Genomic DNA, 56,706 nt, shown 5'->3' with positions numbered 1-56,706 from the left:
TCGCCTGGAACGGTTTCACGACCTACTGGTACGCGAACCTGGTGAACGTGTCCGGGCTCGGGGCGGCCTTCGTCACCTCGGTGGTGGTCGCCTTCCTCGCCGCGGTCATCTCCGTCGCGATCGGGCTGCCCCTCGCGCTGGCGCTGGAGCGGTACCGGTTCCCCGGTCGCGGCGTCGTGAACACCGTCGTGTTCGCCGACATCGCGGCGCCGTCGATCGTCGTCGGTTCCGCGTCGCTCTCCTTCTTCCTGTCGGTGGGGCTCGGCACCGGGTTCCTGACCGTGCTCATCACGCACGTGGCGTTCGACGTCGCCTACGTGGTCGTGGTGCTGCGGGCCCGGATCGCGGGGACATCGCGGGCACTCGAAGAGGCCGCGGGTGACCTCGGGGCGACGCCGTTCCAGGCCTTCCGGCTCGTCACCCTGCCGCTGCTGGCGCCGGGCATGCTCGCCGCCGGGTTGCTGGCGCTGGCGATGTCGATCGACGACTACGTGATCACCTCGTTCGTCGCCGGGCCCGCGGTGACCTTCCCGCTGTTCGTCTACGGCGCCGCGAAGGCCGGGATGCCGCCGCAGGTGCTGTGCTTCGGGACGCTCGTGTTCGCGGTGGGGCTGCTCGTCGCGCTGCTGAACGGGGCGCTCAACCGGCGGTTGGCGCGGACGCGGGGGTAGGGCTCCGCGCGCGCTGGCACCGGCACGGTGCGGGGTGCGTGGGCTGGTGCGGGGTTGCGCGGGTGGTGCGTGCTTGTAGCGGCGCACGGTGCGTGGAACTTCGCACGGGGTGAAGTGGTGCGCACGGTGCGGACGGGAGGCGCGTGGCGGGCTGGCCCGTGCCTCCCGTCCGCCTGTGCGGGGCGTCCACCGCACGGTGCGGGGTGCGTGGGCTGGTGCGGGGTTGGCCGCGTGGTGCGCGCTTGTGGCGGCGCACGGTGCGTGGAACTTCGCACGGGGTGAAGAGGTGCGCACGGTGCGGACGGGAGGCGCGTGCTGGGCTGGCGCCGTGCCTCCCGAGTGCCGGTGGTGCGTCCACAGCACGGTGCGGCTTTCGCGAGCTGGTGCGCGCTTGCGCGCGTGGTGCGCGCTTGTGGCGGCGCACGGTACGTGGAACCTCGCACGGGGTGAAGAGGTGCGCACGGTGCGGACGGGAGGCGCGTGGCGGGCTGCCCCGTGCCTCCCGACTGCCGGTGGTGCGTCCACCGCACGGTGCGGGTTGCATGGGCTGGTGCGGGGTTGGCGCGGGTCGCACGGTGCGGCTTTCGCGGGCTGGTGCGGGGTTGGCGCGGGGCGCACGGTGCGAGGTGCGTGGGCTGGTGCGCGGTTGCGCGCGTGGTGCGTGCTTGTGGCGGCGCACGGTGCGTGGAACCTCGCACGGGGTGGCGCGCCTCGCACGGTGCGGGCGGGAGTTCAGTGCTCGTGACGACCGGTGGACGGGCGTGTTACGGGCACGAGTCGGGCGGTGTGCCGCGGTGCGCACCACAGCCGCCGCGCGTAGGTTCCAGCCATGAGTGCAGAGCTGACGCTCGGCGCCGAGGAAGAGCTGCACCTCATCGACCTCGAGTCCGGCCGACTTTCCGCGAAGGCCCCGCGCCTTCTGCCCAAACTGCCCACCGACCGCTTCGGCGCCGAGCTGCAGCGCACGACGATCGAGACGAACACCCCGGTGGTGCGGACCCTCGACGACCTGCGGCGGGTGATCGTCGACCTGCGCAGCGAGCTCAGCGCCGCGATCGCTCCGGCCGGGGTCACCATCGCCGCCGTCGGCACCGCGCCGAGGTCGGAGTACGCCGACTTCGAGCTGAGCTCCGGCGGTCGGTACGGCCGGATGCAGGAGCAGTACCGGATGCTCGTCGACGAACAGCTCATCTGCGGCCTGCAGGTGCACGTCGGGGTGAGCGACCGCGACCTGGCGGTGCTGATCGCCCAGCGGGTGGCGCCGGTGCTCCCGGTGCTGCTCGCCCTGAGCGCGTCGAGCCCGTTCTGGAACGGGCAGGACACCGGGTACGCCTCGTTCCGGAGCATCATCTGGCAGCGGTGGCCGTCGGCCGGCAGCTTCGGTCCGGTGGAGGACGCCGCCGAGTACGACCGGGTACTCGACGACCTGATCGCCTCGGGCGTGATCGCCGACAAGAAGATGGCCTACTTCGACGTGCGGCCGTCGTCGCACGCACCGACGCTCGAACTCCGGGTCTGCGACGCGACCCCGGTGGTGGACGACGCCGTGCTCATCGCCGGACTCTTCCGCGCCGCGGTGCGCAAGGCCGAGAAGTCGGTCGTGTCCGGCGCCGAGTGGCACCCGCGCAGTGAACCCCTGCACCGTGCAGCGATGTGGCAGGCCGCCCGCTCCGGGTTGAGCGGGGAACTCGTCGGCCTCGGGCAGCACCCAGAACGGCTGCCCGCCGAGGTCGCGGTGCGCCAGCTCGTGTCCCGGCTGCGTCCGGAGCTCGAGGAGCTCGGCGACTGGGGGACGGTGACGGAGCTGCTCGACGCGACCCTGGCCCGTGGCAACTCCACCGACCGGCAGCGCACCGCCTACGCCGAGCGCGGGGAGATGGACGACGTCGTCGCCCTGGTGGTGGAGGACACCGCGGGGCTCCCGTCCGGACGCGACGAGGACCCGGTGGTCCCGATCCCCGGGTACCGCGTCCGTGCCGGCGACGAGGCGGTCGGCCCCGGGGCACGCCCCCGTCCGGCGTTCCGTGACCTGGCGGCGTTCTTCGACGGCTGGGACGCCGAGACCGCGATCGAGCGCTGCACCGCCCGCGACGCCTGGACCCGCGAGCACCACGTCGGCTTCGTGGTGGACGGCGGGGCGCAGGAGTTCGGCTGCGACCTGGTGCCCCGGACGATCAGCGCGTACGAGTGGTCGCAGCTCGAGCGTGGCCTGGGGCAGCGTGCCCGCGCGATCGAGCTGTTCCTGCGTGACGCGTACGGCGACCGGCGGATCGTGGCCGACGGCGTGCTGGACGCGGACCACTTCGTCGGCGCGAAGGGCTGGGACCCGGACGCCACCCGGCTGCCGGCGACCGCCGTCCGTGCGCCGGTGCTCGGGTTCGACCTGGTGCGCAACGAGTTCGGCGGCTGGCGGGTGCTCGAGGACAACGTCCGCTCGCCCTCGGGCGTCGCGTACGGCATCGCCCTGCGCGAGCTGATGGACGACGTCGTGCCGGACGCCCCGCGGCCGGCGCACCTGCGCGACCCGCACGGCGTGATCGACCGGCTGCGCCGGACCCTCTGCGCGAACACAGCCGCGGTGACGGGCGCGACCGACCCCTTGATCGCACTGGTCAGCGACGGCCCCGCCGCCGGCGCGTGGTTCGAGCACCGCAGGCTGGCCGACGGGGCCGGATTGCGCCTCCTGTCCGGGTCGGACCTGGAGGTCCGCGACGGACGCGTGGTCGACGCGACGACGGGTGACGTGCTCGACGGGCTGTACCTGCGGATCGACCGCGACGTCAGCGCGCTGACGGCGGAGCACGCTCCCGACCTCGGTGCGCGGATCCTCGACGCGGCGGAGGCAGGACGGGTCTACCTGGCGAACGCGCCGGGCAACGCGCTGGTCGACGACAAGGCGATGTACGTCACCGTGCCGGACCTGATCTGGTACTACCTGGACGAGAAACCCCTGCTGGCATCGGTGCCGACGTACCGCACGAGCATCGAGGTCGAACGGCTGTCGGTCCTGGACCGCGTCGGGGAACTCGTCACGAAGCCGGTCGACGGCGAGGGCGGCCGCGGGGTCCTGATCGGACCGAGCGCGAGCGCCCCCGAGGTGGCCGAGCGACGGCGCGAGATCGCGGCCGACCCCGCCGGGTGGGTGGGGCAGGAGGTGGTGCAGCTGTCCTCGCACCCGACGATCGGACCGGCCGGACTCGACCCGCGGCACGTGGACCTGCGGGCCTTCGTGTACGCGACGGGGACCGGACCGGACGACGTGCACCTGGCCGACGTGGCCCTGACGCGCGTCGCGCCCGAGGGCAGCATGGTCGTCAACTCGTCGCAGGGCGGCGGCGCGAAGGACACGTGGATCGTCGGGAACGCCCCGGCGGACACCGACTCCGCCCCGGCGGACACCGAGGGAGAGCGCTGATGTGTGGACTCGCGGGTGAGATCCGGTTCGACGGCCGAGCGCCGGACGTCGGGGCGGTCGCCCGGATGACCGGCTGCATGACGCACCGCGGCCCGGACGGCGACGGCCTGTGGGCTCGCGGCCCGGTCGCCCTGGGGCACCGACGGCTGTCCATCGTCGACCTGTCCACTGCGGGCGCGCAGCCGATGGTGTTGGCCGAGGCCGGGCTGACGATCGCCTACAACGGGATGGTCTACAACTACCGGCAACTCCGCGACGAGCTGCACGGCAAGGGGCACCGGTTCGCGTCGACGTCGGACACCGAGGTGATCGCCCTGGCGTACGCCGAGTGGGGCACCGCGTTCGTCGACCACCTGATCGGGATGTTCGCCATCGCCATCTGGGAGCACGCCAGCGGTCGGCTGGTCCTGGCCCGGGACCGGCTCGGTATCAAGCCGCTCTACGTCGCGCCCGTCCCGGGCGGCCTCCGGTTCGCGAGCTCCCTGCCCGCGATCCTGGCGGGGGACGGCGGCGCGAGCGGCACCGGCACCAAGGAAGTCGACACGTCCATCGACCCCGTCGCCTTCGCCTCGTACATGAGCTTCCACTCGATCGTCCCCGCACCCCGCACGATCCTGGCCGGCGTCGGCAAGCTCCCGCCCGCCACCGTCCGGGTGATCGACCCCGACGGCACCACACAGGACACCGTCTACTGGGAGCCCCGCTTCGAGCGTGACCCAGCCAAGTCCGACTGGTCCGAGCGGGACTGGGAGCAGGCGTTCATCGGCTCGCTCCGCACCGCCGTCGAGCGCCGGATGGTCGCCGACGTCCCGGTCGGGGTGCTGCTCTCCGGTGGCATCGACTCGTCCCTGGTCGTCGGGCTGCTCGCCGAGGCCGGGCAGCAGGACCTCGCCACGTTCAGCATCGGGTTCGAGGCGGCGGGCGGTGAATCTGGCGACGAGTTCGAGTACTCCGACCAGGTCGCGAAGCACTTCGGCACCGACCACCACCGCATCCACATCCCCTCGTCGCGCCTGCTCGACGGAATCGACGGTGCGGTCGCCGCCATGAGCGAGCCGATGGTCAGCCACGACTGCGTCGCCTTCTACCTGCTGTCACAGGAGGTCTCGCAGCACGTCAAGGTGGTGCAGTCCGGCCAGGGTGCCGACGAGGTGCTCGCCGGCTACGACTGGTACCCGCCGCTCGCCGACGTCCCGCGCGACCAGGCCGCCGAGGCCTACCGCTCCGTGTTCATGGACCGCCGGTGGCCGGCGCTGCAGGGCCTGCTCGGGGAGCGGTGGAAGAGCGACGACGACACCCCGTCGGCGTTCGTGGACCGCCAGTTCGCACGGCCGGGCGCGGAGACGAGCGTGGATGCCGCGCTCCGCAGCGACACCACGATCATGCTCGTCGACGACCCGGTGAAGCGGGTCGACAACATGACGATGGCGTGGGGGCTCGAGGCCCGCGTGCCCTTCCTGGACCACGAGTTCGTCGAGCTCGCCGCCGCGATCCCGCCGTCGATGAAGCTCACCGACGGCGGCAAGGGCGTGATGAAGCGCGCCTCGCGCGGGATCGTCCCCGACGCCGTCATCGACCGCAGCAAGGGCTCGTTCCCGGTCCCCGCCATCCGGCAGCTCGAAGGCCCGTACCTGGAGCGCGTCCGCGACGCGCTGCACGCACCCGAGGCGCGGGAGCGCGGGCTCTTCGACCCCGCCACCGTCGAGCGGATGCTGCAGGACCCGAACAGCACCAGGACCGCGATCGGCGCGAACGCGCTCTGGCAGCTCGGCCTGATCGAGATGTGGCTGCAGCAGCAGGGGGTGCGGTGATCGTGGGTTCCGTCCGGCCTGGAGGCGCGCAGGGCGTCGCGTCGTCGGCCATCGTCGAGCCGTCGGTCACCACCAGGGCCGCGGCCGACCTGGGTGCGCGGCTCACCGCCGCCTGGGGATCGTGGGGACCGACCATGACCCGGAACGCCCGGCGCGTGGCGTTCGTGAGCGACCGGCACGGCACCCCCGAGGTCTTCGTGCAGGACGTCGTCGTCGGCGACGAGCTGCCTGAGCCGGTGCGGATCGCACTGTCCGACGACCCGGTGATCCGGGTGTCGTGGTCGTCCGACGGGGAGTGGCTCGCCGTCGCCATCGCGACCGACGGCGGCGTGAAGCAACAGGTCTGGGTGGTGCGGCCGGACGGCTCCGACGCCGCGCAGATCGCCGGCTCGCGGTACCAGCACGCCGAACTCGGACCGTGGAGCCGCAGCGGACACCGGGTCGTCATCACGCTGCCCTCGACCGAGCCCGAGCAGCCGGCCCGTGCGTACCTCGTCGACCCGGTCACCGGGGACCGCGACGACCTGGCCGTGGGGGAGCTCATCCACATCCTCGACCTGTCGGTGGAGGAACGGCTCGTCGTGCTGAGCGACGGGCAGCGCGGCCAGGAGTTCGTCGTGGTCGTCGACCGGCTGACCGACGAGAGCCACGCCCTGTTCGCCGACGACCCCGACGGGTCCGCCGAGATCGCGTTCCTGCGGCCCTCGCCCGCGAGCGAGACCAGCCCGCTCGTCGCCTACGTCGCCACCGAGGCCGGACTGCCCCGCCGCGGACTCGTCGCGCAGCCGGTCGGGCCGCACGGCTGGCGCGGCACACCCCGACGGATCGTCGAGCGCGACGACGCCGAGCTCGAGTACCTGGACGCCGACGACGCCGGCCGCACGCTGCTGCTCGTCTGGAACGTCGACGGTCGCAGCGAACTCGACCTCATCAACACCCACGACGCCTCGCGCACCCCCGTGCCGGACCTGCCCGGGTACGTCGTCACCGACCCCGTGCTCAGCCGCGACGGGCGGAGCGTGCTGCTTGCCGTCGAGGGGCCGACCCGGCCGCGCGAACTGTGGCGGCTCGACACGAACGCGCTGACCTGGAGCCGGGTCACCGACGTGCCGGTGCTGCCGGACGTGCAGCTGGTCGAGCCGACGCTCCAACGGTTCGCCGCCCGTGACGGACTGCAGCTGACCGGGTGGCTGTACCGGGCCGTGGAGCCGACCGCGTCGGTGGCGGGAGCCGACGTCGGAACGCATGTCGGGCCTCCCGGCCGCGCAGCGCTCGTCCACCTGCACGGCGGACCGGAGTCGCAGGAGCGACCCACGTTCTCGCCGCAGCACCAGGCGCTCGCCGCCGCCGGGGTGACCGTGTTCGCGCCGAACATCCGCGGGTCCTCCGGGTACGGCCACGAGTTCGTGCACGCCGACGACCTGGCGCTGCGGTGGAACGCGCTCGCCGACGTCGTCGACTGCGCGCGGTTCCTGGTGACCAACGGGTACGCCGAGCGTTCCCGGGTCGCCGTCGAGGGGCGGTCGTACGGCGGGTACGCGACCCTCGCGTCGTTGGCGTTCACACCCGACGTGTTCGCGGCCGGGGTCGCGGTGTGCGGGATGAGCGACTTCGCGACCTTCTACCGGGACACCGAACCGTGGATCGCGGCTGCTGCCGCGACGAAGTACGGCCATCCCGTCGAGGACGAGGCCCTGCTCGCGGCACTGTCGCCGATGCGCACGATCGACGACGTCACGGCGCCGCTGCTCGTCGTGCACGGTGAGCTCGACACGAACGTGCCGATCGGTGAGGCGCACCAGGTCGTCGCGGCGCTGCGGGAGCGGGCGCACGACGTGGAGCACCTGGAGCTCGAGGGCGAGGGGCACGAGTACCGGCGGGTGGCGTCGCAGGCGCTGCTCGTGCGGCGGATGGTCGAGTTCGTGGCGGCGCGTTTGGCGTGAGCCCCCTCGCACCGTGCGAGCCGCGGCACGGCGTCACCGGGTGCAACGATGCGCCGGCGGCGCTCGCCGCGGGCGGAGAATGGTGGGATGACGACGACTGCGCCGACCTCGACCGCGCTTCCCCGACCGGGAGAGGTCCTCGTGGCCTCGGCAGCGGACGTCGAGCAGGTCGTCCACCGTGCCACGAACAACTACGCCTCCGGCGTCGTCGCGGACACCGCCGGGTGGGCGGACGGCGATCGACGGCGGATCGAGGACCTCGGGTTCCGCGGCGGTGACTCCCGCGGCGAGGCGCTCCGGACGCTCGACCTGACCATCGCAGACGACGGCACCCCGACGCGCATGCTCGACGCACCCGCCATGGCCGCGCTGAACAGCCACCACGCGCGGTTCGCCGAGCGGCGCGGCGACGTCGTCCGCTACCAGACCGACGTGTCGGTGTGGACGGGGATCCCCGCGCAGCCCACCGCGCAGGACTGGGAGGACGTCCGGGCGCTGCTCGGGTCGGGCGGGATGCTCGGCGTCGGTGCCGCCGCCGTCCTGCCCGTGGGGTGGGAGCTCGTCGAGGGTGCCGGTGGCGTGCAGCTGACCGGTGAGGCGATCGAGGGTGCACCGGACGACGAAGCCGTCGTGTTGACGCCCGACGACGTACCGGAGATGACCGCCCTGGTGGAGCGGACGAAGCCGGGGCCGTTCCTGCCGCGGACGATCGAGCTCGGCACGTACCTGGGCATCCGGCGGGACGGGCGGCTCGTCGCCATGGCGGGGGAGCGCCTGCACCCGCCGGGGTGGACCGAGATCAGCGCGGTGTGCACGGACGAGGCGTACCGGGGGCAGGGGTTCGGGCGCCGGTTGGTGCTCGCCGTCGCGCACGGGATCCGGGAGCGCGGGGAGACCCCGCTGATGCACGCGGCCGCCGGGAACACCGGGGCGATCGGGCTGTACCAGCACCTCGGCTTCCGACTGCGGGACCGTGGGGCGCCGCGGTTCGTGCGGGTGCCGTGAGCTGCGTCCTGGTCTGACGGGTCAGAACGCGGCGAGGGCGCGGCGGAGCATGTCGTGGCCCTGGGCCTCGAAGCCCTCGTCGCCGACCGCGTAAGCCCAGGTCGCGGTGCCCACTGCTTCGCGGAGTTGCAGCCAGCGCCACGCGTCCGCAGTGCGCGGGTCGTCGCCGTACCCGTCGAAGAACGCCGCTTCCAGGGCGGGATCGTGCTGCCAGTGGAGCACCGCGAGGCGGGTGAGGTCGAAGGACGCGGGGCGCCAGCCGAACCGGCCGAAGTCGATGACGCGCAGCCTGCGGTCGTGGTCGTTGCGGTCGTCGCGGTCGTCGCGGGCGTCGTCGTCCACGATCCAGTTGCGCGGGTGGAAGTCGCCGTGGGTCGGGACGAGGGCCTGCGTCGCGTGGTCGGTCGGGAGTGCGCGCAGTGCCGCTCGTGCGCGGGCGACCACGTCGTCCGGGATTCGGTGCGGGGCGTCGAGCGCGGCCAGTGCCTTCGCCTGCTCGTGCAGTAGGAACGTCGGGTCGTGGCGGGTGTCCTGGTCGTGTAGTCGTCGGAGCACTGCCCCGGCCTGACGGTGGACGTCTGGGTCGTGCTCGTCCGGGGTCCCGAGGGCGAGGTGCCCGGGGACGCGTTCGAGCACGAGGACGCGGTGTTCCTCGTTCGCGGCGACGAGGGCACCGGTGTCCCCGCTGGCTCGGAGTGCGGCGGTGGCGGTGCGGTGGGCGTCGAGCTCGCGAGGGAAGTGCGTGTTGGTCTGACTGGAGGCCTTCACGGTGAAGCCGTCGTCGCCAGCGCGGACGTGCAGGACCCTGGTGTCGAGGAGCCCCCAGGAGTCATCGGCCACGATGACGGCATCGGGGAGTGTCTGCTGCACGAACGCGATCTGCTCGTCGTCGAGTCCGGTGTCCCCCCAGTGCATGGCGGCACGTTACCGTCCTGCTCCGACCACTGGAACCCTTCGACAACGTCGCGGCCGCCGATCCGCTGCCACCGCATGTTGACGTTCCGCGTGAGGGTTCGTCCTACGCTGGCGGTGTGGACGAGTGGTGGGATCTTGTTGACGCGGCCGGGGCGCCGATGGGTGGGACGTTCCGGCGCGGTGACGCGGGTTGGCCGGGCGGGGCGTTCCATCTGGTGGTCACGGTGTGCGTCTACCGAGCCGACGGAACCGTCCTGCTCACGCAGCGGGCTCCGACGAAGGAGTTCGCCTTCGGGTGGGAGTTCCCCGGTGGGAGCGCGTTCGCAGGCGAGACTGGTCCTGCAGCTGCGTGCCGAGAGCTGCTCGAGGAGACCAACGTCACCGTCGACCCCGAGGCTCTGCGCCGCGTCGGCCGCTTCACCGAGGAGACGGCGCTCGTGGACCTCTTCGTCGTGCAGGAGCCGAGTGGTTCAGCGGTGCGAGCGGATCCGACCGAGGTGATGGATCGGCGTTGGGTCTCCCTGTCGGAGGTCACCGCGCTTCGTCAGAGTGGGGTGATGGCAGAACCATGGGGGCCGCGGCTGGATGCGCTGTGGCCAGCGGCGATGGCATCGATCCTCGCTGCCCGCATGGCACTCTAATGACATCCGAGAGACGGACCAGAACAGGAGCCCGATGGCGTCCCGCATCCAACGCGCACCGCTCGGCGACCGCGGCGCGCTGTGGAACCTCGTCCTCATCTGGGTCGTCATCGTCGTCGGGCTGCTCGCCGCGATCGGCTGCGTCGGCTACATCCTGAACGAGAGCCTCATCTCGTACAGCACTTGCGCCGCCCGCACCGTTTCCTGCGGGGATGCCGGCTGGTACAGCAGCATGGGCCTCACCTTCTTCGGCGGTTTCGCGGCAGTCATCACCGGCGGAGCGTTCGGCATCCGCCGCCACCACCGCGCCGGCGGCGTCTGGTACCCCCTCGCCGGCCTCGGCGGCGCCCTCCTGCTGACCGCGGTCGCCGTCGTCATCCTCAAGGCGGCGACGAACACGTAGGTCGCCGCACCTCGCCGTCGCGGCAGGTAGGGGACGGCCGGGGTCCCCGTCTCAGTGAGCCATCGGCACTGCTACCCGATGGTGACCTGCCTGCTGTACGACGGCAGGCCCTTCCCTGCTGCGTTCACCGGGGTGACTGAGACCATGTTGCTCCCGGCGGACAACCCTGTGAGCGTCAGAGGGCTCGACGTTCCAGTCACACTGTCTCGGTAATCGGAGAGGATGTAGCTCGTGATGGGCAGGCCCCCATCACTTGCTGGCGCGTCGAACGACACGGTGACGGAACCGGGCCCGGTCGTCGTCCCGGTGATGGTGGGACGCCCTGGAGCCATCACGGTCATCGGCGCGGTCCCGAAGGACGTCGTTCCCGCCTTGCTGACGTTTCCCGTTGCGTCTACGGCGAACACCGCGATGGTGTACCGCTGGCCGGTCGGGAGCCGCGGCACCGCCGCGGAAGCGCCGGTGACCACCAGCGGCACACCGCTCTGGACGGTCGCGCCAGCACCGTCGCCCTGCACGAGACGAGCGACGACCGACGTTGCGTCCTTCGATGTGGACGACGTCCACTTCACCTTCGTCGGTGTTGCTGAACCGACCCGGATCCCGGTCGGGGCTGCCGGTGCCGTGACGTCGGACCGTGCTTGCCACTGCAACGTGCCGTGCTGCGCGATCTTGTCGACGCAGTACTGCGTGAACGACATGTCGACCGTGTCCGGCAGCCCGCTGACGGGGTCGAGCTTGAACTGCTTCACCGTCATCGTGCCGTTGGTGTCGCATCCGTACCCATCGACGGTTGTGACGATCGAGTACTTCCCACTGATCGTCGTCTTCGTCGTACCGAGGGGAAACACCTTGCCGTACGGGCCTTCGAGGCGGACGCTGACGATGCCGCCGCTGCCGTCGAGGTCATCCGCCTTGAACCACCAAGCGAGTGCGCTGTACGAGATCGACATCGCCGTTGAGCCGGAGGTTGCCTTCGTCGTCTTGCCCTTGTTGACCATGTCCTTCCCGGAGGAGGTGATCATCGTCTTCCCGAGGAACGCCGAACCGGTCAACGCCACCGTCTGCGTTGCTCCGCCGACCGGCACGTTCACCACAGCGGTGGCTGGACCGGCGGTCCTCGGTCGGAAGTTGATGTTGAACGTGCAGGTCGCGTCGGCTGCGAGGGTGGCTTCGCAGGTGCTGTTGCTGACCGAGAACGACCTCGCGTTCACCCCCGTGACAGCCGGCTTCCCCATCGTGATCGGTGCTGTGCCGGTGTTGTGCACAGTCTCGACCTGGGTTGTCTTCGGCAACCCGATGAACGTCTTCGTGAACACGACGTTCCGTGCGCCCAGGATCACAGAGCCGGCAGCGTCCTCGCCGAACCGGAATTCGCCGATGCCCGGGACGACCGCGTCGAACCTGGTGATCTGACCGTTCGTCGGGTCGGACGCGAGGTCGAGGATCGAGAACTCGCCGTAGATGTACGTTCCGTCGATCTCGAGCGTCGGCTGCTTCTCGCTGTGCGGGTGGTTGCCGTCGAGCCAGTAGACCCCCGTCGTCAGTGGCTTCCCTTCTGGAGGGCTCAGCGTGAACGAACCGCGACCCGTGCCGGTCGTGCGAGCGTTGATACCTCGAGTGGTGTCGGCGTCGGTCAGGACGACGCTGTCCCCGTCAGCGAACTCGGGTTCGCCCTTCGTCTGATACCACGGGGACAAGATCTGCAAGACGCCCCCGCTCGCCGTGGCAGCGTTCGCCTCCGACGTGCCGACGGTGGTGAAGAGTCCTGCGGTGAGAAGTGCAACAGCACCGATGGCTGCTGAGCGGGCGATGCGCCGCATTGCGTAGTCCGTTCTGTCCCGGGGCACGCTCCCGGGGAGAGCGGCAAATGAACATTACTCCGCACTCAGGCAGGTACGCGCCGTGAGGCGACGGCATACCCCTCCCCCTACCGCCAGCTTCCCGCCGCACTGCTCGACCTGCACTTGTGCGCGCTGCTTCGACGTTCAACCGGGCGGTTCGGTATCGAGTTGAGCGCGGGGCCGGTGGTCGGCCCCATCGCCTTCTTCTTCTGCCGTGAGGTACGCGGTGATGTCGAGGGGGTGAGTCCGCGCCGCCGGACCTTTTGCCACAGTTCGACGCTGGCACGTCCTCGTCCGGAACGGTCGTCCCTCGCGGACAGGGCACCTCGCGCCCCTGCTCCACGCAGCCGAGCGTCCGGTAGCCGATCGGCTACCGGACGTTAGCGAGCGGCACCAGCGATCAATGCGATCGCTTCGTCCTGGTCAATGCGATCCCGGCGAAGATGGCGCCGATGACGGCGAGAGCGGCGCTGGTAATGACCCACGGGCTGAGGAAGCTATCGCCGTTGAGAACGCGAGACGTGATCGTGAGTACTTGAGACAGAACGAGCAAGGACCCGACGAGAATCGTGGTGCCACGAGACCACGATGGCTTCTCGTCAGGTTCTTCACTCACGGCCCCATCATGCACCGTGCCGGGGGAGTGGCGAGACTCGATTGAAGATGGCTCAGCGGCGAGCGATCCGGGTGATCCGGGTGATCCGGATGAAGTAGTACGTGAGCAGGAACATTAGGGCGCCCAGCGCGACAAGTAGGTAGCCGATGGCGTCTCCGGATCGAACTTGCGCGATGCCCGAGATTACTGCTGCCGCCCAACGAGCGGCGCGCACACTGCAAGGACTCGAACGAGCGCCAAACCTATTGGAGCAGGTGCTTTCACTTGGGCCAGGCCTGAAGCATGCCGCAGATCGTGTCCCGCTAGCCGATCCTCTACTGGCCGCGCTTCGCCTTCCGAAGTGCGAAGCGCCACAACCCGATGCCCGCTCCGAGCCAAAAGATGCCAAGCGCTGTGTTCAGGACCGCTAGCACCACGTCAAGGTCTGGGCGGATGAAGCGGACAATCGACGTCGTGATGAACACCAGTCCGAAGGCGAGAGCGATCGACCCCAACACCTTCGCGCTCATCACGTCCACCGAGCCAACCTAACGCTGGTGGCGTCTCGATGACCGATCGGCTGACGAGACCCGAGCTAGGGCGCTGCGGCGATATTCTCGACGTGAACCCGCCCAAGGCGCATCTACCCGGTAAGGATGCGTCCTGCCCGCAGCATGGCGAGGGTGGCTGCCCGTTCGAGCCGGGCCGGGTCCGTAGGCCTCACTTCGCTGCGGGCGATGTCGGAGGTCATCAACGAGAACGTCCGATCGGCCATCGACTCACGGACACTTTCAATCTGGCGGCGCTGCGTCTCCTGAAGTCTCGTCGTCTCTCGAACCGAGCGGCGAGCACTGGTGTCCGTAGATGTGAGCACGCATCGACGGAGGTTCCCGACGGAACTCGTCCTGGCCCTCACAAGGATCGGACTCGGTGTTACCGGCGCGCTGAGTCCCAGCGGCGGTGTGGCCGGCCTTCTCTGGCCGCTCGGTGGCGCGCTCGTTTTCCTCGGTATGTACTTCGGCATCCTTGCCTCGTTCGTCGGGGTTCTCGAACGCCGAGCCCGAGCTGCCGAGCGTGCCGACCCTGCATCCCTGCAGCTCCTGGGTTTCCTGACGACATCAGGGCGCGTCGCTTTCGGTCTGCCGTCATCGAACCTCGTCGTGCGCCCGAAGCGATCTCGCGGGAACTGTAGCGTGACGGGTACCGCCAGCTGGCAGCTGACCTGACGCGAACGGAAGTAACATGCGGCAATTGATCGTTCACTACGACGCAATTATGAACCCGGGTGGAGGAATGTCGTTCGGCGTCTGGATCGTCATTGTGATCGCGCTGGTTGCAGTGGGTGGCGCTCTCGCAATCTTCCGTGGTCGTCGCAAATGAATATCTGCGCGACTACAGGTTTGGCAGTCGCATGAAAACCTTGCTCATAGTGACGTTTGCCGCGGGCGCAGTGCCGTTCGCGGCTGGTGTCATCTATTGCGGGATCAACTTCCGACCGGGTCGGGGATTCCCACCGCGGAAGTGGCCGATTGCCGTGATGGTCGTAGGGTTCTTACTCGCCGCCGCCGCGGTCCTGACCGGAATCGCAACAAGCGGGTCGGGCGTTGCGTAGTAGTCGAAGTACGACGGTGTCCGTTGAGGAGTGCTCGGCAGCGAAGCCTGGCGCAGCGTCGCTCTTCAACTGAGCCCCGCGAGCGCAGAACTTCAGCGCCGGGACCGGAACGGAGCCCTCGCACCGAGCCCGAGTCGTGGATTCTCTAGGATCGACCCATGTCCACGACCATGCCCGGCTTCGGGACGGAGCGCATCACGCAGCTCGGTCTGCGCGACCGCGTCTACGACCGGGTGCTCGAGGTCCTGATGGGCCACGATGTCGAACCGGGCATGCGGCTGTCGATCGACGGCCTCGCCCGCTCCCTCGGAGTTTCGCCGACCCCGGTGCGCGAAGCCCTGGTGCAACTCGAACGCACCGGCCTCGTCACCCGTGAAGCGAACAAGGGCTACCGGGTCTCCCCGCCCCTGGCCGGCGACCAGCTCGAGGCCCTGTTCGACGCCCGGCTGATCGTCGAGAGCGGCGCCGTCTCAAGGGCAAGTCAGGACCCCTCTCCGAACACGATCGGCAAGTGGCACAGGCGCTCCTGGGCGATCTGCAGAACGCGATGGGAGGCTAAGCCTTGACGCCGACCGAATGGGGCGAACAGTTCGTGGTCAAGCGCCCTGAATACAAGCAACTGCTCGACGACCCGGTCAATTGGGATGACAACCAGAATCTAATGGAGCACTTGTTCCTAGGCGACGTTGCTATCCAGCTCTCCGCCGCATACCGGCTCGATCCCACAGATGCACGCATTCAGATGACGCTTGACGATTTAGATATCGATTATGCCCGCAGCGAGGAATGGTTGCAGAATGCGATAGCTGTATCATTCGTCGAAAGTCTCGGTCGGCGATCCCCTATCGTCGAGATCCTCGGGCCGGAACTGCGCCAAGTTGCTCGGGAGATGTTGCACGTGAAGTAGGCGTCTGATAGTGCGATTCCGTCGTTCAGCTGCGTTTTTCCCTCATGTTTTCCTGAGGCCTTAGCTGATGACCAGTTGACACAAGAGCGCCCTATCGGCGCGCGGGGCGCGGCAATCGAGCAAGCCAATCGGCGACATGAGCGCGTGGTCGAGGCGACGTCAAGGCGGGTGACGGCCGTGATGGTGCAGCGTGGGCCGGGGGCCTCCCACCGAGCCCGAGTCGTGGATTCTCTAGGATCGACCCATGTCCACGACCATGCCCGGCTTCGGGACGGAGCGCATCACGCAGCTCGGCCTGCGCGACCGCGTCTACGACCGGGTGCTCGAGGTCCTGATGGGCCACGACGTCGAACCGGGCATGCGGCTGTCGATCGACGGCCTGGCCCGCTCCCTTGGGGTCTCGCCGACCCCGGTGCGCGAAGCCCTGGTGCAACTCGAACGCACCGGCCTCGTCACCCGTGAAGCGAACAAGGGCTACCGGGTCTCCCCGCCCCTGGCCGGCGACCAGCTCGAGGCCCTGTTCGACGCCCGGCTCATCGTCGAGAGCGGCGCCGTCGAGCTCGCGGCCCGCGGCGACGTCGACGGCCTGCGCGAGCGACTCGCGGCAGCGCTCGACGAGCAGGCTGCGGTGGCCGCCGAGGTCGCGTCCGTCGGGGCAGCGCAGGCGCCGGAGGAGCTGATGGCCCGCTTCTTCCGCAGCGACTGGCAGTTCCACCAGCTGATCTTCGACGCGACACGGAATCCGTTCCTCGAGGAGATGTCCGAGATCATCACGACGCGCGTGCACCGCATGCGGCAGATCGTCGAGGGTGGCGGGGACGACACGGATCGTGCGGTCCAGGAACACCGGGCCATCCTGGAGGCGCTGGCTGCGGACCCGACGTCGGCCGTCGCCGCGATGCGGCTCCACATCGACGCCGTCCGGTTGCGTTCGCGCGCGGACGCGTCCCACACGAGCTGAGGCGGAGGGGTTGCGTTCCGGCGTCGTGCGAGTATCTTTCCTATAGGAAAGAGGTTCAATGCTGAACCACCACGACATGCAAGGGAGCATTCCGTGACCACTCCACAGGACTGGGTCGACCAGGATTGGGACCCCACCACCTGGACGTCGAAGACCTGGCCGATCGCTGCCTGCCTGCACGGCTTCGCGCAGGTCACCCGTGACGGGACGGCCTTCCACGACGCCCCCGCCGAGGTGTGGGACGAGGTGTTCGCGCAGATCGAGGCCGTCGGCTTCTCGCTCGCCGAACTCGCCGACAGCCACATCCGGCCCGCTGACCTCGAAGCCTCGCGCCGCGACGAGCTGTTCGCCGTCGCGAAGGCGCACGGCATCGGCATCCCGTCCGTGCACCTGCAGCGCAAGAGCGTCATCCAGCCCGGGCACGAGGACGAGAACCTCGCGTACGCCCACCGCACGATCGACGCGGCGGCCGAGTGGGGCATGCAGGTCTTCTCGACCGGGCTGCACCAGCCGTTCACCGACGCTCAGAAGCGGGCGCTGTGGTTCTGGACGGCGCCGGGCCCGAAGGACCCCGACGACCCCGAGGTCTGGAAGGCCGCGGTCAAGCGACTGCGGGAGCTCGGCGAACACGCTGCGAGCGTCGGGCTGCCGATGGCGCTCGAGCTGTACGAGGACACGTACCTCGGCACCGCCGACAGCGCCGTTCGCCTGGTCGAGGAGATCGGGCTCGACAACGTCGGGCTGAACGCGGACGTCGCGAACCTCATCCGCCTGCACCGTCCCGTCGAGGACTGGCGGGAGCTCTTCGCGAAGACCATGCCGCACACGAACTACCTGCACGTGAAGAACTACACGCGTGACGAGGCCGGCGACGGCAGCTGGGCGACGAGTGCGCCGAGCACCATGGAGACGGGCCTCATCAACTACCGCCAGGTCCTGCGCGACGCCGTCGCCGACGGGTTCCGCGGGATCGTCATGACCGAGCAGTACGGCGGGGACAGCCTCGGCGTCTGCGCCACCAACCAGCAGTACATCCGATCCGTCCTCGCGACGACGAAGCTCGACGCGACGGCGACCCCGACTGCAGCAACCAGCACCGAAGGAGCAATCCGATGAGCACCCTCGACATCGCCGTCGTCGGGTCCGGCTACATGGGCGGCGGGATCGCCCAGGTCCTCGCCCTCGCCGGCCACACCGTCCGGATCGCCGACGTCTCGGCCGAGATCGCCCAGCAGAACCTGGAGCGGCTGCTCACCGAGACCGCACAGTTCGTCGCCGACGGGCTGTTCCCCGAGGACGCCGTCGAACGGGTCCGCGCACACCTGAGTGCCGCCGAGTCGATCGAGGCCGCCGTCGCCGACGCGGACTTCATCGAGGAGGCCGTGCCCGAGAAGCTCGAGATCAAGCACGCGACGCTGCGCCGCATCAGCGAGGCCGCCCGCCCCGACGCCGTGATCGGCTCGAACACCTCGACGATCCTGATCGAGTCGCTGGCCGAGGCGGTCGTGGGCCCGGAGCGGTTCCTCGGCGTGCACTTCTCGAACCCGGCACCGTTCATCCCCGGCGTCGAGCTCATCCCGCACCCGACCACGAACGAGCACGCGATCGAGGTCGGCGAGACCGTCGTCGCCGCGACCGGCAAGCAGTCGGCGCGGGTGAAGGACTCCACGGGGTTCGTCCTGAACCGCCTGCAGTACGCGCTGTTCGAGGAGGCCACGAAGATCGCCGACGAGGGCATCGCGAGCCCCGACGACATCGACACCATCGTGCGGACCACGTTCGGGTTCCGCCTGCCGTTCTTCGGCCCGTTCGCGATCGCCGACATGGCCGGGCTCGACGTCTACGCGTTCTGCTTCGAGTCGCTGCAGACCCGCTGGCCCGAGCGCTTCGCCACCCCGCCGTCGCTGCAGCAGCACGTCGACGCCGGTGAGCTCGGCACGAAGTCCGGCGCCGGGTACCTCGAGGTGCCGGCCGACCGCACGCCGGAACTCGTCGCCTACCGGAACAAGGCGTACGTCGCGATGCAGAAGCTCCTCGACGAGCTCGGCCCGGCACCGATCCACTGAGGCGGGAGGGACACCATGAGCGACCAGAACCAGTCAGCCGGCCAGCACCCGGACCGCACCGTCGTCCTCACCGGGGCCGCCTCACCGCGGGGCATCGGCCGCGCCACCGCCCACCACCTGGCCGAGGCCGGGTGGGACGTCGGGGTCATCGACCTCGACCAGACGGCGAGCGAGCAGGTCGCCGCCGAGATCCGCGAACAGCACGGTGTGCGGGCCGTCGGTGTCGGTGCGGACGTCGCCGACGAGTCCGCCGTCCGTGCGGCCTTCGACACGATCGAGGCCGAACTCCGGCCGATCAGCGCACTCGTGAACCTGGCCGGGGTCTCCTCCGCGCACGCCTACCTCGACCTGCCCGAGGGGGAGTGGCACCGGGTGCTGTCGATCAACCTCGACGGCGTGCACTTCGCCAGCCTGCGGGCGGCGGAGACGATGGTGCGGTCCGGCTACGGGCGCATCGTGAACCTGTCGTCCGTCTCCGCCCAGCGCGGCGGCGGCACCTTCAGCAAGACCCCGTACACGGTGGCGAAGGCCGGTGTGATCGGCCTCACCCGTGGTCTGGCACGCGAGCTCGGCCCACGCGGCGTCACGGTCAACGCGATCGCCCCCGGTCCGATCGACACCGACATCATGGGCGGCACCCTGTCCGAGGAGCGGAAGGCCGAGATGGCCGCCGACGGCGTGCTGCCGCGCATCGGCACCCCGCGGGACATCGCCGCGGCCGTCGCGTACCTGATCAGCGAGGACGCCGGGTTCGTCACGGGCCAGACGCTCAACGTCGACGGCGGCCTGTACATGCACTAGGGCCAGCCGCCCACGGAACGCGCGCCGACCGGGCGACGCGATCCGTGCCTCCCGTCCGGACGACCGAACCGACCGCCGGACGCCAGAACGACCGCACCGTGCTCGCAAAGGAGCGAACCCGTGTCACTACCCCCTGCCCCCGCGCTCGGGTCGACGAACGACCCCGGCCTGAAGTCCGCCATCGGCAAGGCGACGAAGCACCTCATGCCGATGCTCGTCATCCTGTACTTCGTCGCGTTCCTCGACCGCACGAACGTCGGCTTCGCCGAAGAGGCCCTCCGCGTCGACCGCGGTATCTCCGACGCCGCCTTCGCCCTGGGCGCCGGCATCTTCTTCATCGGCTACGCGATCTTCGAGATCCCGTCGAACCTGCTGCTCAAGCGGTTCGGTGCGCGCTTCTGGCTCGCCCGCATCGCCGTCACGTGGGGCATCGTCGCCGCACTGTTCGCCTTCACGACGAACGACACGATGTTCATCGTCCTGCGGTTCATCCTCGGAGTGACAGAAGCGGGGCTGTTCCCGGGCGTGATCATGTACCTGTCCGAGTGGTTCCCGAACAAGGTGCGCGTGCGCATGTTCGCGATCTTCTACCTGGCGCAGCCGTTCTCGCAGATGATCGGCGCCCCGCTGTCCGGCGGCCTCATCAGCGTCGGTGACCAGGTCACGCCGTTCCACGGCTGGCAGGTCATGTTCGCCGGCGAGGGGATCCTCGCGGTGCTGGCGGGCATCGCGGCCCTGGTGTTCCTGACGAACAGTCCGCAGCAGGCGAAGTGGCTCGAACCGGGCGAGAAGGCGTCGCTCACCGCGGCCATGGAGCGCGAGGACACCGCCCGCAGCGAGGACGGCCCGAAGGGCATCTGGCGCGCGATGGCCAGCGGGCGCGTCTGGTACTTCACGATCATCTACTTCTGCCTGCAGGTCGCGGTGTACGGCACGACGTTCTACCTGCCGCAGCAGGTGTCCTCGCTGCTCGGACAGGACGTCGGTTGGCAGGTCGGTCTGGTGTCCGCGATCCCGTGGCTCGTCGGGCTCGTCGCCTGCTACCTGATCGGCTCGCGTGCGGACTCCGTCGGACGTCGTCGTCGCTGGGGCACCCTGTTCTACGTCACGACCGGTCTGTCGATCCTCGGGTCCGCGTGGGCGGGTGCGAACGGGCAGCCCGTGCTCGGCATCCTGTTCATCACCCTGGCCGTCGCGAGCTTCCTGGCCGTCGGCCCGATCACCTGGGCGTACCCGACGGCGTTCCTGACCGGTGCCGCAGCCGCAGCGGGCATCGGCCTGATCAACTCGCTCGGCAACCTCGGCGGGTTCGTCGCCCCGATCATGCGCACCGCGATCAACGAGGTGGTGCCCACCGACAGCGGTGCGTTCGGCATCGTCTCGCTCGGCGTCCTGGCGTTCGTCGCCGCGGTGATGATCTTCTGCACCAAGTTCTTCCGCGGGGCCAAGGCCGACGAACTGCTCGACACCTCGCACGTCCGCACCACCGACCCGAAGGGCAGCAAGCGATGACCAGACTGTTCAACGACCCGGCGGACTTCGCCGACGAGGCGACCGACGGCTTCGTCGCCGCGAACGAGCGGTGGGTGCGGAAGGTGCACGGCGGGGTCGCCCGCTCCACCACGAGTCCCGACGGCACGGTCGCCGTCGTGATCGGTGGCGGCTCGGGGCACTACCCCGCGTTCGGCGGACTGGTCGGACACGGACTGGCCGCCGGTGCCGCGATGGGCAACCTGTTCGCCAGCCCCAGCGCCCAGCAGGTCACCGGGGTCGCGAAGGCCGCGGAGCACGGTGGCGGGGTGCTGCTCAGCTACGGCAACTACGCCGGTGACGTCCTGAACTTCGACGCCGCGGCGCGCACGCTCGAGGCCGACGGCATCCCGGTCCGGACGGTCCGCGTCACCGACGACGTGACGAGCGCTCCGGCCGACGACCGCGCGAAGCGCCGCGGCATCGCGGGTGACCTCTGCGTCTTCAAGGTGGCCGGCGCCGCCGCAGAGCGCGGGGACGACCTCGACACGGTCACCGCCGTCGCCGAACGGGCGAACGACCGGACGCGCAGCTTCGGCGTCGCGTTCTCCGGGTGCTCGCTGCCCGGCGCCGAGGAACCCCTGTTCACGGTCCCCGAGGGCCGGATGGCGGTCGGCATGGGCATCCACGGCGAGCGGGGCATCGACGAGACGGACGTGCCCACCGCGGACGGGCTGGCCGAGCTGCTGGTGTCCCGTCTGCTCGACGAACTGCCCGACGGCGTGGCACTCGAGGGCCAGCGGGTGGTCCCGATCCTGAACGGCCTGGGCTCGGTCAAGTACGAGGAGCTCTTCGTCGTCTACCGCTCGGTGCAGCGCCGACTGGCGGACGCCGGGGTCGTCATCGTGGAGCCCGAGGTCGGCGAACTCGTCACGAGCTTCGACATGGCCGGGGTCTCCCTGACGCTGTTCTGGCTCGACGACGAGCTCGAGGAACTCTGGGCAGCACCCGCGGACACACCCGCCTACCGCAAGGGCGGTGCGGTCGCCGAACAGCGAGTCGACCCGTCCACCGTGGCGGCGGACGCCGAGGGCGTCGGCATCGGCCCGGCGACCGACGAGTCCCGCGCGGTCGCCGAGCAGGTCGCCGCCGGGTTCGCCGCGATCCGCGCCGTCCTCGACGAGCACGCCGACGAACTCGGGCGCATCGACGCCGTGGCCGGTGACGGCGACCACGGCATCGGGATGCAGCGCGGATCGCACGCCGCCGACGTCGCAGCCGCCGACGCGGTCACCCGCGGTGCCGGTGCCGGCACCGTCCTGCTGGTCGCCGCGGACGCCTGGTCCGACAAGGCCGGCGGCACGTCTGGTGCGATCTGGGGTGCCGCCCTGGAGGCACTGGGTCGCGTGGTCGGGGACGACTCGCGTCCGTCGGGTGCCACCGTCGCGCAGGGGGTCCGCGCGGCCACCGAGGCCGTGCTCGCGTTCGGCGCCACCGTCGGTGACAAGACGATGGTGGACGCCCTGGTGCCGTTCGACGAGGTGCTCCGCACCCGGCTCGACGCCGGTGCGGCGCTCGCCGAGGCCTGGGGTGACGCCGTCCGTGCCGCCCGCGAAGCGGCCGACGCCACGGAGTCCCTGGTGCCGAAGATGGGCCGGGCGCGGACGCACGCCGACCAGGCCGTCGGCACCGCGGACCCCGGCGCGCTGTCCTTCGCCCTCGTCGTGGAGACGGTCGCGCCGTGATCACCGTCGGGGTGTCGCTGAAGACGTACTTCTCGCACGCCCGGACGCTGTCGTGGGCGGCCGAGGTCGCGGACATCGCCCGGCGACACCCCGCGGTGCGCTCGGGTGCGGCGTCGCTCTTCGTGGCGCCGACGTTCCCGGCGCTCGTGCCCGTCCGCGACCTGCTCTCCGGGTCGGGAGTGCTCCTCGCCGCGCAGGACCTGTCGTGGGCCGACGCGGGTGCGTTCACCGGCGAGGTCTCCGGCGCCGAACTGCGGGAGATCGGTGTCGACCTGGTCGAGATCGGGCACGCCGAACGGCGCTCCCTGTTCCACGAGGACGACGCGACGATCGCGGGGAAGGTGCACGCGGCCTTCCGGAACCACCTGCGTCCGCTGGTCTGCGTCGGGGAGCCGGACCGGGCCTCCGATCCGACGGAAGCGGTGGCGGCGGTGACCGCGCAGCTCGACCGGGCCGTCTCGACCGCCGTCGCGGACGGTCTCGCCGGACCCCTGACCGTCGCCTACGAACCGGTGTGGGCGATCGGCGCACCGGCACCCGCGCCGGACGACCACATCGTGGCGGTGCTCGCCGGGATCGAGCAGCGCCTCGCCACCCGGCCCGAGCTGCGCGGCAGCACCGTCCTCTACGGGGGCAGCGCCGGACCGGGTCTGCTCACCCGGGGGCAGGGGCGGATCGGCGGGCTGTTCCTCGGTCGGTTCGCGCACGACCCCGCAGCGGTCGAGGCGATCCTCGACGAGGTCGCGGCGCTCAGCTGAGCTGGTCGCGCACCGGCCGTGGGGCGCGACCGAGCAGTTCGCCGAGCAGCGGATCGGTGCCGGCGAACAGGCCCCGCTCGGCGGCCTGGTACATGCCGAGCAGGAACCCGACCATGTGCGGGTCCTGCCCCGCGGCCAGCGCACGGGCACGCCACTCGTCCTCGCCCAGGGCCTCGAACCCGATCGTCCGACCGGACACCTCGGACGCCTGCCGAGCCAGGTCGGCGAAGGTCGGCGCGTCCGGAGCGGTGAGCGTCACCGGCCCGTCGAACGGCTGATCGGCGAGCAGGATCGCGGCGGCTGCCTCGGCGGCGTCCCCGCGGGCGGTCCACGACACCGGGCCGTCGACGGGGACGGACACCGTGCCGGTCTCCTGCCACGGTCCCGTCATCCAGGCGGCGCTGTGCGCGTAGAAGCCGTTCCGCAGGCTCGTCCACGGTAGCCCGGAGTCGCGGAGCAGGTCCTCGGTGGCGGCGTGGTGCGCTGCGGGCACGAAGGGCGAACCGTGCGCGGCGCCCTGGTGGCTCGTGTACAGGACCCGGCCGACGCCGGCGTCGACGGCTGCGTCGACCGCGGCGCGGTGCAGCGCGACGGCGTCGGCGGCCGGGTCGCTCGACGAGACGAGCAGGAGCTGATCGGCGCCCGCGAAGGCTGCCGGCAGGGTCTCCGGTTCGGCGTAGTCGCCGCGGCGGACCTCGACGCCGCGGTCGGCGAACCGCTGTGCTCGGGCCGGATCACGGGCCACCACCGCCAGGTCGGACGGCGCGAGGTGCTCGAGCAGGTGGTCGGCGGTCGCGCCGTTGAGGGCTCCGGTGGCCCCGGTGATGACGATCATGACTTCTCCGTATCGGTGGAAACAGCACGTCGGTAGCGCTGGTAACACAGTGATAGCACAGATCCGTTATCGTTGTTCCGTGATCGAGCAGGGAAGCCAGCGCGACGAGACGCGTGCGCGCATCGTCGAGGTCGCCGGCACCATGCTGCGCGAACGCGGTGCCGCGGCGGTGACCACGCGGGCGGTCGCGGACGGCGCAGGCGTCCAGGCACCGACCATCTACCGGTTGTTCGGCGACAAGGACGGTCTGCTCGAAGCGGTCGCCGAGCACGCGATGGCGACGTTCTCGGCGATGAAGGCCGACGCCGTCCGGGCTGCTCGTGACGAGGCGACCGACCCCGTCGAGGACCTGCGCACCGGGTGGTCGATGACGATCGGCTTCGGGCTGGCGAACCCCGACCTGTTCGTACTGTTGAGCGACCCGGAGCGTGGCCGTCGGTCGGCAGCCGCCCGCGCCGGTACCGCGCTGCTCGCCGAACGCATCCGCCGGGTGGCCGAGGCCGGACGACTGGCCGTGCCGGAACACCGCGCGGTCGAGCTCGTGCACGCGGCCGGCACCGGTGCGGTGCTCGCGATCCTGGCCGCTCCGGCGGACGAGCGGGACCCGTCACTCGCCGATGACGTCCTCGACGCGGTGCTCGGGCGGATCCTCGTGCCGAGCGGGACGACGACGGACGACGGCGGCGCGGCCGCGGGTGGTCGCGGTCGGGGGCGTGACGCCGTGACGAGCGCCGCGATCACGCTCCGTGCCGCAGCGCCCCGGCTCGATCGACTGTCGGCAGCCGAGCGGACGATGCTCGCGGAGTGGCTCGACCGGATCGCCGCGGACTAGTCCTCGCGGGTGCCCGCCAGCCCGTGGTCGTGTGCGTAGACGACGAGCTGCACCCGGTCGCGCAGCGACAACTTGCCCAGGATGCTCGAGATCTGGGTCTTCACCGTCGACTCGGTGACGTACTCCCTGGTGGCGATCTCGGCGTTCGAGAGCCCACGGGACGCCCACCCGAACACGACGCGCTCCCGCTCGGTCAGGGTCGCGAACTCCGGCGGCTGCGGTGCGGGGGCCCGCGCCACGTCGGTGCCGAACAGCTGCGCGAGGTCGTTCGGTGCGATGACCGAGCTGCCCTCGTGCACGGCCCGCACCGCGGCGAACAGGAACGGCGGCGTGGTGTCCTTGAGCAGGAACCCGCTGGCGCCGAGCCGGATCGCGGTCGCCGCCGCCGGGTCGAGACCGAAGGTGGTGAGCACGACGACGCGCGGCAGCGGACCCGCGACGGTGCCGGAGTAGAGCTGCCGGACGGTCTCCACGCCGTCCATTCCGGCCATCCGCATGTCGAGCAGCACCACGTCGGGGCGCACCTCGGGGATGAGCGCGAGCGCTTCGGCCCCGTCGGAGGCCTCGCCGACCACACGCATGTCCTCCTGGGCGTCGAGCACCACCCGGAGCCCGGCGCGGAACAGCGCCTGGTCGTCGGTGAGCAGGATCCTGATCGGCTCGGTCATCGGACGGGTCCCCCTTGGACGTCGAACGGGATGCGGGCGCGTGCCGTGAACACGTCGTCCAGCACGGCGGCGTCGAACGACCCACCGAGGGCGCCGAGGCGCGAGTCCATGCCGTCGATCCCGCGGCCGGAGCCAGCGGTGGTGCCGTCTCCGGCGACGTTCTCGACCTCGAGCACCAGGTCGGCGTTCCGCCAGGTCTCCCGCACGACGACCGGGTTGCCGGGGGCGCCGTGGCGCAGGGCGTTCGTGAGCATCTCCTGCAGCACGCGGCGGGCGGCCGTGCCGGTGTCCGGGCGCAGGGCCAGCGGGACCCCGCGCACCGTGCGGTCGACGTCGACCCCGGCGTCGCGGATGCCCTGCACGATCTCCTCGAGCGAGCCCGGGCCGGTCGCCTCGGCGGAGCCGTCGATGTGCCCGAGGACCTGTCGGACCTCGACCAGGGAGCTGCGGGCGGTGCTCGCGATGGTGGCGCTGACCGCTCGGATGCGCGCCTCGTCGTCGAGGAACGGCACCGAGTCGGCCTGCGCGATGATGACCGCGAGCGAGTGGCCGACGACGTCGTGCACGTCGCGGGCGATGTCCGCGCGGATGCGTTCGGACTCGGCGACGTCGATCGCGCGGGTGGCGGTGGCCTCGGCCTCGGTGGCGACGGCCTCGGCACGCGATGCTGCGGCCTCGGCGTCGGCACGGCGCTCCGACTCGCGGTCGCGGGAGCGGAAGGCCCGGACGGCGACCCCGCCCGCCCAGACCCCGAGCAGCGCGGTCACCGGGGCGGCCATCGCCAGGAACGCCTGGTCGCGCGGGCCGTTGATGAGCACGAGGAACCGGAAGCCGGTCGACGCCAGGTAGACCGTGGCCCCCGCCCCGGCGACGACCGCGAGCACGCCGGAGACGACGACCTCGGTGCGGGTGCCCACGACCGCGGCGGTGCCGATCACGACGAAGAGCGCGAGGTCCACCAGCGACGGACGCTCGCCGCCACCAACCTGGATCACCCCGAGGACGACGACCATCGCCATCGCGGCGGACGGGGAGATGCGACGCAGGGCGATCGCCACCGAGGCCGACAGGACCGCGGCGAGGCTCGCGTGCTCGAGCTCGAGGTCGATGGGCAGCAGGAAGACGAACGCCGCCAGGACCGCCCAGGCCACGTCGATGACGATCGACCGGGTGGCGAGCGGCCGGAGGAACCTGCCGCGTTCGGTCACGAGAGCGATCCTCCCATGCCGTACCGGCGTCACGCGGGCGGGGCCATGGCCATCAGTGCGATGACGGTGGCGACCACGATCGCCGCGCAGAGCAGCAGGGTGGCGATCGTGTGCTTGGTCGAGGTCTGCATGCTCCCAGCCTGCGCAACCGGACGGCCGAGGGCATCGGGCGGTCGACCGAAGGGCCTCGTCCTGCCGGGTGAAGCCGACGGTTGACCCGGATCCGTGGAACGGCGCATCCGGGACACCCTCTGCGTGATCCGGCCACCTTGGACGGCCGCTCAGTGCCCCCGGCGAACCATCGGCCGTGCAATTGCTCGATCGAGACGAAGGAGCACGATTTGTACTTCCACAAGCAGGAACTCCAGTTCACGGCAACGCCCGACAAGCCCGACGCGATCTACGCCCGCAAGCTGCAGGAGGTGCTCGGTGGCCAGTACGGAGAGATCTCCGTCGCGCTGCAGTACCAGTTCCAGGCGTGGAACATGCACATCCCCGGCAAGTACCGCGACATGGTGTTCGGCATCGGCGCCGAGGAGATGGGCCACGTCGAGATGCTCGCGACGATGATCGCGCAGCTGCTCGAGAAGTCCCCGCTCGGCATCACCGAGGACGCGCTGCAGGACGACCCCACGGTCGCCGCGATCGTCGGCGGCACCGACGTCCAGCACGCGATCGTCGCCGGTGCGGGTGCCCGCCCGGTGGACAGCAACGGCAACCCCTGGCAGGGCTCGTACATCACCGCCAGCGGCAACCTGCTCGCCGACTTCACGGCGAACGAGAACGCCGAGATGCAGGGTCGTGTGCAGGCCGCCCGGCTCTACCACATGACCGACGACCACGGCGTGCGGGACCTGCTGTCCTTCCTCATCGCCCGCGACACCATGCACCAGAACATGTGGGCGACCGCTGCCGCCGAGCTGCGCGAGAAGGGCGTCGAGGGCTTCCCCGTCCCGAGCAACTTCCCGCAGTCGAAGGAGAACCAGGAGGTCAACTACCAGTACCTCAACTTCTCCGACGGTGCCGAGGCGAAGAACGGCCCGTGGGCGAGCGGCCCCTCGTTCGACGGCAAGGGCGAGTACTCGTACCACGACGGCCCGACCACCTCGGTCCCGATGCCCCCGCCCACGCACCCCGACGTCCGGCTCTACGGCACCACCGAGCTGCCGAACGTCGTCGAGAAGACGGCCGGCCTGGTGCAGGACAAGCTGAACAAGGAGTAGTCCCGACGGTCGCCCACGCGACCGACGGAACGACAGGAGGCCCGGCGCACGACGTGCACCGGGCCTCCTGTCCGTCAGGTGGTCACCGCACCGACGGGGCGGACCCGCCCACGGTCATCAGCGCCCCCGTCTCGGGTTCTTCGTCGCGTGGTGCCTCGAAGATGCCCGAGTAGGCGCGCACCGCGCTCCACCCCGCGATCAGCAGGGCCGTGCCGAGGACCGCCGCGACCCAGGGGGCCAGGAGCGACTGCTCGAACAGCCGGGGCGCGGCGACCCAGGTCAGGAACGTGCCGGTCAGGCTGCCGGTGGCCCCGAGGAGCAGGGCGGTGCGCCGGTCCAGGCTCGTCAGCGCGAGCGCCGCGGTGACGACGAGGACCGCGACCACCGCGTTCAGCAGGACGGACGTCATCGCTCAGCTCCTCACTCGGCGGCGCCGGAACCGGCGGCGCCGGAGCCGACCGCGAGATGCTCGGACGCGCCACCGACGGTGACGGCGATCTTGCGCGGCTTCGCGGACTCCTTGACGGGGATCGTGACGCTCAGCACGCCGTTGTCGTACCCGGCGGTGATGCGCTCGGCGTCCAGACCGTCGCCGAGCGTCAGCTGCCGGACGAACGTGCCCGGCTGGCGCTCACGGGTGAGCCACTGCGAGCCCTCGGGTGCGCCCAGGGTGCGCTCGGCGCGGATGGTCAGGACGGAACCGTCCACGTCGATGTCGACCGAGCCCGGGTCGATGCCGGGCAGGTCGACGTCGAGGACGTAGTGGTCCCCGGTGCGGTACAGGTCCATCGGCATCGAGCGCGGTCCGGCGGCGGTGCCGAGGAGCGAACCCGCGAGTCGGTCGAGCTCGCGGAACGGATCGAAGTTCATCGTCATCGAAATCAACTCCTTCGTGGTTCTCGTTGAGTCCCCTCGACTCAACTGCCACCGTTTTAGCACTCGACCCTGGTGAGTGCCAAAAGATCGCTCGGAGGACGCCGAGAACTCAGCCGAGCAGGGGCTCGAGCCGCGCGACCGCTGTCCGCAGGTGCACCAGGGCCTGGCCAGGGGACTCCACCCGGGCCGCGGGCGCGGACAACGTCAGCCCCGCCACGAGCTCACCGCGCTCGCCGCGGACGGGCAGTGCCAGGCACCCGAAGCCCCGCACGAAGGCACCGACCTGCGACGCCGAGGCACCGCCGGCTGCGTGCAGCCGGCCCATCGCGCTCGACCCGGGTGCCGATCGCAGGGCGGTCGCGTCGAGGAGCGGAAAGTCCGGGTCGACGTCGACGTCGCAGATCCCGTCGGCGTCGTACCGGGCCAGGTGCACCCCGGCGCGGACCGCCGAGCGCACGTCGGACAGCACGGACCGGACGGCGCGGGGGAGTGGTGGGACCGACGGGGCAGCGGCCGGGGCGACGCCGGCGAGCTCCGAGACCTTGTGCCCCAGTGCGAAGCCGCGCAGGTCCGGCAGCCGCACCAGGTACTCGTCCTCCACGAGCAGCGTGATGAGCCGGTAGGTGGTCGCCCGCGGCATCCCGAGCGCGTCCGAGATCTGCTGGGCGGTGACGCCGGGCCCGGCGTGCGCGACCGCCTCGAGCACCGCGAGGGCGTTCTGGATCGCCTTCGGCTGCCGCGCGCGGAGACCGGGTTCGCTCACCGCACCTCCGTCCCGTGGCCGGGTCCGGCGGACGACCGGGAGGCGCCCAGCAGGTCCGCCTCGACCGGCACGTCGTACACCGCCCGGCTCCGACCCCGTCGCCAGGGTCGCCGACGGGTCGCCACCAGGAACGCGACGACGACCGCGGTGACCGCCCCGACGGCGAGGACGACGGCCGGCCACCGGGGCGATGCGGCCTCGACCCCGGCGTAGGTGAGCAGCACGGCGGTGAGCAGGACGCCGGTCGTCACCGCGGTGGTCGCCACCCCGGTCGTCAGCTCGCCGATGCGGCGCAGGAACACCGGGGCCGCGAAGCACGTCATCGCGTACGCCGTCAGGTATCCGAGTGCCGCGACGACCAGTTCGGCCTCCATCAGGGACCAGGTCGGGATGCCGGTGAGGAGCCCGAGGACGGGCAGCGCGGTCAGCACCGAGCACGCCAGCACGCCCGCGACGAAGGGTGTCCGGAACCGGGGCGACGCCCGCCCGAGCGCTGCGGGCAGCACCCCTTCACGGCCCATCGCGAACAGCACCCGGACGAGCGCCGTCGTCGAGGCGATCGCGCACGCGGCGAACGAGGCGGCGATCCCGAGGTCGAGCGCCCACCCGACCCACTGCATGCCGAAGGCCGTGGCGAGCTCGTTGACCGGCGACGCGCTCGTGGCGAGGTCGGCGCCGATCGCGGCGAACCCGGTCTGCTGGGCGGCAGCGCTCACGACGTAGAGCACGCCCGCGACCAGGACGGTCCACGAGATCGCGCGGGGGATCGCCTGGAACGGACGCCGGGCCTCCACGCCGAGCACCGACGCGCTCTCGAACCCGACGAAGGCGGTGACCGCGAGCGCCGTGCCCACCGCGAAGGGCGCCGGTGCGGTCGGGCCGAGTGCGAGGGCGGACGTGTCGACGGGCTGCAGCCGTGCGACCAGGGCGACGATCAGCACGACGATGACGGCGACAGACAGGGTCTCTACGAGCAGGGTGAGGCGCGTCGACAACCGGACCCCGAGGGCGATGACGGCGAACACCGCTGCACCCATGGCGGTGATCACCACGACCGTGACCAGGGAGCCGGTGCCGGCCGTCGGGACGAACCGGGACAGCAGGTAGTCGAGGTAGTAGCCGCTGCCGGTGAGCGAGAACATGGCGATGAACCCGTAGCCGAGCAGCAGTGCGGCGCCCGCGACCACACCGGCCGCCGGCCCCAGGCCGAGCGAGACGTAGGTGTAGAGCGAGCCGGTGCCCGCCACGCGTCGGACGAACTGGTTCACGGTGCGTCCGACCAGGAACGACAGCGCCATCGCGGCGAGCAGGGACCACGTCGCGCCCTGCCCGGCGACGGTCGCGACGAGCACCGGGATCGTCGTGGCCGCCGCCGACGGTGCGACCGCGGACACCGACTGCGCCAGCACGTCGACCGGGCCGATGCTCCGCCGGGACAGCCCGTCGACGGGGGAGCGCGTGCCGATGCCCGGCACCCGTGGCGGGTCGGCGATGGCACGGTCGAGCGCGGTCATGCGGCAACGGTACGGGGGCTGCGTTGCCCCGGTGTCTCGGTCGTGTTTCGCGGTGGTCTCGGGCAAATGAGACGCCTCGCCCGGGCCGTCCCATTCGGGTGCGTGCGGGTTTCACACCCGTGGAACGGGGGCGCAACGGCAGCGCGGGACCGTGGTCCCACCCCGACCCAGTCACCCGAACCGGAAGGCCACGATGTCCAGCATCACGAAGGACCCCGCGTCACTCGGAGCCGTACCCGCACCCCAGCGGACGATGCGCGGCTCGCTCGGCGTCACCGCGATCGTGTTCATGGTCGTCGCGGCCGCCGCCCCGCTCACCGTCGTCGGCGGTGCCGCCCCGCTCGGCATGCTGCTCGGCAACGGCGTCGGGTTCCCGTCGCTCTACGCCGCGTCCGCCGTGATCCTGCTGCTGTTCTCGGTGGGGCTGGCGGCGATGACCCGGCACCTGCCACGACCCGGCGCCTTCTTCACGTTCGTGGGCCACGGGCTCGGTCGTCCGGCCGGTGCGGGAGCGGCCACCCTGGCGCTGCTGACCTACACGACGATCCAGGTCAGCGTGCACGGCTACATCGGGTACCTGCTCGGGGTGACCGTCACGGGCCTCGGTGGACCGGACATCCCCTGGTACGTGTGGTCCCTGGTCGTCGTGGCGCTCGTCGGGGTGCTGGGTTACCGGCACATCGACCTGTCGAGCAAGGTCCTCGGCGTCCTGCTCGTCGGCGAGGTCGGGATCGTGCTCGTCCTGGTCGCCGCGATCGTGTTCCGGGGCGGTGCCGACGGGCTCTCGCTCGCGCCGTTCGAACCGACCCACGTCATGTCCGGCTCGCCCGGCGTCGGCCTCATGTTCGCCATCGCGGCGTTCATCGGGTTCGAGGCCACCGCGATCTTCCGCGACGAGGCGAAGGACCCGGAGCGCACGATCCCGCGGGCCACCTACACCGCCGTCATCGGCATCGGGGTGTTCTACACGCTGGCGTCGTGGGGACTCGTGATGGCCTGGGGTCCGGACGGTGTGCTCGCCGAGGCCGCGAAGGACCCGGGCGCGCTCATCCTCACCACGGCGGCGCGGTACATCGGCACCGCGGGCGAGGCCGTCATGAACGTGCTGCTGCTCACGAGCATGTTCGCCTGCGTCCTGTCCTTCCACAACGTCATCACCCGGTACCAGCACTCGATGGCGAACGCCTCGCTCCTGCCCGGTCGTCTCGGCACGGTGCACCGCAAGCACGAGTCACCGCACACCTCGAGCGTCGTGCAGACCGTCACCGCCGCCGTGCTCATGGTCCTGTTCGCCGTCCTCGGCCTCGACCCGGTCCTGCAGGTCTTCAGCTGGTTCGCCGGCGTCGCCACCCTGGGCGTGGCGATCCTGATGGCCGCGACGAGCCTCGCCGTCATCGTGTACTTCCGCCGGAACCGCGCCGACCGCCGCATCTGGAACACCGTCATCGCCCCGGTCCTGGGGTTCGTCGGGCTCGTCGCCTCGGCCGTCCTGATCTGGGCGAACTTCCCGACGCTCGTCGGCGACGTCGACGGTTCCGGAGCGAGCGTCTTCGGTGTCGTCAGCACCGTGCTCACCGGCCTCGTCGTGGTCGTGCCCGCCGTCGGCGTGCTGCAGGCCGTGGTGCTGCGCCGGCGCGACCGCCGCCGCTACGACCAGATGCTCGACCGTCTCGCCAGTGACGGCTGACCGATCCACCCGACCCGCGCCTCCAGACCGAACCGAAGGAACCACCAGCATGACCCTCACCGATCCCGTCACCGCCACCACCCACCCGCTCGCGAACCTGAGCCCCGACGAGTTCACCGCCGTCCGCGACGTCGTCACGGCGCAGCCGGACTGGACCGACACCACGCGCTTCGTCTACGTCGGCCTCGAGGAGCCGCACAAGCAGCAGGTCCTGGCCTGGCAGGCCGGCGACGGTCCCCTGCCGGACCGCCGCGCCCGCGTGATGCTCCTCGACATGGCGACCGGACGCTCCACCGACGGCGTCGTCTCGATCACCGACCGGATCGTCCTGTCCACCGACGTGCTCGACGGGTCCCGTGGACAGCTGCCCGTCCTCATCGAGGAGTTCGACGCCGTCGGCGAGATCGCGAACGCGGACGAGCGCTGGGTCGCCGCCCTGGCGAAGCGCGGCCTGACGCCGGACGAGGTGAAGTGCGTCCCGCTGTCGGCCGGGTACTACGACTACCCCGAGGAGGAGGGGCGCCGGATCCTCCGCGTGCTCGCCTTCCGCCAGGACCACCCCGCCGACCACGTCTGGGCGCACCCCGTGGACGGCCTGTCCGTGTACGTCGACGCCGCCAACCGCGCGGTGACCCGCATCGTGGACGTCGCGGAGATGCCCGTGCCCGCCACGTCCGGCAACTTCGACGACCCGGCGGTGCAGGGCGAACCGCTCGACCTCAAGCCGATCGTCATCACGCAGCCCGAGGGGCCGTCGTTCTCGGTCGACGGCGAGTTCGTCGAGTGGGCGAACTGGCGGTTCCAGGTCGGGTTCGACGCCCGCGAGGGGCTCGTGCTCCGGCAGCTGTCGTGGCAGGACGGTGCGCGGCTGCGGCCGATCGTCTACCGGGCCTCGATCGACGAGATGCTCGTGCCCTACGGCGACCCGTCACCGGTGCGGTTCTGGCAGAACTACTTCGACACCGGCGAGTACCTGTTCGGACGCTTCACCAACTCGCTCGAGCTCGGCTGCGACTGCGTCGGCGAGATCAAGTACTTCGACGCCGTCCTGGCCGACGAGCTCGGCAACCCGCAGACCATCCGCAACGGCATCTGCATGCACGAGGAGGACTTCGGCACGCTGTGGAAGCACGGGGACATCTACACCGGGTCGCAGGAGGTCCGGCGCTCCCGTCGGCTGGTGATCTCGTTCTTCACCACCGTCGGCAACTACGACTACGGGTTCTACTGGTACCTGTACCTCGACGGCACGATCGAGTGCGAGGCGAAGCTCACCGGCGTCCTCTTCACCTCGTCGTACCCGGGTCGGACGGAGTCCGGTGCGGACTACCCGTACGCCTCCGAGGTCGCGCCCGGCCTCGGTGCCCCGTACCACCAGCACCTGTTCTCGGCGCGGCTGGACATGATGGTCGACGGGCTGTCGAACGCGGTGGACGAGGTCGACGCCGTCCGGGTCCCCGTCGGCCCGGGCAACGAGCACGGCAACGCGTTCACGAAGTCGGTCACCCGGCTGTCGTCCGAGTCGTCCTCCGGCCGTCTCGCCGACGCGTCGAAGGCCCGGACGTGGTTCATCTCGAACACCGAGGAGCGCAACCACCTCGACCGCCCGACCGGGTACGTGCTGTACCCGCAGGACGCCCCGGTGCTGCTCGCGGACGACTCGTCGTCGGTGGCCGCACGCGCCGAGTTCGCACGGAAGCACCTCTACGTGACGCAGTACGATCCGGCCGAGCGCTTCGCCGCCGGTGACTTCGTGCACCAGAACCCCGGCGGGGACGGTGTCGCCCGGTACGTGCAGGGTGACCGTCCGCTCGACGGCGAGGACATCGTGCTGTGGCACACCTTCGGCCCCACGCACTTCCCCCGGCCCGAGGACTGGCCCGTCATGCCCGTCGACTACGCCAAGTTCACGCTCAAGCCGTACGGGTTCTTCCCGCGGAACCCGGCCCTGAACGTGCCGGCGTCGATCGGGGCGGCGGCCGGGTCGCACTGCTCGCACCACGTCTCCGGCGCCGTCGAGGCCGCACACGACGCAGCCGAGCACCAGCACGACCACGGGCACGACCACGGGGACGGGCACTGACGTGACCGACCTGCTCGGGCTCGCGGCCATCGTGCCGGCGTCGGCCGGGGCCTGCTGCACGGTCGGGGCATGGCGCCCCGGCCGTGCGGTCGACGTGGTCGCCGCGGTCGCGATGGTGGCGGCGATGGTCGACGGGGCGTTCGGACCCCGGGTCCTGCCGGGTGTCCTGTGGTTCCTGGTGCTGGCGTTCCTCGCCGTGGTGGTCGCCGGGGTGCACCGGTTGCAGTCCACGTCCGCCTGGAGGCGCGGGTCGGCTCAGCCGCCGGGCGCGGCCTCCGCACACGGCCGGTACGGGCGACTGCACGCCGCCCTGGGCCTGCTCGTGATGGGCGCGATGGGTGTCGGCATGGCGCACGACGCCGGCGCCGCGGGGATGCACCAGCACCTCGGGGTGGTCGCGGTGACGTGGCAGGTGGTGCTCGGCGGGTTGACCCTCGGGTACCTGGTGCTCACCGTCCACATGCTCCGTGACGGCGTCCGGCGACGTTCGCGTCCGCTGCCGCTGGTCGAGACCCTGGCGATGGGGGTCGCGGTCGCGGTGATGTCCGCGGCGATGGTCTGAAGCGCGTGCCGCGTGCCGCCGAACCGTTCGGCGCGCAAAACGTACACAGCGCGAATGGTTCGTTGAACTGACCGTTCACTTTGTGAAAGAGTTCAGCCGTCCGCAGGGGACACACGGCAAGCAAGAAGGGCGGGACACGACATGCACAGCACGTACTCCGGGATGCCTCGGACGGCACGGATCGGTGGCAGCCACACCCGCGTCGGTCTCACCGACCCGGCGATCATCGACGCCTACGTCGAGCGTCGCATCCAGGACCCCTCGCTGCTCGCCGGTCGTTCCGAACCGTCCTACGCGGACTTCTTCAGCACGCCTGCCGTTTAGCAAGGAGCGCATGACCCCATGCCGTTGACCGTCGTCCGTCGAGAGCACGTCCACCTCTACGCCCGCGAACCCGAGTCCGGGGTCGCGAAGACCGCCGTCGACGCGCTGCTCCGCCTGCAGCACGCCGAGGACCAGCAGATCGAGTCCGCCCGCATCGAGAGCGGCCTGTCGAAGAACGAGTTCCTCGCCGTCCGGTACATGCTCCAGGCACACCGGGACGGCCGCACCATGGGCCCGAAGGACCTCGCCGTGATGCTCGCCGTCTCGAACGCCTCGGTCACCAAGATCGTCGACGGGCTCGTGCAGAAGGGCCTGCTGTCGCGTACGGCGCACCCCACCGACCGTCGTGCGCAGGTGCTCGCCCCGACCGACCAGGCCGCCGAGAAGATCGACGCCTCGTACGCGCGCTTCCACGCGGCCGTCGTCGAGGTGCTCGAGCAACTCCCCGACGCGGACAACGCCGTCCTCGCCGACTCGCTCACGAAGATCGTCGACGCGCTCGCCGCGGGCACGCCCGCGCCGGTCGACGAGTACACGGTCGACGACCAGGACTGACGCGAGCGCGCCCGGCTGACGCGACCCGGCGGGTGCGACGCGACCCCGATACGGACTGGAGGCCCGTGGTGCGCCCGCCACGGGCCTCCAGTCCGGACGGTGGCGAGAAAACCTTCCAGCGGTAAGTTGGGTGCATGACCCACCCCGCGGACGACGCCGACGCGGCCCAGCCGCGCCGCGGCGGGTACCGCAAGGGCGCCGAGCGGCGCACGCAGATCCTCGACGAGATGATCCGCATGGTCGCCGAGCAGGGGGTCGACGCATCGTCGCTCCGCTCGGTGGCCGAGGCCCTCGGGATCACGCACGCGGCACTGCGCCACTACTTCCCGAGCCGTGACGAACTGCTGCTCGCCGTCTACCGGGAGCACGAGGTCCGCGAGCAGGGCGCGCCCGACCGGATGAAGTCGGCGATCGGCGACATGCGCGAGAGCGCGTCGCGCAACCGGGCCGTGCCGGGGCTGGTGCAGCTGTACACGACCCTCGCGGCCGACGCCGTGCAGGAGGGCCACCCGGCCACGCGCGACTTCATGCGCGAACGCTTCGCCCGGCTGCGTGCTGAACTCGCCGAACTGATCGAGGCGGACCAGGCGAGCGGCCGGATCCGCGCCGACCTGGACCCGGTCGACCTGGCGAGCCTGAGCATCGCGGCATCCGACGGGCTGCAGGTCCAGTGGCTGCTCGACCCCGACGCCGTCGACGGCGAGCGGGTGCTGCGGCTGCTCGAGCAGCTCGTCCCGCCGGTGCGCTGAGCGGCCAGGGGTACGCCCAGACCGCCGGTGGCACAGCGACCGGCCGGTAGAAGGGCAGCATGACCACTTCCACGCGCACCCCGCTCGGCGTCACGCTCGTCGACGGGGGCGCCAACGTCGCCCTGTTCTCGAGCACCGCCGAGCGGGTCGAGTTCTGCACCTTCGACGACGACGGCACCGAGCACCGCACCGAGCTCCGCAACCGCACCGGCTACACCTTCCACGACGTCGTCCCCGGCGTGACCGTCGGCACCCGCTACGGCTTCCGCGTGCACGGCGCGTGGGACCCGGCGAACGGCCTTCGCCACAACGGCGCGAAGCTCCTGCTCGACCCCTACGCCACCGCGATCGACGGCGAGTACGAGTGGGGCCAGGCGCTCTTCGGTCACGACATGAACGAGCCCGAGCAGATCGACGAGACCGACTCGGCCAGCGCGATGCCCAAGTCCGTCGTCGCCGACCGGTCCTTCGACTGGGACGGTGACACCCTGCTGCGGACCCCGCTCGCCGACACCGTCGTGTACGAGGTGCACGTCAAGGGCTTCACGAAGCAGCACCCGGACGTCCCCGAGGAGATCCGCGGCACCTACGCCGGCATGGCCCACCCGGCGGCGATCAAGCACCTCACCGACCTCGGCGTCACCGCGGTGGAGCTGCTGCCGACGCACCAGTTCGTGCAGGACTCGACGCTCCTCGACAAGGGCCTCCGCAACTACTGGGGCTACAACAGCATCGGCTTCTTCGCGCCGCACGACGAGTACTCGTCCTCCGGCACCGCCGGGCAGCAGGTCACCGAGTTCAAGGCGATGGTGAAGGCCCTGCACGCCGCGGGGCTCGAGGTCATCATGGACGTCGTCTACAACCACACCGCCGAGGGCAACCACATGGGCCCGACGCTGTCGTTCAAGGGGATCGACAACCAGTCGTACTACCGGCTGGTCGAGGGTGACGAGGCGAACTACTTCGACACCACCGGCACCGGCAACAGCCTGAACGTCGGGCACCCGGCGGCCCTCGGACTCATCATGGACTCGCTCCGCTACTGGGTCGAGGAGATGCACGTCGACGGCTTCCGGTTCGACCTGGCCACGACGCTCACCCGCCAGGACGGCGAGGCCGAGAAGCACTCCGCGTTCCTCGACATCATCCACCAGGACCCCGTGCTGCGCGAGGTCAAGATGATCGCCGAGCCGTGGGACACCGCCGGCTACCAGGTCGGCGGGTTCCCGGCCGACTGGTCCGAGTGGAACGGCAAGTACCGCGACGACCTGCGGGCCTTCTGGCGCGGCGACGAGGGCGCGCTCGGCGACGCCGTGCAGCGGGTCCTCGGCAGCCCGGACGTCTACGAGGGCTCGCGGCGTTCCCCGCTGTGCTCGATCGACTTCGTGACCGCCCACGACGGTTTCACCCTGGCCGACCTGACGATGTACGCCGACAAGCACAACGAGGCGAACGGCGAGGACAACAACGACGGCGAGAGCGACAACACCTCGTTCAACGGCGGCATCGAGGGCCCGACCGACGACGGTGCGGTGAACGACTACCGCGACCGGCAGCGCCGCAACTTCCTCGGCACCCTGCTGCTCTCCGCCGGCGTACCGATGATCCTGGGTGGCGACGAGCTCGCCCGGTCACAGGGCGGCAACAACAACGCGTACTGCCAGGACGACGAGATCTCGTGGTTCGACTGGGCCGCCGCCGACCAGGACCTGCTCGCCTTCACGACGGCGGCCATCGCGTTCCGTCGGCAGCACCAGGCCCTGCGTCCGGAGTGGTTCCGAACCGCGCCGGGTCACTCGGAGTCGACGGTGACCGTGCTCCGTGCCGACGCCGCCGGGTTCGAGGACGGCGACTGGGCGGACGGCGGCAACCGGGCCGTGACGCTCGTGCTCCACCAGGGCGACGACACCGTGGCCGTGCTGCTGAACGCGTCGGACACCACGGTGGAGTTCACGCTGCCGGAGCGTCCGGGTGGGGGCAGCTGGTCCCTCGGGCTGTCGAGCGACCCCGACCAGGCCGTGGTGGGCGACGCGGCGACCCTGCTCGTGCGCGACGCGTCCTTCACCGCGCTGGTCTGAGGCGCGCGGGCTCGCGCGGGGGCGTCGTTCGCGTCGCTCGTGTCGTGGTCTTCGCTTGGTGAGCAGCAATGGTCGGGTCCCCGTTCGGGACCCGACCATTGCTGCTCACGAAGTGGTGCGCGTGGCGCTCCTGGGCGCTCCTAGGCGTTCGCGCCCGCGGTCAGCACGGCTGCCGCGGGGTCGAAGTCCTCGGGGAGCGGCGGGACAGCGTCCACGCTCGACGTGATGTCGACGGCGGAACCCGACTCGGCCGCGTCACGGATGCCGAGCAGCACGTCGAGCACGTGCAGCGCGACGGCGCCGGAGGCACGCTCGGGGCGGTCCTCGGCGATGGCGCGAGCGAGCTCGACGACACCGGTGCCACGGCCCCAGGTGGAGCCGACGGCCTCGAGCGTCTCGGGCTCGTCCTGCCCGTAGCGCCAGAGCTGCGACGAGCCCTCGAACGTGTTCGGGTCCGGCAGCGAGATCGTGCCGAGCGTGCCGTTGATCTCGACGAAGCCCATGCGGGGCAGGGCGTGCTGGAACGAGAACGTCGACTGGGCGGACTGCCCGCCGGCGAACTCGATCAGGGCCGCGTGGTGCGTCGGGACCTCGACCGGGAACGTCTCGCCGGCGCGGGGGCCGGACGCGATCGTGCGACGGTCGAGCGACTTCGACGAGACGGCCTGCACGCGCGAGGCGGTGCCGAACGCGTGCACCAGGGTCGTCACGTAGTACGGGCCCATGTCGAACAGGGGGCCGGCACCGGTGGCGAACAGGAAGTCCGGGTTCGGGTGCCACGCCTCGGGTCCGGGGACGTGGAACAGCGTCGTCGCGGACAGCGGCTCGCCGATGTCACCGCGGGCGATGGCCCGGAGCGCCGTCTGGATGCCCGCGCCGAGCACGGTGTCCGGAGCGGTCGCGACGCGCAGGCCCTTGGCCTTCGCCGACTCGAGCACCGCGGCGGCCGACGCGTGGTCGGTCGCGATCGGCTTCTCGCTCCAGACGTGCTTGCCGGCGTCGATGATCTGCTGGTCGACCTCGGCGTGCGCGGCCGGGATCGTCAGGTTGATCACGATCGAGATGTCGTCGCGGGCGAGGAGTTCCTCGACCGATCCCGACGAGGCGACGCCGTACGCAGCCGCCTGCTCAGCGGCACGCTCGAGCAGCACGTCGGCGACGAAGCGGACCTCGACGTCGGCGAACTTGGTCAGGTTCTCGAGGTACTGGGTGGAGATGTTGCCGGCACCGATGATGCCGATCCCGACACGGCTCACTTGTCGTTGTCCTTGAGCCAGGTGAGGGACTCGGTGATGCCCTCGAAGACGTCGCCCTTGTACGCGTCGAACTCGACCACGCGGATCGCCTGCGGTGCGGCGGCGAGGATCGCGGTCACGTCGACGTCGCCCTGACCGGCCGGCGTCTGGTTCTCGAAGGCGCGCTGCAGTGCCTCGGGCACGATGAGGGCGCTCTCGGACGAGGGCAGCGCGGTGCGGATGTCACCGTCGACCTTGCCGTCCTTGACGTGGATCGCGACGACGCGGTCGCCCAGGCCCTTGAGCACGGCGGGGGCGTCGGCGCCACCGACGGTCGCCCAGAAGGTGTCGACCTCGAGGACGGTCTCCGGCGACAGCTGCGACACGAACAGGTCGTAGACGGTGCGGCCGTCGACCTTGTTCGTGAACTCCCACTGGTGGTTGTGGTACCCGAACTGCAGGCCCCGGCCGGCGGCCTCGGCGGTCAGCTCGTTGACGCGCTCGGCGATCTTCGCGACGTCGTCGGCGGTCTGCCAGCGGTCGGTCGGGATGAACGGGTCGATGACGGTGCGGATGCCGAGGCGCTCGGCGGCGTCCCAGATCGGCGCGGTGTCCTCGGCGTCGATCACGGCGACGTGGCCGGACGGAGCCTTGAGGCCGGTGGCCGCGAACGCACGCTCGAGGTCGGTGGCGCGCTCGACGAACGCGTAGGGCTCGACGTTCTCGTACCCGATCTCGGCGACACGGGCGATGGCCTTGTCGAGGTCTTCGGCGATGGCGTCGCGCAGCGAGTACAGCTGCACAGAAGTGGTGGGCATTGCAGAGGCTCCTTCGATCCTGTCTGGGTGTCGCGGCCCGTCGAGGAGCGATGCTCCGCGGCGAGATCGATGACGACGCTACCCCAAAAACCACCCGGTGTGTAGTTTTTGCTGCCCCGTGTGACGACCCCGGTGTTGCAGACAACACGTGTCGATGTATGCTCGCGTCGGAAAAACCTTGTCAGGCAAGGTTTTCATCGACTCAAGGAGGCGTCATGAGCACACCCGAACCCGGCAGCCCGGCACTGCTCAACCCGGAAGAGGGCATCACCCAGCCCGTCAGCACGGTCAAGGTGGGCATCGGCTACCAGATCGCCCTGTTCCTCGGGCAGTTCGGCCTCTTCGTCGCGCTCATGGCGCCCGTCTACGTGAGCATGCAGCTCAAGGCGCAGGCCCTGGTCGGCGACGACGCCGCGAACGTCATCGGCTCGGTGCTGCCGATCGGCGCGTTCGGTGCGCTCATCATGAACCCCCTCGCGGGTGCCCTGTCCGACCGCACCCGCACGCGCTGGGGTCGTCGTCGCCCCTGGCTGCTCAGCGGTGTCGTCGTCTTCGCGATCGCCCTCGCCTGGATTGCCTACTCGCCCGACGTCCTCAACCTGACGCTGGCCTGGCTGCTCGCCCAGCTCGCCGCGAACGCCACGCTCGCCACCCTCCTCGCGAGCTTCGCCGACAACGTGCCGCAGCTGCAGCGCGGCCGGTCCTCGAGCATCATCGCGCTCGCGCAGAACATCGCCGTGCTCGCCGGCACCTACCTGTCGGTCTTCTTCGTCGCGAACCTGCCCGTGCTGTTCATCGCGCCCGGCATCCTGGCGATCATCCTGGTCGCCGTGTACGCCGTCGTCGCGCGGGACGACCTGCCCACGTACAAGCTCAAGAAGTTCACGTTCCTGAACCTCATCGCGTCGTTCTGGACGAACCCGGTCAAGAACCCGGACTTCGCGTTCGCGTGGTGGTCGCGCTTCCTCATCATCTTCGCGACCTTCATGTTCACGACGTACCGCCTGCTCTACATGGAGCAGCACCTCGGCATCGAGAGCGCGAAGGAGGCCACGGCCGCCGTCGCCTTCGGTGTGCTGCTCTACACGATCGCGCTGCTGGTCAGTGCGGCGCTGTCCGGCTGGGCCTCGGACAAGCTCGGTCGCCGCAAGGTGTTCGTCGGTGGCTCCACGGCGATGTTCGCCGTCGGACTCATCGTGCTGGCGCACGCCGACACCGTCAACGGCTTCTACGTCGCCGAGGTCATCATGGGCTTCGCCTACGGCATCTACTCCGCGATCGACACCGCACTCGTCGTCGACGTCCTGCCGAACGCGGACCGTCCCGGCAAGGACCTCGGCGTCATCAACATCGCCAACGCGCTGCCGCAGTCGCTCGCCCCGGCCGTCGCCCTGTTCTTCCTGAAGATCGGGTCCGGGGACGCCGCCGACAACTACACGCTCATGTGCTGGGCCGCCGGCGCGATCGCCATCATCGGCGCACTCGTCGTGATCCCCATCAAGCGGGTGCGGTAGCGCCCGTCGCGCAACGCAACAAACAGACGGTCGGGAGGCCCGTGGCGACGCCGCCACGGGCCTCCCGTCCGTCGCAGCAACCGACCCACCGGGCCGGGCCGGCGTCAGGGGGCGCCGGGGGAGGGCAGCTCCTGCCGGAGCGCCTCGGCGAGGCGGGAGGCGAACCGGCGGACCGCCGTCGCCTCGTCGACGCTCAGCGCGTCGATGGTCTCGATGAGCGGAGCGTGGATGTGCCGGTAGGCACGTGCGAGGTCCTGCTCGGCGGAGCCGGTCGCCGTGATGATGATGCCGCGGCGGTCCTCGGGGTTCGCCCGCCGTTCCGCCCGCCCGTCACGCACCAGGCGGTCGATGAGCTTCGTGATCCCCGCGGTGGAGAGCCGCAACACCCGCGCGAGTTGCGTCGGGTTCACCAGCCGTCCGTCCCGGTCCGCGAGCACGAGGTGCCGCAGCGCGAGTGCGTCGACGGGCAGCATCCCCAGCGTGCGGAGCGCCTGCTCGTCGGCCTCGTGGACGCTGTCGCTGAGCGCCTGCAGGCTGGCTATGGCAGCGGCGCCCTCCGTGGTGCGCGGCTGCCGCTCGAACACATCGGATCCGCGCTGCGGGTGGTCCTCGTCGTGCATCCTTACCCCGTCCGGTCCTGGCGTTCTGTGGACAAACGCCATGCTCCACCCCCTTCCTGAGAACCCAAACTGGGCGAGTAATCAGCCGAGCGAGACAAATCTCTCCACACGGCGCCACCGAAGCCCGGTGGCGGAGATCAGAAGGAGTGACCATGTCGAACACTGCAGGACGTCCCGCACGGAACGACTCGGTCGTGCGTGCCACCTGGAACGAGACCAAGTCCGCGCTCAAGACCACGGAGTTCTACGCCTGGTTGGTCGTGTCCATCGCGATCCTCGTCGCGTCGGCCGTCGTGGACAACGCGGACGAGGGCCACACCGGCTTCGGCGCCGACCAGGCCTGGCTGTACGTCGCGATCGTGACGGCCGCCTACGTCGTCAGCCGCGGCATCGCGAAGTCCGGCGTGCGCAAGCCCGACTGGAACGACGACGACCGACGCGACGTCAACGGTCGTTCGAACTGACGCCGAGCACCACGTGCACCCGGTTCCCCGAGCCGGAGCGAGGCCGTCCCGATCACATCGGGACGGCCTCCGTCACGTCCGCTCGTGTCGTCGCCGCACCGATACCGTGAACCCCATGCTCGACGCCACGCCTGCCCCGTTCGACACCCCCGCCGGCCGCATCGTCGGGACGGTCGACGGCGACGTGGTGCGGGTGCTCGGGATCCCGTACGCGCAGGCCGAACGGTTCGCGCCGCCGCAGCCGATGCCACCGTTCGCGGGCGAGCTGCACGCGTCGACCCCGTCGCCGGTCGCACCGCAGCCGCACGAGGAGTTCGTCGACCTGCTGCTCAACCCGATCCAGGGCATCGAGGTCGACGAGCACTGCCAGCGACTCTCGATCACGCTGCCCGCCGACGTGCGGCCGGACGAGCAGCTGCCCGTGATGGTCTGGATCCACGGCGGCTCCTACGTCATCGGCGGCGGCGACCTGCCGATCTACGACGCCCGCGACCTGGTGACCGAGCAGCGCGTGATCGTGGTGTCGGTCACGTTCCGGCTCGGCGTGCTCGGGTTCCTCGGTGACGGCGAGACGATCCCGGCCAACCTCGGGCTCCTCGACCTGGTCGAGTCGCTGCGCTGGGTGCGGGCGAACATCGCTGCGTTCGGCGGCGACCCCGACCTGGTCACCGTCTTCGGGCAGTCGGCCGGCGGGGACGCGGCTGCGCACCTGATGATCAGTGCCGGCGCCGAAGGGCTCTTCCGCCGCGCGATCATCCAGAGCGCTCCGCTCGGCCTGTCCCGGCGTCGGGCACGGATGAACCGCGCGATGGTCCGGGCGGTCGGCACCGTGCACGCCGACACCCCGCTCGAAGACCTGCTCGACCGGCAGGCACTCGGAACCCGTGCCGCCGCGCCGTACGGGCTCGCGGCCGGCATGCCCTTCGGCACCCAGTACGGCTTCGCGCCGCTGCCCGCCGAGCGTGACCTCGACGCCGCGTGGAGCCGGGTCGCCCCCGACGTCAACGTGCTGATCGGGTCCGGTTCGGACGAGGCCGGCATGTACGTGCCGCTCGTGCCCGGCCTGCGTCGGGTCACCCGGTCGCGGGTGCTGCGGTCGGCCCTGCGGTGGTGGGTCGTGCGTCCGCTGTCCGACGTCATCTACGGGCGCGACGCCCGACGGTTCACCGAGCGGCACCGACGCGCCGGCGGCCGGGCGACCTCCTACCGACTGCACCGCGGTGTCACGAGCACCCCGACCGGAGCCGTGCACATGAGCGACCTACCGCTGCTGCTCGGAGGCCGCGAGGCCTGGGCCGGCACCCGGTTCGTCCCCGAACGCGACTGGCCCGAGGTCGAGCGCCGCGGCCGGGCCTTCCGGGCGATCTGGGCCGACTTCGCCCGCACCGGCGAGGTCCGGGCACCCGACGACGAGACACTGACGTTCGACCGCGGCTGACCGGGAGCCGGCGACGGTGGCCGCGCCCCCTGAACTGGCGGTCGCGGGCCGCTGACCGGCCCCGCACAATCGTCAGCATGCCCACGACCGATGTCGACCTCCGCGCACGCATCGTCGCCGGGGCGATCAGTGCCTACCGAGCCGGGGACTTCCACCGTGTCGGGCCCGACGAGGTCGCCGAGCACGCCGGGGTCACGGCCGACGAGTTCCACCGGGCGTACCCGATGTGGGAACTCCTGGTGGTGGCGGTCATGGACAAGTGGAACAACGGAAGCCGGCGCCAGCTCTGGCCGATCGCGGAGCGGGACGGCACGGTCGCTTACCTGCGAGCCCGGCTCGCCGCGGGCGTCGAGGACCCGGCCCTCGTGCGACTCCGGGTCGCCGTGCTCAGTGCCGCCTCGAACCCCGACCACCCCGCCGCCGGGTGGTTCCGCACGCAGTACACGCGGGCGTTCGAGGACGTCACCCTCGCCCTCGTCCGTGACGTCGTCGCCGGCCGGGAACCCCGCGGCGCCTCGCCCCGGCACGCCGCCGAGCAGCTCATGGCGCTGTACGAGGGGCTCCAGCTGCAGTCCGTGATCCGTGACGACGGGGAACCGATCACTGCCTTCGACCGGGCGGTCGCCCGGATGCGCGTGGGCTGGGCAGCGGCACGCGTCGACGCCTGATCCGGGTCGGGCGAGCACATCGGGTCCGGTCCGCACCATGCGGGCCCGGGGCCTTGCGCGGCGAGCGGTCACGACTCCCCGCGCGTGCAGCGTCGCGTGGTCACGTTTCGTCGTTTGGCGGTGCCGCAAGCAACGGTTTGTGACCGCTCGGCGGGCAGCCATCGGGGTGTCCTGACCGCGCGCGCCGGCCGTCCGGCATGGACGTTCCGGCAGCACGCCGGACGGCCGGGAGGCCCGTGGCGGCGGCGACTCGCGCCACCCGGCCCGCGCGGTGGTCGCGACACACCGCACGTGCTGCGTCGCGTGGTCGCGTTCCGTCGTTTGCGGGCGGCGGGGCCGACGGTCTGTGACCGCTCGGCGTGCGGGCCGCGGGGGGTCGTGACCGGTCGGCGGGCTGGAGGAGCGTCCGCACCACCCCGGTCCACGGCCTGGAGGCCCGGCGCGGCTGGCAGACGTCGGTGCACCCACCTGGCATGGTCGGCCCATGGAGTACACGGACTACGACACCCGGCTCGCCGCCTACGGCGTGATCACGGACGGTGACCGCGTGCTCCTGGCGAAGCTGCGTCACCCCGACGCGGGCACGTGGACGTTACCGGGCGGCGGGGTCGAGTTCGACGAGACCGTCGAGCAGGCCGTCGTGCGCGAGATCCGCGAGGAGACCGGGTACGAGGCCCAGGCCGGTGCCCTGCTCGGGGTCCGACACCACATCGTCCCCGCAGAGCGCCGCATCCACGCCAACGGTCGCCCGATGAAGGCCGTGCAGATCGTGTTCCGGGCGACCATCACCGGGGGAGCCCTGCGGCACGAGCTCGACGGCTCGACCGACGAGTCACGGTGGATCCCCGTCGCCGAGCTCCCGCACCACCGCCACGGCCTGCTCGTGCCGATCGCCCTCGGCTGGGCGGGCGCCCTGTCCCGCTGACCGCGTCAACCCGCGTGCAGCACCGCGAACTGCGGTGGGACCGCGGTGGGTTCCGGGGGCTGGACAACCCACCCGAGGTTGCGGAGCGACTGCGCGGTCTCTGCCGGGAACTGCCGAGCGGTTGCCTCGGCTTCTTCACGGCGCCAACGATTCCGGAACCCGTGCACGGCCTCCCGCCACGTCGGCAACGCGTCCACGCCGCACTCGACGATGACGAACTCGACCACGTCGGCGAGGCTCGGCCGGAAGTGCGGGCCGCCGAGCGGGAAGTGCAAGGACGACAACCTCGCCGCATCACGCTGCCCGGATCCGTGGTCGCGGGCTCTGGCCAGCAGCGAACTGAACGCGCCGCGCTCGGCGTGCAGGTGCCAGTGCGACTGCGGAGTGGCGGTCAACGCTTCCTGGAACTCGAAGCGGACCAGTGGCTGTCGTTCGTCGACCAGGAAGAGGGTGAACCGGCTCTCGTTCAGCTCGAGGACCTCGAGATGACTCTTCCATCGGTACCGCATCGACAGTGTGACATTGGCGGTGTGAACGCCGCCGATGTTCAGCCGGACCGGTGGAGTCGTTCCTGACGCAGCGGCAGGCTGCACGACGATCGTTCCATCGGGGACATCCAGCTCGTAGTCGATCTGCACCCCGTGCCCGGGCAGGGAAGAGTCCAGGAGCTCTTGGGCGACGGCTGCGTGATGCTGGCCGGCTCCATCGGACACCTCAGTCATCGCTCACCGAGCAGGAACGAGATGCTGTCCAGCCAGTCCTGTGCGAGGTACTCGTCGATGAACAGGTCGCGCCACTGCTCAGTCGGGGCGAACTCCCGCTCGTCCAGGTTCCACTCTGCGCGGACGCGTTCGCGCTCGGCGAGGAGCCCCTCGCGGGTCCAATGCCGTCCCAGCACCTTCGTCATGGCCGTCCTCTCGTTGGTGAGAGGACGGTAGGACGGTCAGCAGCTCCGACGCGAGCTTTCGGAATACAACATGTTCACTCCTCGATGACGCTGAGGACGTTGCCCGACGGGTCGGTGAACCAGGCGATGAGCGGCCCGCCCTTCCGGTTCACACCCCGGTCGTCGGTCATCCCCTCGTACTGCAGGAACACGACGCCCTTCGCGGTGAGCTCGTCGACCGCGGCGTCGATGTCCGGCACCGGGAAGTTCAGCACCGTGAAGGCCGCCGGTTCGTGACCCGGGCCCTTCGGGTAGACGAGCACCTGGTGTCCACCGCCGAGCTGCAGGAAGAGCATGCCGTGGTCCTCGGTGACCTCGACCCCGAGGACGTCCTGGTAGAACGCCTTCGCCTCGGGCACGTCGCGCACCGAGAACCCGCTGAACGCCTTCGTCGCATCGACCATGCGGCAAGTGAACCACCGCGGCCCGGCGTCGGTGCGCTCTGCGAGGATGAAGCCGTGAGCGACTCCGGCACGACCGTCGACCAGGCCGTCGAGCGCGCCGTCGAACTGGCCCGTTCGAGCCGCCGCACGGTGCTCGGGATCGCCGGAGCACCGGGCGCTGGCAAGTCCACGCTCGCCCGTCGCATCGTCACCGCCGTCGACGACCGCCTGGGTGCCGGCACGGCGGTGCAGGTCCCGATGGACGGCTTCCACCTGTCGAACGCGGCGCTGGACGCCCTCGGCCGGCACGACCGCAAGGGCGCGGCGGACACCTTCGACGCCGACGGGTACGTCGCGCTCGTCCGCCGACTCGTCGCCGCGGACGAGGACGTGGTGTGGGCGCCGGACTTCGACCGTCGCGTGGACGAACCCGTGGCCGGCAGCATCGCGGTGCCCCGCGCCGCCCGCCTCGTGGTGTCCGAGGGCAACTACCTGCTCGACGACACCGCACCGTGGTCGGCGCTGCCGACGCTCTTCACCGAGACCTGGTTCTGCGCCGTCGCCGACGACGTGCGGCTCGACCGTCTGGTCGGACGGCACATGCGGCACGGCCGCGACCACGACGCTGCGCGCGCGTGGGCGGTGGAGGTGGACGGCGTGAACGCCGCGAGGGTCGCGCCCACGGTGATCCGGGCCTCCAGGACGGTGTGGACGTGACCACCGACCGACGCGACCGTCGACGACCACCAGGCGACCCCGACAACGACGTGACCCCGACGACGACCACGCGACACCGACACGAGGAGCGACCATGACCATCGCCATCACCGGAGCGACCGGCAACATCGGGGGCGCCGTGAGCGCGGCGCTCGCCGCGGACGCCGTGCCGTTCCGGATGCTCGTGCGCGACGCCTCGCGTGCGCCGGAGCTTCCGGGCACCGAGGTCGCCGTCGCGACCTTCGCCGACGCGAGCCGGACCGCCCTGCAGGGCGTCGAGGTGCTGCTCATGGTCTCGGCGGCCGAGGCCCAGGACCGCCTCGACCAGCACCGGGCGTTCGTCGCCACGGCGGCCGACGCGGGCGTGCGGCACGTCGTCTACACGTCGTTCCTCGGCGCGGCTCCCGAAGCGACCTTCACGCTCGGACGCGACCACTGGGCGACGGAGCAGGCGATCCGCGAGAGCGGGATGGCGTTCACGTTCCTGCGCGACAGCTTCTACCTGGACTTCGTCGAGGACCTGGTCGGCGAGGACGGCGTGATCCGCGGACCGGCCGGCGACGGCGCCATGGCCGCGGTGGCCCGTGCGGACGTCGCCCGCGTCGCGACCGCGGTGCTGCATGATCCGGACGCGCACCGCGACCAGACCTACGAGCTGACCGGCCCCGAGGCGATCACCCTGGCTCAGGCGGCGGCGATCGTGTCCGAGGTCCGCGGCCGGACGGTCAGCTACCACCCGGAGACCCTCGACGAGGCGTACGCATCACGTGCGCAGTGGAACCCGGAGCCGTGGCAGGCCGACGCCTGGGTGAGCACCTACACGGCCATCGCCGAGGGGGCGCTCGCGCACGTGTCCGGCGACGTCGAACGCATCACCGGGCGTCCGCCGATGTCCCTGCGTGAGGTGCTCGCCACGAGCTGACCCGTGGTGGCGGTGCGCACCGGGTCCGATCGACGGGCCGGGCAGCCCGCAGTGCCACACGGTCCAGGCGATGCCGTCCGCCCGGCGCGGCTGCATCGGCAGGCGTGCGTGCCGGGTGCCGCTGGTGAGTGCTCGGCAGCCCCCGGCCAGTGCGGCGCGCAGGACCGGGTCCGTGCGGGGCGCGTGGGCCTCGACGACGAGGACGCGCAGGCCGTCGGCGATCCTCCGGCGGATCTGGTGCGTCGTGAAGACGGGCACGGTGCCCGAGAACCCGCCGTCCGTCAGCACGGGGAGTCCGGTCGCGTCGATCACGGGTGCGGAGATGTGCCACGTGTCCGTCATGAAGAGCGGTTCGTCGTGCCGGTACCCCTCCAGGCGTCGCGCGGTCGCGACGAGTCGGCTGAGGGCACGCGGGTAGGGCGTCGATCCGCCCCACGGGTCCGGGCGCGACACGTGGAAGACGTCCGGGCTGCCGACCGGGATCGGCCAGCGCGCGGGCCACGGCCCGACCGACGCGTCGACGCCGCTGCCGTCGCGGGTCGCGTCGAGGGCCTGCAGTGAGAACGCGGCGGGTCCGGCGACGAGCGCGAGCCCGGCTGCCAGCGCGATGACCGTCCGGGAGGCCCGGTGCCGGTCCGGCCCGCGCGTCGCCTCCCGGCGGGGTCGCCGCCACACCGCCACCAGCGTCGCGACGACGGCGACCGTCGAGACGGTGATCGCGGGCACGGCGAGCACGCTCGGCATCGCGGTGCCCCGCGCGAGGAACACCACCCAGCCGAGCTGCGTCGCGGCGAGGACGACCGGGAGCGCCCGGAGCCCTCGAGACTGCGCCCGGACGAGTCCGACCGCACCGCGCCACCCGAGGGCTGCGAGCAGGGCCAGCTGCACGCCGATCGCGGCGACGTAGGCGGTGTGCGGCACGGCGGCCACCGAGAGCACGGCCGCCGCGGTGCCGAACCAGACCACCAGGACGGCCAGGGTGGCGGCTCCGGCGCGGGTGTCGAACGCGTGCCCGAACGGGGAGCCGAGGGCACCGGGTCGCTCCGCACGGCGGCGGACGAGCACCACGGCCGCGACCACCACGCCGAACACCGCCGCGGGCAGGAGCCAGGCCACCTGTGACGCCAGGTGCGGTCCGAGCAGCTTGCCGAACCCGGCCGGACCACCGCGCCAGGTGTGCGGACCGAACGGCACCGTGAACGAGCGGACGGACCCGGGCACCGCGCCGGGCAGGAACCGGTCGATGCCGTTGTACCCGAACACCATCGCGAGCGGACTGTCGTCGGTGGAGCCGTCCGCCCACGGCCGCGAACCCGACGGCGTGAGTGCCAGCGCGGTCACCCACGACACCGACGCCAGGACCGCGACGATCCCGAGCACCCCGGCTCGGACCACCCGGGTGCCGAAGCGGAAGGGACGGCCGTCGTGCCGGGCCGAGGCCAGCAGGGTGCCGAGCAGCAGTGCCGGCAGGACGAACCACGCCTGCACCATCTTCGCCTGGAACCCGACGCCGACGGCCAGGCCCGCGGCGACGAGCGGCCACCACCGCCCGGTCACTGCCGCGTGCTGCCAGCACAGCAGGGCGACGGCCAGCGCGGCGGTGACCATGCCGTCCTCCATCGGGTGCGCGAACATCGACACGAAGACCGGCGTCGACCCGGCTGCTGCGGCGGCGACGAGGCCCGTGCCGACCCCGGCCCAGCGGAGCCCGACCAACGAGCAGGCCCACAGGGTGACGAGTCCCTCGACGACCTGCGGGAACGCGAGCGCGGCGGTGGAGTGCCCGAACAGCCGGATGCTCAGCGCCTGCGGGACGGCGAAGCCGCTGAGCTTGTCGAGCGTCACCGTCGCGGAGGGGTCGAACGCGCCCGAGAACAGCGCCGGCCACGACTCGGACATCGACCGCGCCGACGCCTGGTAGAAGCTGAAGTCCCCGCCACGGCCCAGGTTCCAGGCGAGCAGCACGGTCGTGCCGGCCGCGATCACGAGCAGGGTGAGCCGTGCTGCGAGCGGCTGGTCCCGCCACCGGGCGGGTCGTCGGATGTCCACTCTCCGGACCTTGGCCGTCCGGGATGACGACCGGCCGGGACCGTGCCGCCAGCTGGCCGCGAAGCCGGTCCGCGCGCTGAGGGGTCGTGCGGGTGCGGCCCCCGTCGGTCAGCCCCTCGGGGGTCGAGCCGGAGCGGGGTCTCAGCCGGCGTCCGGGTTCGGGGTCAGGACACCCGTCGCGCGGCGAACGTCCCGACGACACCGAGGGTGAGCACCGCGACGAGCACGACGAGCAGCGGTGCGGTCCAGTTCCCCGTCGCACCGTGCAGGGCACCGGCGACGAGTGGCCCGGCCGACCCGAGCAGGTACCCGCCGCCCTGCACGAACGCGGACATCCGGCGGGCGTCGGCGTCGCTCGAGACGATCCGCACGATGACGATGAAGATCACGGTGATTCCGCCGCCCTGGGCTGCACCGCCGAGCACCGACCACAGCAACCAGAGCTGCGGGGCGAACAGCAGCCCGAGGGGCATCGCCAGCCACAGCGTGCCGACCAGGGCGATGATCGCCGCCGGACGCCACCGGGTCGCGAGCAGCGGGACACCGAGTGCCCCGACGACGGCCAGGATCTGGAACACCGACGAGCTCGCGCCCGACGACGCCTTCGAGAAGCCGATCTCGTCGTGCAGCAGCGTCGGGATCCACGCGGTGAGGGCGTAGTACGAGAACGCCTGACCACCGAACGCCAGCGTCAGGCCCCAGGTGATGAGCCGTCGCGCCGGCCGGATCGGCTCGGCGGCGGCGACCCGTGCGGCCTCCGCGGCACGCGCGGTCCGGATCGACCCGGTGTCGAGCAGCTGGTCGATGGGGCCCGTGACGGGCAGCGGTTCGTCCCGCTCGGACGGCAGCGGGCGTCGCCAGGCGGCGCGAGCACCGACCGTGTAGGTCCAGGCCGCGGCGGCGATGAGTGCGAAGACCGCCCAGATCGCGATGGCGACCGGCCACCCCCACAGGGCGGCCAGGGGAGCGGTGCCGAGCGACGTGATCATCGACCCGACGTTGAGCGCCGACGTGTAGACGCCGGTGACCAGGCCGACACGCTCCGGCGAGGTGTCCCGCCGGATGACCACCGGGATCACCACGTTGCCGATCGTGATGCCGATGCCGATGACCGCGGTGCCGATCAGCAGCGCCGCCGACGAGGGCATCGAGCGCACGACGGTGCCGACGAGCACGATGACGAGTGACAGGGACACCGCGCGCTCGGGGTCGGCCTTCGCGATGACCCAGCTGGCGAACGGCGTCGCGAGAGCGAAGCAAAGCACCGGGATCGTCGTCAGCAGCCCGGCGATCGTCGCGGTCAGGCCGAGGTCGGCGCGGACGTCCCCGATGACCGGGGCGGTCGCGACGATCGGGCCGCGGAAGTTCAGCGCGATCAGGATGATGGCCGCTGGCAGCAGCCAGGCGGCGCCGCGGAGGCCCCGACGTGCGACGTCGCCGCTCATGCGGACGGCGTCGCGGACGGCAGCAGGATCGGCAGCAGGTCGAGCGGGGTGGCGGCACGGGCGATGGTGCCCTCGGCCTCGTCGGGGGAGCCGTAGCCCCACTCGGCGAAGACGACCGGGACGCCGTGCACGGTCGCGCCCTCGACGTCGTGCTTCCGGTCGCCGATCAGCACCGGGCGGCTGGTGTCGAAGCCGTGGGCCTCGAGGCGTCGCAGTGCCTCTTCGACGACGTCGGCCTTGCTCGACCGCACCTCGTCGTCGCTGGCGCCCGTGATGATGTCGATGTCCCCGGTGAGTCCGTAGTGCTCGAGGATGTAGGTCGCCGGGGTCTCCGGCTTGCTCGTCGCCGTCGAGATCGGCAGCCCCGCCTGGTGCAGGGTGCGCAGCACGACGTCGATGTCCGGGAACATCGCGGAGTCGAGCGCCCCGTGCGAGAAGTAGTGCTCGCGGTAGACGGCGAGGGTGCGGTCGGCCAGTTCGTCGTCCATGCCCATCGCGATCCGGAACGTGTCCATGATCGGCGGGCCCACGAACGACATCAGGGTGTCGTGGTCCGGCACCGGGACGCCGACGGTGCGGAAGGTGTGCGTCAGGCTCTCGAGGATGCCCGGCGCGGAGTCGCTGATGGTGCCGTCGAGGTCGAACAGGATGGCGGAGAACGGGCTGGTCATGTCCTGTCCACCCTAGCCGGGCCGTGGCGGCGACCATCCGGGGTCCGTCGGCGGCGGGGCGGGGGTGTGCCGTGCCTCCAGGCCGGACGGTCCGACGCGGGTCAGAACAGGCGGGTGTGGCCGCCCTCGATGCCGCGCATCGCGTCGTAGTCGAGCACGAGGACGCGGATGCCGCGGTCCTCGGCGAGGGTGCGTGCCTGCGGTGCCACCGTCTGCGCCGCCAGCACGCCCTGCACCGGACGCAGGTGCGGGTCGCGGTTCATGAGCTCGAGGTACCGGGTGAGCTGCTCGACCGCGTCGATGTTGGCGTTGCGCTTCATCTCGACCGCGACGCTCGCCCCTGCGTCGTCGCGGGCCAGGATGTCGACCGGCCCGATCGCCGTCATGTACTCGCGGCGGACCAGGGTGTGGCCGTCACCGAGGAGCTCGATCTGCTCGGCCAGGAGCTGCTGCAGGTGCGCCTCGACCCCGTCCTTCACCAGGCCCGGGTCGACGCCCAGGTCGTGGGTCTCGTCGGACAGGACCTCGTACAGGGAGACGATGAGCTTGTCCTGCGTCTTCTTCTGCGTCACCGTCCACACCTGCGTGATGCCGGCGCTCGACTGCTCGTCGTCCGGCTCGGTGATCTCGATCGAGCAGGGCGGGCTCATCCAGTTCAGCGGCTTGTAGCTGCCGCCGTCGGAGTGCACGAGCAGGGAGCCGTCCGCCTTGAGCATGAGCAGGCGGGTCGCGAGCGGCAGGTGGGCTGAGAGCCGGCCCGCGTAGTCGACGGAGCACCGGGCGATGACGAGACGCACCCCGGAAGCCTAACCGGCGTGGTGTGATGAGCCGGACCGGGCGCGCGGCCTGTGCAGCGCGCACGGATTCACATGCCCGTAACGACGTTCTGCACATGTACCGCAATCCGATGCCGTCCTACCGTGGCTGACACCCCGATCGGCCCACGCCGACACCCCTCCCCGAGGAGCCACGATGGCCAGCGAGACAGCAGTGTCAGCACCACGAACCCCCCGTTCCGAGTCGGTCGCCGTCGACGACTACTCGCTCAGCCGAGTCCCGATGTCCGCGCGCTACGGCTGGTTCCAGGTCGCCGTGCAGCGCTTCGGGCAGATCTCGGCCCTGTCCCAGTTCCTGCTCGGTGCGACGCTCGGCTTCGGCATGAGCTTCTGGGACGCCTTCTGGGCGATCACCCTCGGCGCCGTGATCCTGGAGATCGTCTCGGTCCTCGTCGGCGTCATCGGCGTCAAGGAGGGCCTGAACACCTCGGTCATCGCCCGCTGGACCGGGTTCGGCAAGGCCGGCTCGGCGCTGGTCGGGCTGGCGATCGGGCTGAGCCTGATCGGCTGGTTCGGCATCCAGTCGGGCGTCTCGGCGGCCGGCCTCGTCTCGATCCTGCCGATCCTGCCCGCCTGGGCGTGGTCGCTCGTGTTCGGGCTGCTCGTCACCGCGATCGTCCTGCGCGGGTTCCACTCGATGCAGTGGCTGGCGAACGTGACCGTGCCGCTGTTCCTGGTGCTCGTCGGCTGGGCGGTCATCGTCGAGCTGAGCCGGCACTCGATCGCCGAGCTCGCCGCGCGTGCCCCGGCTGGTCCGGAGCTGAGCTTCGTGGCCGGCACCACCCTGGTGGCGGGTGGGTTCATCGTCGGTGCGGTGATCACGCCGGACATGACCCGCTTCAACCGGTCGGTCGGCGACGTCGTGAAGCAGACGCTGCTCGGCGTGACGCTCGGCGAGTACGTCATCGGCCTGGCCGGTGTCCTGCTCGCCCACGCCGTCGGCTCCGCGGACATCACCCGCGTGATCACGTCGAGCGTCGGCTGGGTCGGCATCCTCGTGATCCTGCTCGGCACGTTCAAGATCAACGACTGGAACATCTACAGCTCGAGCCTCGGCGTCACGAACTTCATCGACGCGGTGTTCGGCAAGCAGGTGAACCGCGGGCTCGTGACGCTCGTGATGGGTGTCGTCGGCTCGGTGCTCGCCGCGGTCGGGTTCCTCGGGGCCCTGACACCGTTCCTGTCCGTGCTCGGGGTCGTCTTCCCGCCGATCGCCGGGATCATGGTGGCGGAGTACTTCGTCGTGAAGCGCTGGCGCCGCGAGCTGAGCGACGCCGAGAACATCCCGGCGACCTCGCCCACCTGGGTGCCGGCCACCCTGGTCATCTGGGCGGTCGCCTCGCTCATCGGGTACTTCGTCGCCGTCGGCATCCCGTCGATCAACTCCGTGGTCATCGCCTTCGTGCTCTACGTGGTCGCCGGCAAGGTCGGGCTGATCCGCGGCGTCGGTGTCAGTCGGACCGAGGCCGCGCCGGCCGCCACGTCCGCCCCGGTCGCCGCAGCCCCCGCCGCGCCGGCCACCCCCGCCGCCTGAC

At 71.0% G+C, this 56,706-nt stretch carries 53 protein-coding genes and 1 pseudogene (1 of these 54 only partly in view); 34 read left to right on the top strand and 20 right to left on the bottom strand.

Annotated features, from left to right (window positions below; genetic code table 11):
* The 5 genes from DEJ01_RS02250 to DEJ01_RS02230 form a co-directional block, all read left to right on the top strand.
* On the top strand, positions 1-671 hold the 3' portion of the coding sequence (locus DEJ01_RS02250) for an ABC transporter permease (protein WP_111032498.1). The gene continues 208 nt to the left of window position 1, outside the view; 671 of the gene's 879 nt are visible here — the last part of the coding sequence; the start codon falls outside the window, past its left edge; it ends in the stop codon at positions 669-671.
* 829 nt (positions 672-1,500) lie between these two features.
* On the top strand, positions 1,501-4,086 hold the full coding sequence (locus DEJ01_RS02245) for a carboxylate--amine ligase/circularly permuted type 2 ATP-grasp protein (RefSeq protein WP_111092104.1): 2,586 nt from the start codon (positions 1,501-1,503) through the stop codon (positions 4,084-4,086).
* Positions 4,086-5,897, top strand: a complete 1,812-nt coding sequence (locus tag DEJ01_RS02240) for an N-acetylglutaminylglutamine amidotransferase (protein WP_111092103.1) — start codon at positions 4,086-4,088, stop codon at positions 5,895-5,897. The genes DEJ01_RS02245 and DEJ01_RS02240 overlap by 1 nt, the downstream gene beginning before the upstream one ends.
* Positions 5,870-7,840: a prolyl oligopeptidase family serine peptidase gene (locus DEJ01_RS02235; protein WP_258375624.1), complete on the top strand. Its 1,971-nt coding sequence runs from the start codon at positions 5,870-5,872 to the stop codon at positions 7,838-7,840. The genes DEJ01_RS02240 and DEJ01_RS02235 overlap by 28 nt, the downstream gene beginning before the upstream one ends.
* Before the next feature lie 87 nt (positions 7,841-7,927).
* Positions 7,928-8,845: a GNAT family N-acetyltransferase gene (locus DEJ01_RS02230; RefSeq protein WP_220038660.1), complete on the top strand. Its 918-nt coding sequence runs from the start codon at positions 7,928-7,930 to the stop codon at positions 8,843-8,845.
* A 21-nt stretch (positions 8,846-8,866) separates the two neighbouring features.
* Here DEJ01_RS02230 and DEJ01_RS02225 read toward each other — a convergent pair whose 3' ends face one another.
* Entirely contained in the window at positions 8,867-9,760 is an 894-nt protein-coding gene (locus DEJ01_RS02225; RefSeq protein WP_111092101.1) for a phosphotransferase, read from the bottom strand.
* A gap of 116 nt (positions 9,761-9,876) precedes the next feature.
* On the opposite strand from DEJ01_RS02225, the gene DEJ01_RS02220 reads away from it, so the two are divergent.
* Entirely contained in the window at positions 9,877-10,401 is a 525-nt protein-coding gene (locus tag DEJ01_RS02220) for an NUDIX domain-containing protein (protein ID WP_111092100.1), read from the top strand.
* Positions 10,402-10,435: 34 nt separating this feature from the next.
* A complete protein-coding gene (locus DEJ01_RS02215; RefSeq protein ID WP_111092099.1) occupies positions 10,436-10,804 on the top strand; it encodes a hypothetical protein in 369 nt (122 codons plus the stop codon).
* 71 nt (positions 10,805-10,875) lie between these two features.
* Here the strand turns inward: DEJ01_RS02215 and DEJ01_RS02210 are convergent, their stop codons facing one another.
* Both DEJ01_RS02210 and DEJ01_RS02205 read right to left on the bottom strand, forming a co-directional pair.
* A complete protein-coding gene (locus DEJ01_RS02210) occupies positions 10,876-12,513 on the bottom strand; it encodes a choice-of-anchor D domain-containing protein (protein WP_181438339.1) in 1,638 nt (545 codons plus the stop codon).
* 1,065 nt (positions 12,514-13,578) lie between these two features.
* Positions 13,579-13,782, bottom strand: a complete 204-nt coding sequence (locus DEJ01_RS02205; RefSeq protein ID WP_111092097.1) for a hypothetical protein — start codon at positions 13,780-13,782, stop codon at positions 13,579-13,581.
* A gap of 703 nt (positions 13,783-14,485) precedes the next feature.
* On the opposite strand from DEJ01_RS02205, the gene DEJ01_RS18030 reads away from it, so the two are divergent.
* The 10 genes from DEJ01_RS18030 to DEJ01_RS02160 all read left to right on the top strand — a co-directional run bounded on the left by DEJ01_RS18030 (position 14,486) and on the right by DEJ01_RS02160 (position 23,563).
* On the top strand, positions 14,486-14,623 hold the full coding sequence (locus DEJ01_RS18030; RefSeq protein WP_181438338.1) for a hypothetical protein: 138 nt from the start codon (positions 14,486-14,488) through the stop codon (positions 14,621-14,623).
* A gap of 390 nt (positions 14,624-15,013) precedes the next feature.
* Positions 15,014-15,421: a GntR family transcriptional regulator gene (locus DEJ01_RS02200; RefSeq protein ID WP_111092096.1), complete on the top strand. Its 408-nt coding sequence runs from the start codon at positions 15,014-15,016 to the stop codon at positions 15,419-15,421.
* On the top strand, positions 15,418-15,762 hold the full coding sequence (locus tag DEJ01_RS02195; RefSeq protein ID WP_146247541.1) for a hypothetical protein: 345 nt from the start codon (positions 15,418-15,420) through the stop codon (positions 15,760-15,762). Before DEJ01_RS02200 ends, DEJ01_RS02195 begins: the two co-directional genes overlap by 4 nt.
* A 244-nt stretch (positions 15,763-16,006) precedes the next feature.
* The gene (locus DEJ01_RS02190) at positions 16,007-16,723 is read left to right on the top strand and encodes a GntR family transcriptional regulator (protein ID WP_110863648.1); all 717 of its coding nucleotides are present in this window, start codon (positions 16,007-16,009) and stop codon (positions 16,721-16,723) included.
* Positions 16,724-16,816: 93 nt separating this feature from the next.
* On the top strand, positions 16,817-17,839 hold the full coding sequence (locus DEJ01_RS02185) for a sugar phosphate isomerase/epimerase (protein WP_111092094.1): 1,023 nt from the start codon (positions 16,817-16,819) through the stop codon (positions 17,837-17,839).
* Positions 17,836-18,789 carry a 3-hydroxyacyl-CoA dehydrogenase family protein gene (locus DEJ01_RS02180; RefSeq protein WP_027466963.1) on the top strand — a complete coding sequence of 318 codons (954 nt, stop codon included), beginning with the start codon at positions 17,836-17,838 and terminating at the stop codon, positions 18,787-18,789. The genes DEJ01_RS02185 and DEJ01_RS02180 overlap by 4 nt, the downstream gene beginning before the upstream one ends.
* Before the next feature lie 15 nt (positions 18,790-18,804).
* Positions 18,805-19,590: an SDR family NAD(P)-dependent oxidoreductase gene (locus DEJ01_RS02175; protein WP_111092093.1), complete on the top strand. Its 786-nt coding sequence runs from the start codon at positions 18,805-18,807 to the stop codon at positions 19,588-19,590.
* 120 nt (positions 19,591-19,710) lie between these two features.
* A complete protein-coding gene (locus DEJ01_RS02170) occupies positions 19,711-21,102 on the top strand; it encodes an MFS transporter (protein ID WP_071404417.1) in 1,392 nt (463 codons plus the stop codon).
* Positions 21,099-22,805 carry a dihydroxyacetone kinase family protein gene (locus tag DEJ01_RS02165; protein ID WP_111092092.1) on the top strand — a complete coding sequence of 569 codons (1,707 nt, stop codon included), beginning with the start codon at positions 21,099-21,101 and terminating at the stop codon, positions 22,803-22,805. Before DEJ01_RS02170 ends, DEJ01_RS02165 begins: the two co-directional genes overlap by 4 nt.
* A complete protein-coding gene (locus DEJ01_RS02160) occupies positions 22,802-23,563 on the top strand; it encodes a triose-phosphate isomerase family protein (RefSeq protein ID WP_111092091.1) in 762 nt (253 codons plus the stop codon). Before DEJ01_RS02165 ends, DEJ01_RS02160 begins: the two co-directional genes overlap by 4 nt.
* On the opposite strand, the gene DEJ01_RS02155 is transcribed toward DEJ01_RS02160, so the two are convergent.
* Positions 23,556-24,398 carry an NAD(P)H-binding protein gene (locus tag DEJ01_RS02155; RefSeq protein ID WP_111092090.1) on the bottom strand — a complete coding sequence of 281 codons (843 nt, stop codon included), beginning with the start codon at positions 24,396-24,398 and terminating at the stop codon, positions 23,556-23,558. The two genes, DEJ01_RS02160 and DEJ01_RS02155, sit on opposite strands and share 8 nt — an antisense overlap.
* A gap of 79 nt (positions 24,399-24,477) precedes the next feature.
* Between DEJ01_RS02155 and DEJ01_RS02150 the strand changes: the two genes are divergently transcribed.
* Positions 24,478-25,230, top strand: coding sequence for a TetR/AcrR family transcriptional regulator (locus DEJ01_RS02150; RefSeq protein ID WP_258375623.1), 753 nt, complete (start codon positions 24,478-24,480; stop codon positions 25,228-25,230).
* On the opposite strand, the gene DEJ01_RS02145 is transcribed toward DEJ01_RS02150, so the two are convergent.
* Together DEJ01_RS02145 and DEJ01_RS02140 are read right to left on the bottom strand one after the other, a co-directional pair.
* Positions 25,227-25,898, bottom strand: a complete 672-nt coding sequence (locus DEJ01_RS02145) for a response regulator transcription factor (protein ID WP_111092088.1) — start codon at positions 25,896-25,898, stop codon at positions 25,227-25,229. The genes DEJ01_RS02150 and DEJ01_RS02145 overlap by 4 nt on opposite strands.
* Complete coding sequence (locus DEJ01_RS02140; protein WP_244993310.1) at positions 25,895-27,106, bottom strand: sensor histidine kinase; 1,212 nt, start codon at positions 27,104-27,106, stop codon at positions 25,895-25,897. The genes DEJ01_RS02145 and DEJ01_RS02140 overlap by 4 nt, the downstream gene beginning before the upstream one ends.
* Positions 27,107-27,447: 341 nt before the next feature.
* On the opposite strand from DEJ01_RS02140, the gene DEJ01_RS02135 reads away from it, so the two are divergent.
* On the top strand, positions 27,448-28,329 hold the full coding sequence (locus tag DEJ01_RS02135; protein WP_027466970.1) for a manganese catalase family protein: 882 nt from the start codon (positions 27,448-27,450) through the stop codon (positions 28,327-28,329).
* An 82-nt stretch (positions 28,330-28,411) separates the two neighbouring features.
* Here the strand turns inward: DEJ01_RS02135 and DEJ01_RS02130 are convergent, their stop codons facing one another.
* From DEJ01_RS02130 to DEJ01_RS02115, 4 genes are all read right to left on the bottom strand, one after another.
* Positions 28,412-28,738 carry a hypothetical protein gene (locus DEJ01_RS02130; RefSeq protein WP_071404424.1) on the bottom strand — a complete coding sequence of 109 codons (327 nt, stop codon included), beginning with the start codon at positions 28,736-28,738 and terminating at the stop codon, positions 28,412-28,414.
* Between the two features lie 11 nt (positions 28,739-28,749).
* Complete coding sequence (locus DEJ01_RS02125) at positions 28,750-29,205, bottom strand: Hsp20/alpha crystallin family protein (protein ID WP_111092087.1); 456 nt, start codon at positions 29,203-29,205, stop codon at positions 28,750-28,752.
* Positions 29,206-29,314: 109 nt separating this feature from the next.
* Complete coding sequence (locus DEJ01_RS02120; protein WP_258370710.1) at positions 29,315-29,968, bottom strand: helix-turn-helix domain-containing protein; 654 nt, start codon at positions 29,966-29,968, stop codon at positions 29,315-29,317.
* A complete protein-coding gene (locus tag DEJ01_RS02115) occupies positions 29,965-31,482 on the bottom strand; it encodes an APC family permease (protein WP_111092086.1) in 1,518 nt (505 codons plus the stop codon). The genes DEJ01_RS02120 and DEJ01_RS02115 overlap by 4 nt, the downstream gene beginning before the upstream one ends.
* Positions 31,483-31,675: 193 nt before the next feature.
* On the opposite strand from DEJ01_RS02115, the gene DEJ01_RS02110 reads away from it, so the two are divergent.
* From DEJ01_RS02110 to glgX, 7 genes are all read left to right on the top strand, one after another.
* Positions 31,676-33,169, top strand: a complete 1,494-nt coding sequence (locus DEJ01_RS02110; RefSeq protein WP_027466974.1) for an APC family permease — start codon at positions 31,676-31,678, stop codon at positions 33,167-33,169.
* A gap of 49 nt (positions 33,170-33,218) precedes the next feature.
* Positions 33,219-35,252 (top strand): primary-amine oxidase, encoded by a 2,034-nt coding sequence (locus DEJ01_RS02105; RefSeq protein WP_111092085.1) that lies wholly within the window; start codon positions 33,219-33,221, stop codon positions 35,250-35,252.
* A gap of 1 nt (position 35,253) precedes the next feature.
* The gene (locus tag DEJ01_RS02100) at positions 35,254-35,814 is read left to right on the top strand and encodes a hypothetical protein (RefSeq protein WP_111028786.1); all 561 of its coding nucleotides are present in this window, start codon (positions 35,254-35,256) and stop codon (positions 35,812-35,814) included.
* A 141-nt stretch (positions 35,815-35,955) separates the two neighbouring features.
* Positions 35,956-36,138 (top strand): hypothetical protein, encoded by a 183-nt coding sequence (locus DEJ01_RS02095; protein ID WP_071248776.1) that lies wholly within the window; start codon positions 35,956-35,958, stop codon positions 36,136-36,138.
* 18 nt (positions 36,139-36,156) lie between these two features.
* Positions 36,157-36,693: a MarR family winged helix-turn-helix transcriptional regulator gene (locus DEJ01_RS02090; RefSeq protein ID WP_071248777.1), complete on the top strand. Its 537-nt coding sequence runs from the start codon at positions 36,157-36,159 to the stop codon at positions 36,691-36,693.
* Between the two features lie 134 nt (positions 36,694-36,827).
* A complete protein-coding gene (locus DEJ01_RS02085; RefSeq protein ID WP_027466979.1) occupies positions 36,828-37,442 on the top strand; it encodes a TetR/AcrR family transcriptional regulator in 615 nt (204 codons plus the stop codon).
* 59 nt (positions 37,443-37,501) lie between these two features.
* Complete coding sequence (gene glgX / locus DEJ01_RS02080) at positions 37,502-39,520, top strand: glycogen debranching protein GlgX (protein WP_111092084.1); 2,019 nt, start codon at positions 37,502-37,504, stop codon at positions 39,518-39,520.
* Positions 39,521-39,660: 140 nt separating this feature from the next.
* Here the strand turns inward: glgX and DEJ01_RS02075 are convergent, their stop codons facing one another.
* Positions 39,661-40,776 (bottom strand): Gfo/Idh/MocA family protein, encoded by a 1,116-nt coding sequence (locus tag DEJ01_RS02075; RefSeq protein WP_111092083.1) that lies wholly within the window; start codon positions 40,774-40,776, stop codon positions 39,661-39,663.
* Complete coding sequence (locus DEJ01_RS02070; protein ID WP_171907779.1) at positions 40,773-41,573, bottom strand: sugar phosphate isomerase/epimerase; 801 nt, start codon at positions 41,571-41,573, stop codon at positions 40,773-40,775. Before DEJ01_RS02070 ends, DEJ01_RS02075 begins: the two co-directional genes overlap by 4 nt.
* 215 nt (positions 41,574-41,788) lie before the next feature.
* Between DEJ01_RS02070 and DEJ01_RS02065 the strand changes: the two genes are divergently transcribed.
* Positions 41,789-43,087 (top strand): MFS transporter, encoded by a 1,299-nt coding sequence (locus tag DEJ01_RS02065; RefSeq protein ID WP_051597042.1) that lies wholly within the window; start codon positions 41,789-41,791, stop codon positions 43,085-43,087.
* A gap of 104 nt (positions 43,088-43,191) precedes the next feature.
* On the opposite strand, the gene DEJ01_RS02060 is transcribed toward DEJ01_RS02065, so the two are convergent.
* The gene (locus tag DEJ01_RS02060; RefSeq protein ID WP_181438337.1) at positions 43,192-43,707 is read right to left on the bottom strand and encodes a MarR family winged helix-turn-helix transcriptional regulator; all 516 of its coding nucleotides are present in this window, start codon (positions 43,705-43,707) and stop codon (positions 43,192-43,194) included.
* Between the two features lie 152 nt (positions 43,708-43,859).
* Between DEJ01_RS02060 and DEJ01_RS02055 the strand changes: the two genes are divergently transcribed.
* The 4 genes from DEJ01_RS02055 to DEJ01_RS02040 all read left to right on the top strand — a co-directional run bounded on the left by DEJ01_RS02055 (position 43,860) and on the right by DEJ01_RS02040 (position 47,202).
* Positions 43,860-44,171, top strand: coding sequence for a hypothetical protein (locus DEJ01_RS02055; RefSeq protein WP_071404437.1), 312 nt, complete (start codon positions 43,860-43,862; stop codon positions 44,169-44,171).
* Positions 44,172-44,286: 115 nt separating this feature from the next.
* Positions 44,287-45,609 carry a carboxylesterase family protein gene (locus DEJ01_RS02050; RefSeq protein ID WP_111092081.1) on the top strand — a complete coding sequence of 441 codons (1,323 nt, stop codon included), beginning with the start codon at positions 44,287-44,289 and terminating at the stop codon, positions 45,607-45,609.
* Positions 45,610-45,686: 77 nt separating this feature from the next.
* Positions 45,687-46,277, top strand: a complete 591-nt coding sequence (locus tag DEJ01_RS02045) for a TetR/AcrR family transcriptional regulator (protein ID WP_111092080.1) — start codon at positions 45,687-45,689, stop codon at positions 46,275-46,277.
* Between the two features lie 484 nt (positions 46,278-46,761).
* Positions 46,762-47,202, top strand: a complete 441-nt coding sequence (locus tag DEJ01_RS02040) for an NUDIX hydrolase (RefSeq protein ID WP_111092079.1) — start codon at positions 46,762-46,764, stop codon at positions 47,200-47,202.
* 5 nt (positions 47,203-47,207) lie between these two features.
* Here DEJ01_RS02040 and DEJ01_RS02035 read toward each other — a convergent pair whose 3' ends face one another.
* From DEJ01_RS02035 to DEJ01_RS02025, 3 genes are all read right to left on the bottom strand, one after another.
* Positions 47,208-47,711 (bottom strand): hypothetical protein, encoded by a 504-nt coding sequence (locus DEJ01_RS02035; RefSeq protein WP_146247540.1) that lies wholly within the window; start codon positions 47,709-47,711, stop codon positions 47,208-47,210.
* A gap of 209 nt (positions 47,712-47,920) precedes the next feature.
* Positions 47,921-48,109, bottom strand: coding sequence for a hypothetical protein (locus tag DEJ01_RS02030; protein ID WP_071404442.1), 189 nt, complete (start codon positions 48,107-48,109; stop codon positions 47,921-47,923).
* Between the two features lie 74 nt (positions 48,110-48,183).
* A complete protein-coding gene (locus tag DEJ01_RS02025) occupies positions 48,184-48,552 on the bottom strand; it encodes a VOC family protein (protein ID WP_071404443.1) in 369 nt (122 codons plus the stop codon).
* A gap of 54 nt (positions 48,553-48,606) precedes the next feature.
* Between DEJ01_RS02025 and DEJ01_RS02020 the strand changes: the two genes are divergently transcribed.
* Entirely contained in the window at positions 48,607-49,248 is a 642-nt protein-coding gene (locus tag DEJ01_RS02020; RefSeq protein ID WP_111032466.1) for a nucleoside/nucleotide kinase family protein, read from the top strand.
* Between the two features lie 94 nt (positions 49,249-49,342).
* Positions 49,343-50,170, top strand: a complete 828-nt coding sequence (locus DEJ01_RS02015) for an SDR family oxidoreductase (RefSeq protein ID WP_111092077.1) — start codon at positions 49,343-49,345, stop codon at positions 50,168-50,170.
* Between the two features lie 1,353 nt (positions 50,171-51,523).
* Here the strand turns inward: DEJ01_RS02015 and DEJ01_RS18365 are convergent.
* From DEJ01_RS18365 to nucS, 4 genes and pseudogenes are all read right to left on the bottom strand, one after another.
* A pseudogene (locus DEJ01_RS18365) lies at positions 51,524-52,069 on the bottom strand (ArnT family glycosyltransferase); the annotation flags it as partial.
* A 314-nt stretch (positions 52,070-52,383) separates the two neighbouring features.
* Positions 52,384-53,664, bottom strand: coding sequence for a CynX/NimT family MFS transporter (locus DEJ01_RS02005; protein WP_111092075.1), 1,281 nt, complete (start codon positions 53,662-53,664; stop codon positions 52,384-52,386).
* Entirely contained in the window at positions 53,661-54,335 is a 675-nt protein-coding gene (locus tag DEJ01_RS02000) for an HAD hydrolase-like protein (protein WP_111092074.1), read from the bottom strand. Before DEJ01_RS02000 ends, DEJ01_RS02005 begins: the two co-directional genes overlap by 4 nt.
* A 101-nt stretch (positions 54,336-54,436) precedes the next feature.
* Positions 54,437-55,132 (bottom strand): endonuclease NucS, encoded by a 696-nt coding sequence (nucS, locus tag DEJ01_RS01995; protein WP_111092073.1) that lies wholly within the window; start codon positions 55,130-55,132, stop codon positions 54,437-54,439.
* Between the two features lie 175 nt (positions 55,133-55,307).
* On the opposite strand from nucS, the gene DEJ01_RS01990 reads away from it, so the two are divergent.
* Positions 55,308-56,705, top strand: a complete 1,398-nt coding sequence (locus DEJ01_RS01990) for a cytosine permease (protein ID WP_111092072.1) — start codon at positions 55,308-55,310, stop codon at positions 56,703-56,705.
* The last annotated feature ends 1 nt before the right edge of the window (position 56,706 follow it).

The organism is Curtobacterium sp. MCLR17_040 (genome assembly GCF_003234735.1).
GTDB classification, from domain to species: Bacteria; Actinomycetota; Actinomycetes; order Actinomycetales; family Microbacteriaceae; genus Curtobacterium; species Curtobacterium flaccumfaciens.
The sequence above is the reverse complement of the archived record's forward strand: the minus strand, read 5'-3'. Positions and strand labels throughout refer to the sequence as shown.

Bases quoted from the DNA above. Each gene is read 5' to 3' on its own strand.
- DEJ01_RS02245 (WP_111092104.1), top strand. From the start codon at position 1,501: ATGAGTGCAGAGCTGACGCTCGGCGCCGAGGAAGAGCTGCACCTCATC.
- DEJ01_RS02240 (WP_111092103.1), top strand. From the start codon at position 4,086: ATGTGTGGACTCGCGGGTGAGATCCGGTTCGACGGCCGAGCGCCGGAC.
- DEJ01_RS02230 (WP_220038660.1), top strand. From the start codon at position 7,928: ATGACGACGACTGCGCCGACCTCGACCGCGCTTCCCCGACCGGGAGAG.
- DEJ01_RS02225 (WP_111092101.1), bottom strand. From the start codon at position 9,760: ATGCACTGGGGGGACACCGGACTCGACGACGAGCAGATCGCGTTCGTG.
- DEJ01_RS02215 (WP_111092099.1), top strand. From the start codon at position 10,436: ATGGCGTCCCGCATCCAACGCGCACCGCTCGGCGACCGCGGCGCGCTG.
- DEJ01_RS18030 (WP_181438338.1), top strand. From the start codon at position 14,486: ATGCGGCAATTGATCGTTCACTACGACGCAATTATGAACCCGGGTGGA.
- DEJ01_RS02200 (WP_111092096.1), top strand. From the start codon at position 15,014: ATGTCCACGACCATGCCCGGCTTCGGGACGGAGCGCATCACGCAGCTC.
- DEJ01_RS02190 (WP_110863648.1), top strand. From the start codon at position 16,007: ATGTCCACGACCATGCCCGGCTTCGGGACGGAGCGCATCACGCAGCTC.
- DEJ01_RS02180 (WP_027466963.1), top strand. From the start codon at position 17,836: ATGAGCACCCTCGACATCGCCGTCGTCGGGTCCGGCTACATGGGCGGC.
- DEJ01_RS02175 (WP_111092093.1), top strand. From the start codon at position 18,805: ATGAGCGACCAGAACCAGTCAGCCGGCCAGCACCCGGACCGCACCGTC.
- DEJ01_RS02165 (WP_111092092.1), top strand. From the start codon at position 21,099: ATGACCAGACTGTTCAACGACCCGGCGGACTTCGCCGACGAGGCGACC.
- DEJ01_RS02155 (WP_111092090.1), bottom strand. From the start codon at position 24,398: ATGATCGTCATCACCGGGGCCACCGGAGCCCTCAACGGCGCGACCGCC.
- DEJ01_RS02145 (WP_111092088.1), bottom strand. From the start codon at position 25,898: ATGACCGAGCCGATCAGGATCCTGCTCACCGACGACCAGGCGCTGTTC.
- DEJ01_RS02130 (WP_071404424.1), bottom strand. From the start codon at position 28,738: ATGACGTCCGTCCTGCTGAACGCGGTGGTCGCGGTCCTCGTCGTCACC.
- DEJ01_RS02125 (WP_111092087.1), bottom strand. From the start codon at position 29,205: ATGACGATGAACTTCGATCCGTTCCGCGAGCTCGACCGACTCGCGGGT.
- DEJ01_RS02115 (WP_111092086.1), bottom strand. From the start codon at position 31,482: ATGACCGCGCTCGACCGTGCCATCGCCGACCCGCCACGGGTGCCGGGC.
- DEJ01_RS02110 (WP_027466974.1), top strand. From the start codon at position 31,676: ATGTCCAGCATCACGAAGGACCCCGCGTCACTCGGAGCCGTACCCGCA.
- DEJ01_RS02105 (WP_111092085.1), top strand. From the start codon at position 33,219: ATGACCCTCACCGATCCCGTCACCGCCACCACCCACCCGCTCGCGAAC.
- DEJ01_RS02095 (WP_071248776.1), top strand. From the start codon at position 35,956: ATGCACAGCACGTACTCCGGGATGCCTCGGACGGCACGGATCGGTGGC.
- DEJ01_RS02090 (WP_071248777.1), top strand. From the start codon at position 36,157: ATGCCGTTGACCGTCGTCCGTCGAGAGCACGTCCACCTCTACGCCCGC.
- DEJ01_RS02085 (WP_027466979.1), top strand. From the start codon at position 36,828: ATGACCCACCCCGCGGACGACGCCGACGCGGCCCAGCCGCGCCGCGGC.
- glgX (WP_111092084.1), top strand. From the start codon at position 37,502: ATGACCACTTCCACGCGCACCCCGCTCGGCGTCACGCTCGTCGACGGG.
- DEJ01_RS02070 (WP_171907779.1), bottom strand. From the start codon at position 41,573: ATGCCCACCACTTCTGTGCAGCTGTACTCGCTGCGCGACGCCATCGCC.
- DEJ01_RS02065 (WP_051597042.1), top strand. From the start codon at position 41,789: ATGAGCACACCCGAACCCGGCAGCCCGGCACTGCTCAACCCGGAAGAG.
- DEJ01_RS02060 (WP_181438337.1), bottom strand. From the start codon at position 43,707: ATGCACGACGAGGACCACCCGCAGCGCGGATCCGATGTGTTCGAGCGG.
- DEJ01_RS02055 (WP_071404437.1), top strand. From the start codon at position 43,860: ATGTCGAACACTGCAGGACGTCCCGCACGGAACGACTCGGTCGTGCGT.
- DEJ01_RS02050 (WP_111092081.1), top strand. From the start codon at position 44,287: ATGCTCGACGCCACGCCTGCCCCGTTCGACACCCCCGCCGGCCGCATC.
- DEJ01_RS02045 (WP_111092080.1), top strand. From the start codon at position 45,687: ATGCCCACGACCGATGTCGACCTCCGCGCACGCATCGTCGCCGGGGCG.
- DEJ01_RS02040 (WP_111092079.1), top strand. From the start codon at position 46,762: ATGGAGTACACGGACTACGACACCCGGCTCGCCGCCTACGGCGTGATC.
- DEJ01_RS02035 (WP_146247540.1), bottom strand. From the start codon at position 47,711: ATGCGGTACCGATGGAAGAGTCATCTCGAGGTCCTCGAGCTGAACGAG.
- DEJ01_RS02030 (WP_071404442.1), bottom strand. From the start codon at position 48,109: ATGACGAAGGTGCTGGGACGGCATTGGACCCGCGAGGGGCTCCTCGCC.
- DEJ01_RS02025 (WP_071404443.1), bottom strand. From the start codon at position 48,552: ATGGTCGATGCGACGAAGGCGTTCAGCGGGTTCTCGGTGCGCGACGTG.
- DEJ01_RS02015 (WP_111092077.1), top strand. From the start codon at position 49,343: ATGACCATCGCCATCACCGGAGCGACCGGCAACATCGGGGGCGCCGTG.
- DEJ01_RS02005 (WP_111092075.1), bottom strand. From the start codon at position 53,664: ATGAGCGGCGACGTCGCACGTCGGGGCCTCCGCGGCGCCGCCTGGCTG.
- DEJ01_RS02000 (WP_111092074.1), bottom strand. From the start codon at position 54,335: ATGACCAGCCCGTTCTCCGCCATCCTGTTCGACCTCGACGGCACCATC.
- DEJ01_RS01990 (WP_111092072.1), top strand. From the start codon at position 55,308: ATGGCCAGCGAGACAGCAGTGTCAGCACCACGAACCCCCCGTTCCGAG.